52 protein-coding genes, 1 tRNA gene and 1 pseudogene are annotated in these 57068 nt (G+C 73.4%); 20 read left to right on the top strand and 34 right to left on the bottom strand.

Annotation, left to right across the window (positions count from 1 at the left end):
• Nucleotides 1-110: 110 nt before the first annotated feature.
• A pseudogene (locus ABD52_RS08235) lies at nucleotides 111-4628 on the top strand (SCO7613 C-terminal domain-containing membrane protein); the annotation flags it as partial.
• A 293-nt stretch (nucleotides 4629-4921) separates the two neighbouring features.
• On the opposite strand, the gene purE reads toward ABD52_RS08235, so the two are convergent.
• The 7 genes from purE to mca all read right to left on the bottom strand — a co-directional run bounded on the left by purE (nucleotide 4922) and on the right by mca (nucleotide 13688).
• The gene (purE, locus tag ABD52_RS08230) at nucleotides 4922-5413 is read right to left on the bottom strand and encodes a 5-(carboxyamino)imidazole ribonucleotide mutase (protein ID WP_047891400.1); all 492 of its coding nucleotides are present in this window, start codon (nucleotides 5411-5413) and stop codon (nucleotides 4922-4924) included.
• On the bottom strand, nucleotides 5413-6570 hold the full coding sequence (locus ABD52_RS08225) for a 5-(carboxyamino)imidazole ribonucleotide synthase (protein ID WP_013284140.1): 1158 nt from the start codon (nucleotides 6568-6570) through the stop codon (nucleotides 5413-5415). The genes purE and ABD52_RS08225 overlap by 1 nt, the downstream gene beginning before the upstream one ends.
• Before the next feature lie 64 nt (nucleotides 6571-6634).
• A complete protein-coding gene (locus ABD52_RS08220; RefSeq protein WP_047891399.1) occupies nucleotides 6635-8671 on the bottom strand; it encodes a thioredoxin domain-containing protein in 2037 nt (678 codons plus the stop codon).
• Nucleotides 8672-8756: 85 nt separating this feature from the next.
• Nucleotides 8757-9650 carry a hypothetical protein gene (locus ABD52_RS08215; RefSeq protein WP_013474072.1) on the bottom strand — a complete coding sequence of 298 codons (894 nt, stop codon included), beginning with the start codon at nucleotides 9648-9650 and terminating at the stop codon, nucleotides 8757-8759.
• A 111-nt stretch (nucleotides 9651-9761) separates the two neighbouring features.
• Nucleotides 9762-12257 (bottom strand): bifunctional diguanylate cyclase/phosphodiesterase, encoded by a 2496-nt coding sequence (locus tag ABD52_RS08210; protein WP_186461667.1) that lies wholly within the window; start codon nucleotides 12255-12257, stop codon nucleotides 9762-9764.
• A 216-nt stretch (nucleotides 12258-12473) separates the two neighbouring features.
• Nucleotides 12474-12758 (bottom strand): hypothetical protein, encoded by a 285-nt coding sequence (locus tag ABD52_RS08205; RefSeq protein WP_013284136.1) that lies wholly within the window; start codon nucleotides 12756-12758, stop codon nucleotides 12474-12476.
• Nucleotides 12759-12806: 48 nt separating this feature from the next.
• Nucleotides 12807-13688 carry a mycothiol conjugate amidase Mca gene (gene mca / locus ABD52_RS08200; RefSeq protein WP_013284135.1) on the bottom strand — a complete coding sequence of 294 codons (882 nt, stop codon included), beginning with the start codon at nucleotides 13686-13688 and terminating at the stop codon, nucleotides 12807-12809.
• A 243-nt stretch (nucleotides 13689-13931) separates the two neighbouring features.
• Between mca and ABD52_RS08195 the strand changes: the two genes are divergently transcribed.
• On the top strand, nucleotides 13932-14366 hold the full coding sequence (locus ABD52_RS08195; protein WP_013284134.1) for a DUF4307 domain-containing protein: 435 nt from the start codon (nucleotides 13932-13934) through the stop codon (nucleotides 14364-14366).
• Nucleotides 14367-14511: 145 nt separating this feature from the next.
• The gene (gene greA / locus ABD52_RS08190; protein ID WP_013284133.1) at nucleotides 14512-15012 is read left to right on the top strand and encodes a transcription elongation factor GreA; all 501 of its coding nucleotides are present in this window, start codon (nucleotides 14512-14514) and stop codon (nucleotides 15010-15012) included.
• A gap of 134 nt (nucleotides 15013-15146) precedes the next feature.
• Here greA and ilvA read toward each other — a convergent pair whose 3' ends face one another.
• From ilvA to ABD52_RS08170, 4 genes are read right to left on the bottom strand one after another with little or no spacing between them, the layout of a single operon-like run.
• Entirely contained in the window at nucleotides 15147-16367 is a 1221-nt protein-coding gene (gene ilvA / locus ABD52_RS08185; RefSeq protein WP_013284132.1) for a threonine ammonia-lyase, read from the bottom strand.
• Nucleotides 16364-17248 carry a DUF4328 domain-containing protein gene (locus ABD52_RS08180; RefSeq protein WP_047891398.1) on the bottom strand — a complete coding sequence of 295 codons (885 nt, stop codon included), beginning with the start codon at nucleotides 17246-17248 and terminating at the stop codon, nucleotides 16364-16366. Before ABD52_RS08180 ends, ilvA begins: the two co-directional genes overlap by 4 nt.
• 52 nt (nucleotides 17249-17300) lie before the next feature.
• A complete protein-coding gene (locus ABD52_RS08175; RefSeq protein WP_030271225.1) occupies nucleotides 17301-18713 on the bottom strand; it encodes an amidase in 1413 nt (470 codons plus the stop codon).
• Between the two features lie 16 nt (nucleotides 18714-18729).
• The gene (locus ABD52_RS08170; RefSeq protein WP_013284129.1) at nucleotides 18730-19872 is read right to left on the bottom strand and encodes a cystathionine gamma-synthase; all 1143 of its coding nucleotides are present in this window, start codon (nucleotides 19870-19872) and stop codon (nucleotides 18730-18732) included.
• Nucleotides 19873-20193: 321 nt separating this feature from the next.
• Between ABD52_RS08170 and ABD52_RS08165 the strand changes: the two genes are divergently transcribed.
• The 7 genes from ABD52_RS08165 (at nucleotide 20194) to ABD52_RS08135 (ending at nucleotide 28212) form a co-directional block, all read left to right on the top strand.
• A complete protein-coding gene (locus tag ABD52_RS08165) occupies nucleotides 20194-20607 on the top strand; it encodes an HIT family protein (RefSeq protein ID WP_013284128.1) in 414 nt (137 codons plus the stop codon).
• A 76-nt stretch (nucleotides 20608-20683) separates the two neighbouring features.
• Nucleotides 20684-21346, top strand: a complete 663-nt coding sequence (gene msrA / locus ABD52_RS08160; RefSeq protein WP_013284127.1) for a peptide-methionine (S)-S-oxide reductase MsrA — start codon at nucleotides 20684-20686, stop codon at nucleotides 21344-21346.
• Nucleotides 21347-21659: 313 nt separating this feature from the next.
• Nucleotides 21660-23450: an N-acetylglutaminylglutamine amidotransferase gene (locus tag ABD52_RS08155; RefSeq protein ID WP_013284126.1), complete on the top strand. Its 1791-nt coding sequence runs from the start codon at nucleotides 21660-21662 to the stop codon at nucleotides 23448-23450.
• Nucleotides 23451-23452: 2 nt separating this feature from the next.
• Nucleotides 23453-25291, top strand: a complete 1839-nt coding sequence (gene ngg, locus ABD52_RS08150; protein WP_047891397.1) for an N-acetylglutaminylglutamine synthetase — start codon at nucleotides 23453-23455, stop codon at nucleotides 25289-25291.
• Nucleotides 25288-26472, top strand: coding sequence for an osmoprotectant NAGGN system M42 family peptidase (locus tag ABD52_RS08145; RefSeq protein WP_047891396.1), 1185 nt, complete (start codon nucleotides 25288-25290; stop codon nucleotides 26470-26472). Before ngg ends, ABD52_RS08145 begins: the two co-directional genes overlap by 4 nt.
• A 304-nt stretch (nucleotides 26473-26776) precedes the next feature.
• On the top strand, nucleotides 26777-27706 hold the full coding sequence (locus tag ABD52_RS08140; RefSeq protein WP_013284123.1) for a ribonuclease Z: 930 nt from the start codon (nucleotides 26777-26779) through the stop codon (nucleotides 27704-27706).
• Entirely contained in the window at nucleotides 27703-28212 is a 510-nt protein-coding gene (locus tag ABD52_RS08135; RefSeq protein WP_013474060.1) for a GNAT family N-acetyltransferase, read from the top strand. Before ABD52_RS08140 ends, ABD52_RS08135 begins: the two co-directional genes overlap by 4 nt.
• Before the next feature lie 88 nt (nucleotides 28213-28300).
• On the opposite strand, the gene ABD52_RS08130 is transcribed toward ABD52_RS08135, so the two are convergent.
• Nucleotides 28301-29671 (bottom strand): cystathionine beta-synthase, encoded by a 1371-nt coding sequence (locus tag ABD52_RS08130; RefSeq protein WP_013474059.1) that lies wholly within the window; start codon nucleotides 29669-29671, stop codon nucleotides 28301-28303.
• 76 nt (nucleotides 29672-29747) lie between these two features.
• Nucleotides 29748-30104, bottom strand: coding sequence for a YkvA family protein (locus tag ABD52_RS08125; protein WP_013474058.1), 357 nt, complete (start codon nucleotides 30102-30104; stop codon nucleotides 29748-29750).
• Between the two features lie 141 nt (nucleotides 30105-30245).
• Here ABD52_RS08125 and ABD52_RS08120 point away from each other — a divergent pair, with 141 nt between their 5' ends.
• The 4 genes from ABD52_RS08120 to ABD52_RS08105 all read left to right on the top strand — a co-directional run bounded on the left by ABD52_RS08120 (nucleotide 30246) and on the right by ABD52_RS08105 (nucleotide 35107).
• On the top strand, nucleotides 30246-31292 hold the full coding sequence (locus ABD52_RS08120) for an SGNH/GDSL hydrolase family protein (protein WP_041798807.1): 1047 nt from the start codon (nucleotides 30246-30248) through the stop codon (nucleotides 31290-31292).
• A gap of 156 nt (nucleotides 31293-31448) precedes the next feature.
• Entirely contained in the window at nucleotides 31449-32261 is an 813-nt protein-coding gene (locus ABD52_RS08115) for an SGNH/GDSL hydrolase family protein (RefSeq protein ID WP_047891395.1), read from the top strand.
• Nucleotides 32262-32319: 58 nt separating this feature from the next.
• Nucleotides 32320-33582, top strand: a complete 1263-nt coding sequence (locus ABD52_RS08110; protein WP_013284117.1) for an acetyl-CoA C-acetyltransferase — start codon at nucleotides 32320-32322, stop codon at nucleotides 33580-33582.
• 40 nt (nucleotides 33583-33622) lie between these two features.
• Nucleotides 33623-35107, top strand: a complete 1485-nt coding sequence (locus ABD52_RS08105) for a CYTH and CHAD domain-containing protein (protein ID WP_047891394.1) — start codon at nucleotides 33623-33625, stop codon at nucleotides 35105-35107.
• A 108-nt stretch (nucleotides 35108-35215) separates the two neighbouring features.
• On the opposite strand, the gene ABD52_RS08100 is transcribed toward ABD52_RS08105, so the two are convergent.
• From ABD52_RS08100 to ABD52_RS08085, 4 genes are all read right to left on the bottom strand, one after another.
• On the bottom strand, nucleotides 35216-35536 hold the full coding sequence (locus tag ABD52_RS08100) for a hypothetical protein (RefSeq protein WP_047891393.1): 321 nt from the start codon (nucleotides 35534-35536) through the stop codon (nucleotides 35216-35218).
• 48 nt (nucleotides 35537-35584) lie between these two features.
• A complete protein-coding gene (locus ABD52_RS08095; protein ID WP_047891401.1) occupies nucleotides 35585-36343 on the bottom strand; it encodes a Bax inhibitor-1/YccA family protein in 759 nt (252 codons plus the stop codon).
• 125 nt (nucleotides 36344-36468) lie between these two features.
• Nucleotides 36469-37326 carry a Bax inhibitor-1/YccA family protein gene (locus ABD52_RS08090; protein ID WP_013284113.1) on the bottom strand — a complete coding sequence of 286 codons (858 nt, stop codon included), beginning with the start codon at nucleotides 37324-37326 and terminating at the stop codon, nucleotides 36469-36471.
• 110 nt (nucleotides 37327-37436) lie between these two features.
• Nucleotides 37437-37517, bottom strand: a tRNA-Leu gene (locus ABD52_RS08085).
• A 90-nt stretch (nucleotides 37518-37607) separates the two neighbouring features.
• On the opposite strand from ABD52_RS08085, the gene ABD52_RS08080 reads away from it, so the two are divergent.
• Nucleotides 37608-39437 carry a hypothetical protein gene (locus tag ABD52_RS08080; RefSeq protein ID WP_047891392.1) on the top strand — a complete coding sequence of 610 codons (1830 nt, stop codon included), beginning with the start codon at nucleotides 37608-37610 and terminating at the stop codon, nucleotides 39435-39437.
• Nucleotides 39438-39493: 56 nt separating this feature from the next.
• Here ABD52_RS08080 and ABD52_RS08075 read toward each other — a convergent pair whose 3' ends face one another.
• The 8 genes from ABD52_RS08075 to ABD52_RS08040 all read right to left on the bottom strand — a co-directional run bounded on the left by ABD52_RS08075 (nucleotide 39494) and on the right by ABD52_RS08040 (nucleotide 46692).
• Nucleotides 39494-40825 (bottom strand): NAD(P)/FAD-dependent oxidoreductase, encoded by a 1332-nt coding sequence (locus ABD52_RS08075; protein WP_047891391.1) that lies wholly within the window; start codon nucleotides 40823-40825, stop codon nucleotides 39494-39496.
• Nucleotides 40826-40928: 103 nt separating this feature from the next.
• Complete coding sequence (locus ABD52_RS08070) at nucleotides 40929-41489, bottom strand: hypothetical protein (protein ID WP_047891390.1); 561 nt, start codon at nucleotides 41487-41489, stop codon at nucleotides 40929-40931.
• 37 nt (nucleotides 41490-41526) lie between these two features.
• Nucleotides 41527-42888, bottom strand: a complete 1362-nt coding sequence (locus ABD52_RS08065) for a DUF58 domain-containing protein (protein WP_013474051.1) — start codon at nucleotides 42886-42888, stop codon at nucleotides 41527-41529.
• Nucleotides 42888-43886 carry a MoxR family ATPase gene (locus ABD52_RS08060; protein ID WP_013474050.1) on the bottom strand — a complete coding sequence of 333 codons (999 nt, stop codon included), beginning with the start codon at nucleotides 43884-43886 and terminating at the stop codon, nucleotides 42888-42890. The genes ABD52_RS08065 and ABD52_RS08060 overlap by 1 nt, the downstream gene beginning before the upstream one ends.
• Nucleotides 43886-44470, bottom strand: a complete 585-nt coding sequence (locus ABD52_RS08055) for a hypothetical protein (protein ID WP_013284107.1) — start codon at nucleotides 44468-44470, stop codon at nucleotides 43886-43888. The genes ABD52_RS08060 and ABD52_RS08055 overlap by 1 nt, the downstream gene beginning before the upstream one ends.
• Nucleotides 44467-45198, bottom strand: a complete 732-nt coding sequence (locus tag ABD52_RS08050) for a DUF4129 domain-containing protein (protein ID WP_013474049.1) — start codon at nucleotides 45196-45198, stop codon at nucleotides 44467-44469. Before ABD52_RS08050 ends, ABD52_RS08055 begins: the two co-directional genes overlap by 4 nt.
• Before the next feature lie 20 nt (nucleotides 45199-45218).
• Nucleotides 45219-45932, bottom strand: coding sequence for a uracil-DNA glycosylase (locus ABD52_RS08045; RefSeq protein ID WP_013474048.1), 714 nt, complete (start codon nucleotides 45930-45932; stop codon nucleotides 45219-45221).
• Nucleotides 45933-45951: 19 nt separating this feature from the next.
• Nucleotides 45952-46692, bottom strand: coding sequence for a dienelactone hydrolase family protein (locus tag ABD52_RS08040; protein WP_013474047.1), 741 nt, complete (start codon nucleotides 46690-46692; stop codon nucleotides 45952-45954).
• Between the two features lie 177 nt (nucleotides 46693-46869).
• Here ABD52_RS08040 and ABD52_RS08035 point away from each other — a divergent pair, with 177 nt between their 5' ends.
• Together ABD52_RS08035 and ABD52_RS08030 are read left to right on the top strand one after the other, a co-directional pair.
• On the top strand, nucleotides 46870-47232 hold the full coding sequence (locus tag ABD52_RS08035; RefSeq protein ID WP_013474046.1) for a type II toxin-antitoxin system RelE/ParE family toxin: 363 nt from the start codon (nucleotides 46870-46872) through the stop codon (nucleotides 47230-47232).
• Nucleotides 47229-47546, top strand: coding sequence for a helix-turn-helix domain-containing protein (locus ABD52_RS08030; protein ID WP_047891389.1), 318 nt, complete (start codon nucleotides 47229-47231; stop codon nucleotides 47544-47546). The genes ABD52_RS08035 and ABD52_RS08030 overlap by 4 nt, the downstream gene beginning before the upstream one ends.
• Nucleotides 47547-47628: 82 nt before the next feature.
• On the opposite strand, the gene ABD52_RS08025 is transcribed toward ABD52_RS08030, so the two are convergent.
• The 3 genes from ABD52_RS08025 to ABD52_RS08015 form a co-directional block, all read right to left on the bottom strand.
• The gene (locus ABD52_RS08025; protein WP_047891388.1) at nucleotides 47629-48594 is read right to left on the bottom strand and encodes a hypothetical protein; all 966 of its coding nucleotides are present in this window, start codon (nucleotides 48592-48594) and stop codon (nucleotides 47629-47631) included.
• Nucleotides 48591-48923: a PadR family transcriptional regulator gene (locus ABD52_RS08020; RefSeq protein WP_030271259.1), complete on the bottom strand. Its 333-nt coding sequence runs from the start codon at nucleotides 48921-48923 to the stop codon at nucleotides 48591-48593. Before ABD52_RS08020 ends, ABD52_RS08025 begins: the two co-directional genes overlap by 4 nt.
• A gap of 63 nt (nucleotides 48924-48986) precedes the next feature.
• Nucleotides 48987-49184: a hypothetical protein gene (locus tag ABD52_RS08015; protein WP_230651275.1), complete on the bottom strand. Its 198-nt coding sequence runs from the start codon at nucleotides 49182-49184 to the stop codon at nucleotides 48987-48989.
• 190 nt (nucleotides 49185-49374) lie between these two features.
• On the opposite strand from ABD52_RS08015, the gene ABD52_RS08010 reads away from it, so the two are divergent.
• Nucleotides 49375-49554 (top strand): hypothetical protein, encoded by a 180-nt coding sequence (locus tag ABD52_RS08010; RefSeq protein WP_013284098.1) that lies wholly within the window; start codon nucleotides 49375-49377, stop codon nucleotides 49552-49554.
• A 102-nt stretch (nucleotides 49555-49656) separates the two neighbouring features.
• On the opposite strand, the gene ABD52_RS08005 is transcribed toward ABD52_RS08010, so the two are convergent.
• From ABD52_RS08005 to eno, 5 genes are read right to left on the bottom strand one after another with little or no spacing between them, the layout of a single operon-like run.
• The gene (locus tag ABD52_RS08005) at nucleotides 49657-50586 is read right to left on the bottom strand and encodes a Ppx/GppA phosphatase family protein (protein ID WP_047891387.1); all 930 of its coding nucleotides are present in this window, start codon (nucleotides 50584-50586) and stop codon (nucleotides 49657-49659) included.
• Nucleotides 50587-50628: 42 nt separating this feature from the next.
• Nucleotides 50629-51138, bottom strand: a complete 510-nt coding sequence (locus ABD52_RS08000) for an amino-acid N-acetyltransferase (protein ID WP_013284096.1) — start codon at nucleotides 51136-51138, stop codon at nucleotides 50629-50631.
• A 1-nt stretch (nucleotide 51139) separates the two neighbouring features.
• Nucleotides 51140-51697 (bottom strand): DUF501 domain-containing protein, encoded by a 558-nt coding sequence (locus ABD52_RS07995; RefSeq protein ID WP_013284095.1) that lies wholly within the window; start codon nucleotides 51695-51697, stop codon nucleotides 51140-51142.
• 23 nt (nucleotides 51698-51720) lie between these two features.
• Nucleotides 51721-52356: a septum formation initiator family protein gene (locus tag ABD52_RS07990; protein ID WP_030271266.1), complete on the bottom strand. Its 636-nt coding sequence runs from the start codon at nucleotides 52354-52356 to the stop codon at nucleotides 51721-51723.
• Between the two features lie 28 nt (nucleotides 52357-52384).
• Nucleotides 52385-53668 carry a phosphopyruvate hydratase gene (eno, locus tag ABD52_RS07985; RefSeq protein ID WP_013284093.1) on the bottom strand — a complete coding sequence of 428 codons (1284 nt, stop codon included), beginning with the start codon at nucleotides 53666-53668 and terminating at the stop codon, nucleotides 52385-52387.
• A 212-nt stretch (nucleotides 53669-53880) separates the two neighbouring features.
• Here eno and ABD52_RS07980 point away from each other — a divergent pair, with 212 nt between their 5' ends.
• Nucleotides 53881-54573 carry a hypothetical protein gene (locus tag ABD52_RS07980; protein ID WP_013474041.1) on the top strand — a complete coding sequence of 231 codons (693 nt, stop codon included), beginning with the start codon at nucleotides 53881-53883 and terminating at the stop codon, nucleotides 54571-54573.
• Nucleotides 54570-55397 carry an NAD(+) diphosphatase gene (locus ABD52_RS07975; protein WP_013474040.1) on the top strand — a complete coding sequence of 276 codons (828 nt, stop codon included), beginning with the start codon at nucleotides 54570-54572 and terminating at the stop codon, nucleotides 55395-55397. Before ABD52_RS07980 ends, ABD52_RS07975 begins: the two co-directional genes overlap by 4 nt.
• Nucleotides 55398-55430: 33 nt before the next feature.
• On the opposite strand, the gene ABD52_RS07970 is transcribed toward ABD52_RS07975, so the two are convergent.
• Nucleotides 55431-57050: a DUF885 domain-containing protein gene (locus tag ABD52_RS07970; RefSeq protein ID WP_047891386.1), complete on the bottom strand. Its 1620-nt coding sequence runs from the start codon at nucleotides 57048-57050 to the stop codon at nucleotides 55431-55433.
• Nucleotides 57051-57068 lie beyond the last annotated feature (18 nt).

The following is a 57068-nucleotide window of genomic DNA, read 5'->3' as shown; positions in this document are numbered from 1 at the left end:
ACGCCTCACCGCGCCCCCCCAGCCGCCACGCCAACCGGAAGCGGGTGCGGCGTTTCCGCGGCCTACTTCAGGGTCCACCGCCCCCGTCGCCGCCGCGCGGCCGCCCCCGCTGGCTCGACGCGGACGACCCGGAGCACCCGCCCGAGGCGTCCTCGCGCGAGGTGCAGAACATCCCGCTCGGGCTGGGCGCGCTCCTGCTCGGCGTCGCCGCGGTGGTCTTCGCCGCGGTCGCCACCAGCTCGATGGACGCGCTGGCCCGCCTCGGCGTGCTGCTGGTGGCGACGGCGCTGATGCTGCTCGCCCCGCCGGTGCTGGCCCGGCGCGGGCTCACCTCCACCGCCGAGACCATCGCCGCGGTCGGGTTGCTGCTGGTGCCGCTGGCCGGGTACGCGCTCTGGGCCGTGGACCGGATCGGCGGCGGCTCGTCGGGTGCCGCGTTCGCCGGGACGATCTTTTTGGTCACCACGCTCGTCGCTCTCGGGTACGCGTACGGGACGGGTCTGCGCGCGCCACGCTTCGCCACAGTGCTGGCCGCCCAGCCGGTGCTGCCGCTGCTGGCGTACGAGCGGATCACCGGGCCGGTCGGCTGGGCGCTGGTGCTGACCGTGGTGGCAGTGCTCGACCTGGCGCTCGCGCGCTCGGCGGTGGTACGCGAGCGGCCCGTCCGGCGGGACCTGCCCGTCACCGAGCCGGCACCTCCCGTCCCGCCCCGGCAGCGCGCCGACGACGACCGGCCCGAGTCGGCGCCGGAGGAGTCCGCCGAGGTGCTGGGCGGTGAGACACCATCGGGTCCGGGCGCCACCGCCACCGCCCGGCCGGTGCCGTGGCTGCCCGAGCTGACCTGGCTGCTGCACGGCGTGGCGGTCGCTGTCGCGCTGGCGTACGCGGTGACCGGACTGCTGCGCGCCACCACGGTGCCGCCGGCCGCCGCCGCGGGCACGGTGCTGCTGCTCGCCGCCCTGGTCGCGCTGGCCGGGACGCTCGTGCTGCGCCGGCCGCCGCTGCCGGACGTGGGCGCCGGCATCCTCACGCTGGCGGTCATCGGCGCTCTCGGCCGGGTCGCCTCGGTGGCTCTGCCCGGCCGGTCCCTGCTGCTCATCTCCGCCGTCATCGCGCTGACCGGGCTCGCCGTCCGGGCCGTACCGGAGACGGCCCGGCGTGGCCCGCAGATCGCCTCCGCGGTGGCGCTCACGGTCAGCGGCCTGGTGGTCGCCGGTGGCGCGCTGCGCGCCGGGCTGGCCCCGGTCCGGGCCGCCTTGCCGGCGTGGTCGGCGGATCTGACCGGATGGCACGCCGAGCTGGCCCGGGCGGTCGGCCCGACCGGCTGGCAGCTCGCGGCCAGCGCGTCGTTGCTCACGATCGCCGCCGTGATCGCGCTGCCGGCCGAGATCCGGCGCGAGTTCGCAGTGGTCGGCGCGGCGCTCACCGCGCTCGCCGTACCCGCGTCGCTCGGTCTGGGCTGGGCGGCGGCCTGCTGGCCGATGCTGCTCACAGCGGTAGCGGTCGGCGTGCTCGGGCTGACCGCACGCACCGAACGGTCCGCTGTGGCGCACGCGGTGACAGCGGCCGGGCTGGGCCTGGTCGGCGCGGGTGCTTCGCTCGCTCGCCCGGCGCTCACCGCCGCCGCGCTGACTGTTCTGTTCCTGGCCGGGGCGCTGGTGTCCCTCGCCCCGCGGGTCCGGCTCGCCGCCGCCGCGACGGAGACGGTCTGCTCCTGGGCCGCGGGCGGCGCGGCGTTCGCCCTGCCCGGTGCCGTCGCCGCGTTCGTGGCGGCCACGGTGCCGACGCCGCCGGTCGCCACACCGGCGAACCTGCGCGAGATCACCGTGCCGATCCTCGCGGCGAGCTTCCTCGCCGTCTGTGTCACGCTCGGCTACGCCGCCCTGGTGCAGGTGGCGCAGCGGCACCTGAGCATGCCGCACGCGCTCGGTACGGTGCTCGGCGCGGTGGCGGTCGCCGCCGCCGCGTTCGGCGCGCCGGGCGCGACCTCGGCCGACGCCTGGGTGGGGAGTCTGCTCCTGGTCGCCGCCGCGCTGCTGGCGCTCGCCCCACGCATCGACGCCGGCCGCCGCGCGGACATGTCCCTCGACGGGTCCGACCTGGCGCTCGCCGCCACCACAGTGGCGCTCGTCGCCACGCTGGCCCGGATCGCCGCGGTGCTCGCCCCCGGCGGTCAGCTCGTGGTGGCCTCCGCGCTGGTGCTGCTGGTGGCGGTGGCCGCCCGCGCGCTGCCCGAGGAGTGGCGGCGCGGCCCGATTCTCGGCATCGCCGCCGGTGGCACGCTGATCGGCCTGATCGCCGCCTGGAGCGCGTTGCGCGGCGGACTCGGCGTGCTGGCCACCCCCGGCCCGATCTGGGCCGGTGACCTGTCCGGCTGGCCGGCCGCGCCGACCGGCGGGTCGACCTGGCAGGCCCCGGTGGCGCTGGCGCTGCTGGGGGTGACCGCGGCGATCCTCCTGCCGCCGCCGTGGAAGTACGACGTCTCCGGCCTGGCCGCCGTGCTCGCCACGGTGGGCGCACCGGCCGCGTTCGACCTGCCCTGGTGGTCCCCGGTGCTGGTCGGCTGCATGGTGGCCACCGTCTACGGCATGGCCGCCGCGGCCGCTGTCGATCCCCGGGCCGCGCTGTCCCGGGCCACAGTGGCCGGGGTGGTGGCTCTGCACGCGGCCGGGGCCGGGCTGGTACGGCCGTGGACGACAGCGCTGGCGCTGGGCAGCATCGCGCTGATCGGTGCGACGGTGGCCGCAGTGGCCCGCACGCTCGCGCCTTCCCTCGTCGACGACATCCGCAGCGAGGGCATGCCGCCGCACCTGGTGCAGGTGGGCGGCGCGGGCGCCGGAGCCGCACTGCTCGCGCTGCCCGGCGCGGTGGCCGCGCTGGCAGTCGAGTACGGCCGCCCACCGCAGGTGGTGCTCACCGCCGCGCTCGCCGCCGCCAGCATCGGGCTGGCCGCGATCGCGGCGGTACGTCGGCAGGTGCCGCAATACCTCCCGTACGCCAGCGTCGCGGTGGTCGGCGCGGCCACAGTGACCGCCGCCGCGGCGCTCGCTGTCGGCCTGCCGGCGGGCGTGTTCGCCGCCGCCGCCGCGCTGCTCGGTGTGCTCGCCGAACTGGTACGGGCGGCCACCGTCCCGCCCGCCGGTTCGGGCCGGCCGGTACGCCGCTGGACCGTGCTGCTCAACGGGGCGCTACGACGTGCCCCGGACGATCCCGAGCTGCGCTGGCGGGTCAGCCCGGCGGCCGGCGCGCTCGCCGCCGCGGCGCTGCCCACCGCACTGGCGCTGGCCACTCTGGCACCCTCACTCGTGGTGGCGCTGTTCTCGCCGTTCGCGGTGCTGGGCCGGGTGTGGCAGGGGCCACCACCGGAGTTGCTGACCCCGCCGCCGGAGGCGGTCAACCCCACGCACGTGCTCACCGCGCTGCTGCTGACGGTGACCGCGGCGCTGGCCGCCACCGGGTTCAGCGGCGGCCGGCGGTCCCGGGCGGTGCCGGTGATCCTGCCCGGCGCGGCGATCACCCTGCTGATCACGCCGGTGGCGCTGGGGCGGGGCTGGCCGGTGACCGCGCTTGCCGCGCTCGCGGTGTTCACCATCTCGATGCTCGGGCTGGCGCTGACCCCGCCACCGGCGATCGCCGAGCCGGGCCGGTCGATCCGGGTGGCCCGGGTGCTGGTCTTCGCGCTGGGGCTGGCCGCCGGTGGCGCCGGGCTGGCCGGCAGCCTCGCCACGAGCGACCTGACCGTGTTCACACTCGGCGGGGCGGTCGGCGTGGGTGCTGTCGCCGCGCTGTTCGGCACCACCCAGCGGGCGCGCATCCTGGGCTGGTTGTTCGGCTCGGTGATGGCTCAGCTGTTCGTGCTCACCATCGGCCTGAAGTCCGGGCTGGCGGCCGTCTGGTCCGCGTTCGGGGTGCTTGCCGTCGGCGCGGCGTTGCAGGTGTTCGCCGCCATGCTGCCCCGGCTGCGCCGTCCCGAGGCGTACCGGGAGGCGGCCACAGTCGAGTGGAGCGGCTACGGGGCGGCGCTCATCGCGCTGGCGCTGGCGTACGACTCGCCCCGGCACATCGCCGCGCTGCTGGCCGCCTGGGGCGCGGTCCTCGGGGTGGCGGCCAGCCGTCCGGGACGCCGTCCGATGGAACGCAACCTGCTGTTCTGGGCGGTGGTGGCCTGCGAGATCAGCGCCTGGTGGATCCTGATGCGGGTGGCCGACGTGGCGCTGCCGGAGGCGTACACGCTGCCGTTCGCCGCGCTGGCCCTGCTGGTCGGCGTCCTGCAACTGCGGCACCGGCCCGACCTGTCGAGCTGGGTGGCGTACGGGCCGGCGCTGGTCACCGCGTTCCTGCCCACGCTGGCGATCGTGATCGCGACCGAATCCAGCATGCTGCGTCAGGTGCTGCTGCTGCTCGGCGCCGTCGCGGTGCTGATCTTCGGCTCGACCAGCCGGCAGCAGGCCCCGGTGATCGTCGGGGCGACGGTGACCGCTATCGCGGCCGTGCACGCGTTGTTCAGCCTCGGCCCGTGGCTGGTCCTGATCCCGGTCGGCATCGTGCTGCTGGTGCTCGGTGCGAGCAACGAACGCCGCCGCCGTGCCCAGGAGCGCCTCCAGACCGCCCTGCGCGGCATGCGGTGAGCCGGTCCCGGTCGGGCCTGGGGCGCGACTGATCAGGTCACGCTCCGTGTCGACGGGCTGCGACGGCGATGGTGCCCTTCTACCGACTTTGCTCTGCACCCACTGACGCAGCAGTCACCCACTGTGACGACGGCCGCCGCCGAGCCGTTTGGGGGCGCGAGGCCGGGTTGCAGGTCAGAGCCGTGCTGCGCCGATGGCTGCAGAGCAAAGTGGGCGGAGGGCACAGACACGCGTCGGCCCGGCCGGTCACGCTGAGCGACCAGACACCTGGGAAACAGAGAGTGACGAGACGGTCAGATCAGGGAGGCGCGCAGCGCGGCATCCTTCTCCGCGACCAGGTCCTCCAGGCTCGCCTGGTAGGCGGCCATCCTGTCGCGCAGCACCGGGTCGGAGGCGCCCAGGATGCGTACCGCGAGCAGGCCGGCGTTGCGGGCGTTGCCGATCGACACGGTGGCGACCGGCACGCCGGCCGGCATCTGCACGATGGACAGCAGCGAATCCATGCCGTCCAGGTACTTCAGCGGCACCGGGACACCGATCACCGGCAGCGGGGTGACCGAGGCGACCATGCCGGGCAGGTGAGCCGCTCCGCCCGCGCCCGCGATGATCACCTGGACACCACGTCCGGCGGCGGCCCGGCCGTACTCGATCATCTTGACCGGGGTGCGGTGCGCCGAGACCACACCAACATCGTACGGCACGCCGAACTCGTCGAGCGCCTCGGCGGCGGCCTTCATGACCGGCCAGTCCGAGTCGCTGCCCATGATCAGCCCGACGGTGCTCATCAGTGCCCCTCCTGGAGCCAGCGGGCGGCACGCGCGGCCCGGGCCCGTACGTCGTCCAGGTCGTTGCCGAGCACGGTGACGTGCCCGATCTTGCGGCCCGGGCGCACCTGCTTGCCGTACAGGTGGACCTTGGCCCCGGGCTCGGCGGCGAACAGGTGGTGCAGCCGCTCGTCGATGGACTTGCCGCCCGGCGCGCCACCCAGCACGTTCGCCATCACCACGACCGGCGCGGTCAGCGAGGTGTCCCCCATCGGGTAGTCGAGCACCGCCCGCAGGTGCTGCTCGAACTGGGAGGTCCGGGCCCCTTCGATGGTCCAGTGCCCGGAGTTGTGCGGCCGCATCGCCAGCTCGTTGACGACCAGCCCGGACGGCGTGTCGAACAGCTCCACCGCGAGCAGGCCGACCACGCCGAGCGCGGTGGCCAGGTCGATGGCGAGCTGCTGCGCGGCCACGGCCTGCTCCTCGGGCAGGTCGGGCGCGGGCGCCAGCACCTCGACGCAGATGCCGTCGCGCTGCACCGTCTCCACCACCGGGTACGCGGCGACCTGCCCGAACGGCGAGCGCGCCACCTGCACGGCCAGTTCCCGGCGCAGCGCCACCCGCTCCTCGACCAGCAGCGGCGTGCCACCGGCGAGCAGCGTGGCGGCCAGCTCACCGGCCTGACCGGCGTCGTCGACCATCCAGACGCCGCGCCCGTCGTAGCCGCCCCGGGCGGCCTTGAGCACCACCGGCCAGCCGGTCTCCTCGCCGAAGGCGATCAGGTCGGCCGGGGACTCCACCGGACGCCACGCCGGGTTCGGCGCGCCCAGCTCGCCGAGCCGTTCCCGCATCACCCGCTTGTCCTGCGCGTGCACCAGCGCCTCGGCCGGCGGGAACAGCTTCACGCCCTCGTCGGTCAGGGTGCGGATGTGCTCGTTGGGGACGTGCTCGTGGTCGAAGGTGACCACGTCGCAGCCCTTGGCGAACGTCCGCAGCGCGGCCAGGTCGGTGTGGTCGCCGTACTGGACGTCGGCAGCGACCAGCGCGGCACCGTCGTCCGGGGCGAGCGCCAGCACGCGCAGCGACTGGCCGAGAGCGATGGCGGCCTGGTGGGTCATCCGGGCCAGCTGGCCGCCACCCACCATGCCCACGACGGGGAGACCAGTACGGGAGTCCATAGCGCCGCCAGCCTATAAGGGCCGGTGCCGGGCCGGACCGTGAGGGCGGCCCGGCCCACTCCGCTCAGCCGAGCTGCGCGATCAGCTCCTCGACGCCGGTCACCGGGCGCTGGCAGACGAAGCCCCGGCAGACGTACGCGGCGGGCTTCCCGTCGACGAACGGCCGCCCGGCCAGCAGCGGCACGCCGGGCTGGTCCGGGGCGCCGGCCACCACCACCGCGCCGGGCGGGGCGTGGCGCCGGGCGGCGGCCACCAGCGGGTCGCCCTCCGGGTCACCGGTCGCCACAGCGATCTCGTACGGCCCGGACAGCAGCGCCTCGCCGACGGTGGCCGCGTACCCGGTGAACCGGGCGTGCCTGTCGACGATCGGCGCGACCGTCGTCAGCGTCTTCTCGGCCGCCTCCCGGTAGCGGGTCTCGCCGGTCAGCGCCGCGTACGCCACGAGCGCCGCGACGATCGCCGACCGGCCCGACGGGGTCGCGTTGTCGGTCGGGTCGGCGGGCCGGGTGACCAGGCGCTCGGCGTCGTCGGCGGTGTCGTAGAAGGCGCCGTCCGGGCCGGCGAACCGGGCCAGCGCCACGTCGAGCAGCTCACCGGCCAGCGTCAGCCACCGCCCCTCGCCGGTGAGCTGATGCATCGCGCAGAACGCCTCGGCGACGCAGCCGTAGTCCTCCAGCACCCCGGCCGGCTGACCCACGACCTTGTCCCGGGAGACGCGGCGCAGCCGGCCGTCCACGAGATGCACGGTGGCCAGGTGCTCGGCGGCGTCCCGCATCGCACCGTCGGAGACGATGAGCACGCCGTCCATCAGGTTCGCGTCCTCATCGTCGGGCGACACGAGCAGCGCGGCGACCTGCTGGAACTCCGCGATGGCGGTGATCGCGAGCCCGTTCCAGGCGGCCACCACCTTGTCGTCGCGGGCGGGCTGGGGCCGGGTGTCGCGGGCGGCCAGCAGCCGGCCCACCACGTCCTGCCAGCGGGCCCGCACCTCCGGGTCGGCGTCGTCGACGTCCCGGGCCAGCCGCAGCACGCTGGTGCCGTGCTCGAACGTGCCGTCGGCGGTGACCTCGAAGAGGTCCGCGGCGAAGCGGCCGTCGTCCTCCCCCAGCACCTCGACGAGCTGGCCGGGCGTCCAGACGTAGGTGAGCCCCTCGACGCCCTCGGTGTCCGCGTCGAGCGCGGAGGCGAAGCCCTCACCGGCGCGGTGCAGCTCGTCGGCGAGGAAGCGGGCGGTGTCGCGGGCCACCCGGCGGGCCAGCCGGTCGCCGGTGAGCCGCCAGAGCTGGGTGTAGACCCGCAGCAGCAGCGCGTTGTCGTAGAGCATCTTCTCGAAGTGCGGCACGGTCCAGTGGCCGTCCACCGAGTAGCGGGCGAAGCCACCGGCGAGCTGGTCGTTGAGGCCGCCGCGGGCCATCGCCTCGCAGGTGTGCCGGACGATCTCCAGGCTGCGCGCCGAGCCGGTGCGCTGGTGGTGCCGGAGCAGGAAGAGCAGGTTCATGTGCGGCGGGAACTTCGGTGCGCCGCCGAAACCGCCGTTCGTCTCGTCGTACTCCCCGGCGAGCCGGCTCGCGGCGGCGTCGAGCAGTTCGGCGGTGAGCGGGGCGGTGACGCCGCCGACGGCCTGCGCGCCGCCGATCGCCTCGACCACTGCGGTGCCCTGCCGCAGCACCGCCTCGCGCTGGTCGCGCCAGGCGGTGGCGACCGAGCCGAGCAGCCGGATGAAGTTGGCGCGGGGGAAGTACGTGCCGCAGAAGAACGGGGTGCCGTCCGGCGTGGCGAAGACGGTCATCGGCCAGCCGCCCTGCCCGGTCATCGCCTGGGTGGCGGTCATGTAGACCGCGTCGACGTCGGGGCGCTCCTCGCGGTCGACCTTGACGCAGACGAAGTCGTCGTTCATCAGCCGGGCGACTGCCTCGTTCTCGAACGACTCGTGGGCCATGACGTGGCACCAGTGGCAGGCCGCGTAGCCGACCGAGATCAGCACCGGCACGTCGCGCCGTTTCGCCTCGGCGAACGCCTCGTCGCACCAGGGCCACCAGTCGACCGGGTTGTCGGCGTGCTGGAGCAGGTAGGGCGACGTGGCCTCGGCGAGTCGGTTCACCACCCGACCTTAGCGAGCGCGCGGAGCCGGTGCGGCGCGAGTGCGGCGGCCGGGCAGGGGTCGTGGTCCCGGCCCGGCCGCCGTCTCACCGGGTCAGGGTGAGCGTCGAGGTGTCCCGCACGGTGAACTCGTTCCAGTACTCGAAGTCGCGGACCAGGATCTCGCTGACCGCCTGGGCGGTGCCGCGCTGGAACTTGACGTCGGCCGGGTAGGTGGTGGCCGACCACGGCACCACCTGGCCCGGAACGCACGGGATGTGGGGTGAGAAGTAGCCACGCACCATGCCCGCCTTCTTCTGCTCCTGGACGAGTTCGCCCGCGATGGAGAAGGAGTCCGCCCGGGTGCAGGTGATCGAGCCGCGGACGGTGGCGATGCCCTTGTTGTCCACCGTCGCGACCGGATCGACGGTCAGTGTGACGTCGAGCGCCGGCAGCGGCGGCGGGTTGCCGATGTGGACCTGGCCGCGTAGGCCGCCGGTCGCGCCCTCGCACCGGATCTCGAAGGTGGCGTCGAAGCGCTCGACGTAGTCGAAGGGCCCCCACGCGGCGTCGAGGACCGTGAACGAACCGGTGCTCTGCGCGCAGGAGCGCCCCCAACCGCCGTTGTAGAGGCGGATGCCGGCCGTGCCGCTCCCGTCCGGCTGGCCGACGTTCTGGTAGGTGTCGCCCGCCTTCAGCGGCTGGCCGGCCGGGGCGCTGATCTCCAGACGCCAGGTGTTGTCGGCGTCGCTCCAGAACTCCATCCCGAAGTGCTGCTGGTCGTGGCCCCACGCGTTCATCTCGTCGCCCGGTGTCGGTGCGGCGGAGCTGTAGGAGTAGGAGTTGCCGGCGGTGATCGGATCACCCGGCTCGCCGGTGACGGCGAACGACCAGGACTCCGCCGGCCGGGCCTGCGCCGGCGCGGGCATCACCAGGCCGGCGGCGCCGGTGGTCAACGCCATGGTCGAAGCGAGCAGGATCCGTCGCCAGGAACGTCTCATCGTCGTCCTCCCCGTGTGGACGTCAGCGGGGACGCCTGTCGTGCCCGCCGTGCCAGCAGCGTAGGACCGGCCGGGCGTCCTCCGCTGCCCCGTCCACGGCGGACGGACCGATCAGGAGGCGCCGTCGGCGCGCAGCGGGAACACGTTGCCCCGGGCCGCGTCGCGCAGCGACGCGAGCACCGCGGCGATCTTGTCAGCCGGCATCGGCTTGAAGAAGTGGTAGCCCTGGGCGGCGGTGCAGCCCAGCTCGGCCAGCGCGGTGCGCTGCTCGGCGGTCTCGACACCCTCGGCCACCACCCGCAGGCCCAGTTCGTGGGCCAACCCGACGGTGGTCCGGACGATCGCCGCCGCCTCCGGCGAGTCGGCCATCCGGAGCACGAACGAGCGGTCGACCTTCAACTCGTCGACGGCGATGCGGGTGAGGAACGTCAGCGACGAGAACCCGGTGCCGAAGTCGTCCACGGCGAGCTGCACGCCCATGCCACGCAGCGTGGCCAGCACCTCGTCGATGACCTCCAGCTCACTCATCACCACCGTCTCGGTGATCTCCAGGACCAGCCGGTGCGGCGGCACCTGGTGGCGGCGCAGCGCCTCCTCGATCTCGGCGGGCAGCCGCGGGTCGAGCAGGCTGCGCGCGGACAGGTTCACCGAGATCGGGACGTCCAGCCCGTCCCGCGCCCATCCGGAGGCGACCTCCAGCGCCTTGTCCAGCACGTACCGGGTGAAGCTGCCGAGCTGCTCGCTGTTCTCCACCGGGCGGATGAAGTCGGCCGGACCGAGCCAGCCCCGGCGCGGATGCCGCCACCGGATCAGCGCCTCCACCCCGGTCGGCGCGCCGGTCGCCAGGTCCACCGCCGGCTGCAACGCCAGCACCAGCTGGTCGTCGGCGGCGAGAGCCTCCCGCATCTCCGCGAGCAGCGCCAGGTGGTCGGTGCTCGCCGCGTCGCGGGAGCTGTCGTACGCGGCGACGCTGCCGCCGCCCTCCTTCGCCTGGTACATGGCGATGTCGGCGCGCCGCAGCAGCTCCGTCAGGTCGGCCGCGCCTGCGTCGGCGACCACGACGCCCACCGCGACCTCCACGGACATCCGCACCCCGGCCACCTCGGTCGGTGCGGCGAGGCGCTCGGCGACCTCCCGGGCCTGGCGCAGCGCGTACGCCAGCGGGGCCGTCCGGTCCTCGACCAGCGGCACCGAGGTCAGCAGCAGCGCGAACTCGTCGCCGCCGAGGCGCCCGAGCAGGTCACCCGGCCGGGTCAGCGCGGCGAGCCGGTTGGAGGTGAGCCGCAGCAACTGGTCGCCCGCCGAGTGCCCGAGCGTGTCGTTGACCTCCTTGAACTGGTTCACGTCGAGCAGCAGCAGGGCCACCGGGTGGTCGTGCGCGCGCTGCCGCAGCGCCTGGTCCCCCTTGGCCAGCAGCGCCGCCCGGTTGAGCAGTCCGGTGAGCTGGTCGTGCACCGCGTCGTACGACGAGCGGGCGGTGACCAGCCGCAGCTCCCGGTGCGTGGCGGCGTCGTGCAGGGCGGCGGCCAGCGCGTCGCCGAAGGCCGCCACGCCGTCGCGTTCCCGGGCGCTCGGCGGGGCGGACCGGGCGAACCGCACCCGCAGGCGGCCGACGTCGGCGGATCCCACGGCGAGGCGGCGCACCAGTTCGTGCTCCCCCGCGTCGGCGCCGGCGGACGGCTCCACCTCCCGGTCGCGTACCTGCCCGCCGCGGTCGGCCCGGTAGCGGCGCCAGCGTCCCTCGCCCCGGGCCACGTCGACCTCGACCAGTTCCGCGCCGAACAGGGTGAGCGCGCCGGTCACCGCGGCGGTCGCCACGCCGCGCTCGTCGAGCTGGTTGAGTGCGGCGGTGGCCTCGGCGAACGCCCGCCAGGTACGCCGCTCCTGGTCGGCCCGGAGCCGGTGGCGGTAGGTCTGCTGGAGCAGCCAGAGCGGCGGCGGCAGGAGCAGCAGCCAGCGCGCGTCGAGTTCGAGCAGCGCGACGACCACCAGGCCGACCGCCACGTTGCCGACGAACATGAGCAGCTTGCCGCGCAGCGCGGCGAGCAGCGGCGGACCGATCGCGATGCCGTGCCGCAGGGCGAGCGTGACGGCGCCCAGGAAGGCGGTGGTGAGCAGGTACGTGACCGCGGCGGCGGTGAGCGTGAGCGCCAGCTCCGGGGTGGGCGCGGCGAGCAGCGGCGGGCCGAGCGCGGTGGCCACCGCGGCGGCGAGCGCGGTGGCGGCGGTGAGCGAACCGGCGATCGCCACCAGTTCCAGCGCCGGACGGCGGTCGGAGACCATCGACATCACGGTCCAGGCGGCGCCCACGCCCAGCAGGGCCGCGGCCGGGAGCCAGCCCGCCGGCACCAGCCAGAGGCAGACCACGAGCGCGGCCTCGCCCCAGGTGATGCTCACCATGCCCGAGGCGGTACGGAAGCGCAGCCGGGCGAGCTGGGCCACCGCGAACGCGACGATGGCGATGCCGAAGCGTGCCGGACCGGGCAGCGGGTGGTCGGCCGGCAGGTGCGACGGGACGGTGAGGCCGAGCGCGGCGGCGAGCAGACCGGTCAGCGCGACCGCGACGGTGAGCAGGACGACGCCCACCGGTGTCCCGCGCAGGCCGATCCGGTCGGGGGAACGGTCGGCCGGCTCGGTGGTCACGGGGCCGCCCCGTCGACGGGTCGGGCCGGGGCATGGTCGGGGGCCGGTGCTGTCTTCGACATCGGCGTCCCCCTTCCGCGCAGGGTCCGGGGCCTGACGGTCCCCCCGGCGGAAGGCTAAGCCAAAGCCGGTGGTCGCAACAGGGGGCGACAACCGGCTTCGACGTGATTCACGCGGTGTTCAGCTGTTCCGGTGCTGCTGGGAGCCGTTGGGCGCATTCGTCGGTGAATCCTGCTCGACGAGCCCGTCTGTCGGATCGGCGACTGCGGAATCGGCCCGGCCGGGGGTGCCCTGCTGCGGGAAGCGGTCGGGCAGCCGGCGCAGCCGGGCGTTCATGTTGCGGATCAGCAGGACGGTGACGGTGGCCAGCGCGACGATGAGGAAGAGGCCCATCGGACCGGCCAGACCACCCGTACGGGTGTCACCGAAGTTGTTCTGCGCGAGCACCTCGACGGTGGTCAGCATGGTGTTCCTCCGATGTGCGACTGAGCACCAGGGTAGACCCCGGCCGGGTCAGTGGGCACGGCACGCCTCTCGTACGCCGGCGAACAGGTCGGACTCGGGCAGCGGGCTGTCGACCAGCGAGCGGGCGAGCTGGAAGTCCTCCGTCGGCCAGGCGCGCTTCTGCAACTCCATCGGCACCTGGAACCAGAAGCCGTCCGGGTCGATCTGGGTGGCGTGCGCGCGCAGCGCGTCGTCGCGGACCGGGAAGTAGTCGGCGCACTCGACCCGGGTGGTGATCCGGGCGCCCTTGTCGGGGCGCTCGTCCCAGCGCTTCATCCACTCGCCGTACGGCGACTCGAGCCCGGCGGCGAGCACCGCCTCGTGCAAACTCATGATCTTGGCCCGGGAGAAGCCCACGTCGTAGTAGAGCTTCAGCGGCTGCCACGGCTCGCCCAGCTCGGGGTGGCGGTCCGGGTCACCGGCCGCGTCGAACGCCGCCACGGTGATCTTGTGGGTCATGATGTGGTCGGGGTGCGGGTAGCCGCCCTCCTCGTCGTACGTGGTGACGACGTGCGGGCGGAACTGCCGCATCAGGCGCACCAGCGGCGCGGCTGCGACGTCCACGTCCTGGAGGGCGAAGCAGCCCTCCGGCAGCGGCGGCAGCGGGTCGCCCTCGGGCAGCCCGGAGTCGACGAAACCGAGCCACGCCTGCTCGACGCCGAGGATGGCCCGGGCGGCGTCCATCTCGGCCCGCCGGATGTCACCGATGTTCGCCCAGACGTCGGGGCGGTCCATCTTGGGGTTGAGCACACTGCCCCGCTCGCCACCGGTGGCGGTGACGACCAGGACGTCCACCCCCTCGGCGACGTATTTCGCCATGGTGGCGGCGCCCTTGCTCGACTCGTCGTCGGGATGGGCGTGCACCGCCATGAGACGCAGCTGTTCTGCCACCTTCGGCGCTCCTCGTCTGTGCCCGCCGACCGACCCCCGGGCCGGCCGGCTGACCTGCCGGAATCTCCCCCCGCGCCCGCGAAAGCCCCCGTGACGGCCGGTCGGGGGCCGCCACCGGAGTGGCCAGGGCCACGCCCGCCGGTCCAGGCCGACCTGCCATCCTTGACTCAGCGCCGGGCTGGGAAGATGGACCTAGCCATTCTTGCCGATGCCGCCGACAACAACGCCAGGAGATACCCGCCGGTGAGCGAGACGCACGCCACAGTCGCCGCGAAGGCACCGGTCTTCCCGCCGGGCCGCTACGGCCGCCGCCGGGAGCCGGGGCGCCGCCGGCCGGTCCTGCTCGCCCTGACGGTGACGGTCATGCTCGCCGTCCTCGGCCTGGGCGCGGCGAAGCTCTACTACCAGTACGGCGACCCGGAGTACCAGGGCGAGATGATCAGCTACACCGACATCACCGACTCCCGGGTGATCGTCGACTTCCGGGTCACCGTGCCACCGGGCGGCTCCGCCACCTGTCTGCTGCGGGCCCGCTCCCACGACGGGGCCCAGGTGGGCAGCGCCGAGGCCACCGTGACCGCGGAGCCCGGCCAGCGCCACATCCGGACCCGGCAGGAGGTCCCCACGAGCGCCCGGCCGTTCATCGGCGAGGTCCTGCGCTGCCGGCCCGCCGGCTGAGCCGGACCGCCGGCGAGTCGCCGGCCACCGCACCCCGGTCCCGCCGCCGGCACCCGGGGTGATTGATCACACCTCGACGCGACCCGCACTGGTAGCCTTGCAAGTTCACCTGTCAGCCAGTCCGCACCAATCGAGGAGACCGCCTGTGTCCACAAATGGAAACGAGGCGCCCGCCACCTGGCTGTCCCAGGACGCCTACGACCGTCTGCAGGCCGAGCTCGACGAGCTGATCGCCAACCGACCGGTCATCGCCGCCGAGATCAACGCCCGGCGCGAGGAGGGCGACCTGCGGGAGAACGGCGGCTACCACGCCGCCCGCGAGGAGCAGGGCAAGGCCGAGGGCCGCATTCTCTACCTCAAGGAGCTGCTGCGCACCGCCAAGGTCGGCGAGGCGCCGGACACCGACGCGGTGTCGCCGGGCATGGTCGTGAAGATCTACTTCGACGACGACGCCGACGACAGCGAGACCTTCCTGCTCGGCTCCCGGGAGATCGCCTCCACCACCGACCTCACGGTCTACAGCCCCGAGTCCGCGCTCGGCAAGGCCATCCTCGGCGGCAAGGCAGGGCAGACCTGCACCTACACGGCGCCCAGCGGCGCCGATATCAAGGTGACCATCGTCTCCTTCGAGCCGTACAGCGGCTGACCCCTCCGGACCCGCGCCGGACGGCTCGGGTCCCGAACCCGACCGAGGCTGACAGGCCCTCCTCGGACCCGAGCCGCACACCCGAACGCCCCGACCGGATCATCCGGCCGGGGCGTTCGCGTTCCGCCGAGGGCTCAGCCCTCGCCGGTGAAGACCACCTGGTAGCCGCTGGCCCGCAGCGCGCTGATCAGCGTGTCCGAGTGCTCCACCCCGCGGGTCTCCACGGACAGGGCCACCTCCACCTCGCCGAGGCGCAGGTGCGGGTTGGCGCGCTGGTGCACCACGTCCACCACGTTGGCCCGGTGCTCGGCGATCTCGCTCAGCAGGGAGGCGAGCTGGCCGGGCCGGTCCGTGCAGCGCACGGTGATCCGCAGGAACCGGCCCGCCGCCGCCAGGCCGTGCTCGATCACCCGGAGCATGAGCAGCGGATCGATGTTGCCGCCGGAGAGCACCGCGACGACCGGCGCGGTCACCTCCACCGCGCCGGCCAGCAGCGCCGCCACGCCGACCGCGCCGGCCGGCTCGACCACCTGCTTGCCTCGTTCCAGCAGCATCAGCAACGCCCGGGAGATGTCCTCCTCGGAGACCGTGACGACGTCGTCGACGAGCTTGCGGACATGGGTGAAGGTCAGCTCGCCCGGACGGCCGACCGCGATCCCGTCGGCGATCGTCGCGAACGAGGGCAGCCGCAGCGGCTCGCCGGCCCGCAGCGAGGGCGGGAAGGCGGCGGCGCTCGCCGCCTGGACCCCGATCACGCGTACGTCGGGACGCAGCGCCTTGGCCGCCACCGCCATGCCCGAGACCAGGCCGCCGCCGCCCACCCCGGTCACGATGGTGCGCACGTCCGGGCACTGTTCGAGGATCTCCAGCGCCACGGTGCCCTGCCCGGCGATCACGTCCGGGTGGTCGAACGGGTGGATGAACACCGCTCCGGTCCGCTCGGCGAAGGTCTGCGCCGCGACGAGCGACTCGTCCACCGTGTTTCCGACCAGCTCGATCTGCGCACCGTACCCCTTGGTCGCGGCGACCTTCGGCAGCGGCGCGTTCACCGGCATGAAGACGGTGGCGTGCGCGCCGACCAGCCCGGCGGCGAGCGCCACCCCCTGGGCGTGGTTGCCGGCGCTCGCCGCGACCACGCCGCGGGCCCGTTCCTCGGCCGAGAGCCGGGAGATCCGCACGTACGCACCGCGCACCTTGTACGACCCGGCGCGCTGAAGGTTCTCGCACTTGAGCCAGACCGGCCCGCCGAGCGCGGCGCTGAGCGGCCGCGACGGCTCCAGCGGGGTGGTACGGGTGACACCGGCGAGCAGTTCCCGCGCGGCCTGTACGTCGGCGAGACCGACCAGTTCCGTCATGCCCCGATCGTGCCACCCGGGGTGGGCGGAACCTGCGGCGACGTCGGCGCAACCGGCATCGGCGCGGCGGGCGCGGGCCAGCCCGGTCGGCCGGGCCAGACCGGCTGCCCGGGCCACACGGGCACGGCCCGGGAGAGCCGGTCCTGCTGGGCGGCGGAGATCCGGCGGACCAGCACGACGAACGCGATCCCGGCGACCAGGCAGGCCACCGCCGGCACCAGCCGCGGCGCGAGCGCGTCCTCGTAGAAGCGCACGTACGTGGCGAACTCCGCGTCGTTGCGGGGCAGCTCGGTCAGCCGGTCGTAGCGCTGCTGCTCGGCCCGCGCGACGAACCGGTCGCCGATCAGGAACACCAGCCAGCTCGCCCACCACACCCCGACCAGCCACGACTGGCGGCGCTGCCACACGCTGTTGCGGAGCAGGTCGGCGAGAACCCGGGCCGGTACGACGAGGTTGGCCAGCGGCACCAGCCACCCCGCGATCGCCCACGCCGGGCTCAGGTTCGGCACCGCGCCCGGGAACGCGTCCAGGTTCTTGCGGGCCCGCCAGGTCCAGATCACCACGAGCGTCCCCGCAGTCAGGAGCGCGAGCAGGTAGGGCACCGAGAACAGCACCTCGGCCAGCACCGCGCCGAGCAGCACGTCCCGGTCGAGCTGCTCGGCGGCCGAGCGGGCCATCCGCACACCCACGAGCGGGAACAGGGCGGTGAGCAGGTAGCACAGGGTGGCGGCACCGACCGCGGACGCGCCGGCCACGGCCAGGCCGCGTACCCCGTACGTGGGCACGCCGGGGCTCACCGCGGGCTGACCGACTCGGGTGCCGCAGCGCCGGCACTCCTCGGAGGCCGGGGACGTGGCGTCGCCGCAGGTCTGGCAGTGCATCGGGGACCGTCCGAGGTGGTGAGCGCGACAGGGGTGGGCACACGCTAGACGATCACCCGGCGGCCGGCGACCCCGTTCCGACGCGGGGATAGCCGGGGGCGTGCCGAGCCCACGGCGCCTGCAACTCGAACTGGCCGGCCACTCCGAGCAGCAGCAGTTCGGAGCCGGGCGGGCCGACGAACTGCACACCCACCGGCAGGCCGTCCGGGCGGCGGCCGACCGGCACCACGATCGACGGCAGCCCGGCGATGTTCCACGGCGCCGCGTACGGGGCGTACCTGATGTTGGTCGACATGTTCGCCAGCCAGGAGCGGCCGGACCACCCGGCGGCCTCCGGCGGCGGCCCGGCCAGCGCCGGGGTGAGCAGCAGGTCGATCGAGTTGTCCGCGAAGAAGTGCACGGACCGTTCGCGCCAGGCGGCCCGGTCGGCCTCCCGCACGTACCCCCGGCGCTGCGCCCACTCGCCGAGCCTGACGTGCCGGCGGCTGCGCCGCTGGAGTTGACGCGGCGCCACCCCGGCGGCGCGCACGTCGGCGGCGGCCGCCGCGAACCAGGTGGCGATGCCCTGGAGGCCGAGCCGGGTCGGGTAGACCGGGTCGGCGGGCACGGTGTCGTGACCGGCGGCGGCCAGCAGCCGGCCGGCGGCGGCGACCGCGTCCCGGTTCGGCGCGTCCGGCGAGACGCCGCGTACCGGCGAGCGCAGCGAGACGCCCACCCGCAGCCGCTCCGGCGGGACCAGCTTGTCCGGCCGGCGGCCGGCCAGCACCGAGAAACCGACCACCGCGTCGGCGACGGTGCTGGTCAGCATGCCGTGCTCGGTGAGGCCGAACCAGTCGTCCGCGCCGAGCTGGCAGGGCACCACGCCCCGGCCGGGCTTGAGCCCGACCAGGCCGCAGCAGGCCGCCGGGATGCGGATCGACCCGAGACCGTCGTTGCCGTGGGCCATCGGCACCAGCCCGGCGGCCACCGCGGCGGCCGCGCCGCCGGACGAGCCGCCGGGGGTACGCGCCGGATCCCACGGGTTGCGGGTCACAGCGGTGTCGTCGTCGGTGAGAGCCCACAGGCCCAGCTCCGGCATCCGGGTGACCCCGAGGATGACAGCGCCCGCGCCGCGCAGCCGCCGGACCACCTCGTGGTCGGCCTCCGCCACCTCGGTACGCATCGCGGCCGACCCGTTCCAGGTGGGCAGGCCGGCCACCGGCGTGTTCTCCTTGACCGCCACCGGCACCCCGGCGAGCGGCAGGTTCGCCAGTTCCTCCTGCTCGTCGACCTTCTCCGCCTCGGTGATCGCCTCGCCGCCGCGGACCGTGCGGAACGCGCCCAGCTCGGCGTCGACCCGGGCGACGTGGTCCAGGTGGTCGGCGACGACCTGGGTGGCGGAGACGTCGCCACGGCGTACCGCCCGGGCGATCTGTTTCGCGGTCGTCCCGACCCAGGTCGTCGGCAAGATGTCCGGCACTGCCACCCTCCCCAACCAGCGGTCAGCCCAGGGCCTGCTCCAGATCGGCGAGCAGGTCGTCGACCGTCTCGATGCCGACAGACAGTCGCACGAGATCGCCGGGAACTTCAAGCGGCGAGCCCGCAGCGCTTGCGTGTGTCATCCGGCCCGGGTGCTCGATCAGGGACTCGACGCCGCCGAGCGACTCGGCGAGCACGAACAACCGGGCCCGGTTGCAGATCTGGACGGCGTGCTCCTCGCCGCCCGCCGCGCGGAACGAGATCATGCCGCCGAACCGGCGCATCTGCTTGGCAGCCACCTCGTGGCCGGGGTGCGAGGGCAGGCCCGGGTAGACGACCTGGGCGACCTTGGCGTGTCCGTCCAGGTAGGCCGCGATCCGCTCGGCGTTGTCGCAGTGCCGGTCCATCCGTACCCCGAGGGTCTTGATGCCGCGCAGGGTGAGCCAGGCGTCGAACGGCCCGTTGACCGCGCCCATCGCGTTCTGGTGGTAGCGCAGCTCCTCGCCGAGCGTGCGGTCCGCCGCGACGAGCGCGCCGCCGACCACGTCGGAGTGTCCGCCGACGTACTTGGTGGTGGAGTGCACCACCACGTCCGCGCCGAACGCGATCGGCTGCTGGAGGTACGGCGAGGCGAACGTGTTGTCGACCACCAGCAACGCGCCGGCGTCGTGCGCCACCGCGGCGAGCGCGGCGATGTCGGCGATGCCGAGCAGCGGGTTGGTCGGCGTCTCCACCCAGACGATCCTGGTGGTGCCCGGGCGGATCGCGGCACGCACGGCGTCCGGGTCGGAGACCTTCGCCGGGGTGTACGACAGGCCCCAGCGCTCGGCCACCTTGGCGAACAGCCGGTACGTGCCGCCGTACGCGTCGTCCGGGATCACCACGTGGTCGCCCGGCTTGCAGACGGTCCGCAGCAGCGTGTCCTCGGCGGCCAGGCCGCTGGCGAAGGCGAGCGCCACCGGGCCGCCCTCCAGCGCGGCGAGGCACTCCTGGAGCGCGTCGCGGGTGGGGTTACCGGAGCGGCTGTACTCGTAGCCCTCGCGGGGCGCGCCGACGGCGTCCTGGGCGTACGTGCTGGTCTGGTAGATCGGCGGGATCACCGCACCGGTGCGGGCCTCCGGGTCCTGACCGGCGTGGATGGCGAGTGTCTCGAAGCCGTGGCTCATGCCGCAGACGTTAGCCTCCCGCCCGCTCCCGCTCTCGTCAACCCGGCGCGAGTCACAACCGCGAAGGTGTCGGGGTGGTCGGCCATACTGGTCCGGTGAGTACGACCGAGGCGCTGCTCCGCCAGGACTGGCCTCGTATTCGACAGTTGACCGCGCGCCGGGTGATCCAGCTGTGGGAGCGGCGACCGCCCGACCTCGCCCCACTGCCGGCTTCTCGTCGATCATGAGGTTGACGGCGGTCACGGTCCGATTTGTCGCCGCCAACCTCATGATCACACTCGCCCGGAGGTGGGTCGACCGGGTGGGGCCTAGGGTGAGCTCGTGAGCGGGTGTGTGTTCTGCGGGATCGTGGCGGGCGCGGTACCGGCGTTCCGGGTGACCGACGAGCCGGACGGGGTCGCGTTCCTCGACACCCGGCCGGTGTTCAAGGGCCACGTGCTCGTGGTGCCCCGCACCCACCTGGTCACCCTGTCCGACCTGCCGGCCGACGCGCTGCCCGGCTACTTCCGGCTGGTGCAGCGGATCGCCGTGGCGGTGGAGACCGGTCTGGGCTCCGGTGGGACGTTCGTGGCGATGAACAACCGGGTGTCCCAGTCCGTACCGCACCTGCACACCCACGTGGTGCCCCGGACCAAGGGCGACGGGCTGCGCGGCTTCTTCTGGCCGCGCACCCGGTACGCCGACGACGCCGAGGCGACGGAGTTCGCCGGGCGGATCTCGGCGGCGCTGGCCTGACGCCGACGTGGGCGGGTAAGGAACCCGGGGCCGACGATGTTGCACACGCTGGGAAAGCCAAGAGAGGAGTCCCACCGTGTTCCTCCGCCGCATGAAGGCCGAAATGATCTCTCCTGACCAGGCCCTGCCGGGCCGCCCGATCGCGATGCCGATCGCCGACCGGCACGAGGTGCTGCCGTCCTCGCTGAAGGGCCCGTTCCCCGAGGGCGCGCAGGTCGCCGTCTTCGGCATGGGCTGCTTCTGGGGCGCCGAGCGGCTGTTCTGGACCCTCCCCGGCGTGATCACCACGTCGGCCGGTTACGCGGGCGGGTACACCACCAACCCGACGTACGAGGAGGTCTGCTCGGGCATGACCGGGCACGCCGAGGTGGTCCAGGTGGTCTACGACCCGTCGAAGATCGCCTACGAGGACCTGCTCAAGGTCTTCTGGGAGAACCACGACCCGACCCAGGGCATGCGCCAGGGCAACGACGTGGGCACCCAGTACCGCTCGGCCGTCTACACCACCACCGACGAGCAGCTGGCCGCGGCCAAGGCGTCGCGGGACGCGTTCGCGCCGATCGTGGCCCGGGCCGGCAAGGGTGAGATCACCACCGAGATCGCGCCGCTCGGCGACTACTACTTCGCCGAGGACTACCACCAGCAGTATTTGGCGCCGACGAAGAACCCGAACGGCTACTGCAACCACGGTCCGAACGGGCTGAGCTGCCCGGTCGGCGTGGCCCGCACCTCGGGCTAGCCCCACCGCGCGCCGGCGGCACCCACGCTCGCGCGATCTTGCAGTTTGGTGCCCCCCGAGGCTCGCAGAAGGGGCATCCCAGGGGCCCGAACTGCAAGATCGGCGACGAACCGTGGGCCAGCCGCCGGCGCCCGTCTCTGCGGCGTTCCTCACAGCCTCGCCGGAGCCGATTTCCGACATCGGGGGGAGCGAGGCAGGAACCGAAGGCGTGACAGGCAACCACCCTGCGTGACGGCGCATCGTAGCAAGCTGTCACACGTTCGTCATCGTCTCAACAGGCGAACTGCAACAAGCTCTGGCAGCATTGGCTCGTATGTGCGGACTTGCGGGAGAGTTCCGCCGTGACGGTTCACGCGCCGACGTATCGGCCGTGGAGCGGATGGCGGCCACGATGAGTGACCGAGGGCCCGACGACAGCGGCGTCTGGTCGCAGGGCCCGACCGCGCTGGGACACCGGCGCCTGAAGATCATCGACCTGTCCGCGGCGAGCGGCCAACCCATCGTGGACGCCGCCGCCGGGCTCACCGGTGTCTTCAACGGCTGCATCTACAACTATCGAGAGCTGCGCGCCGAGCTGCAGGCCAAGGGCCACCGGTTCTTCTCGTCCGGCGACAGCGAGGTCGTGGTCAAGGCGTACGCCGAGTGGGGTCTCGACTTCGTCGACCACCTGATCGGCATGTTCGCGGTGGCGATCAGCGAGCGCGACACCGGCCGCCTGGTGCTGGCCCGGGACCGCCTCGGCATCAAGCCGCTCTACCTGGCCGAGAGCCCCGGCGTGGTGCGGTTCGCCTCGACCCTGCCGGCGCTGCTCGCCGGTGGCGGCATCGACACCACCATCGACCGGGTGGCGCTCGCCCACTACCTGAGCTTCCACAGCATCGTGCCGCCGCCGCGCACGATCCTGGCCGGCGTCACCAAGCTGCCGCCTGCCACGGTCCGGGTGTACGAGGCGGACGGCTCCACCCACGAGCGGGTGTACTGGGATCCGGCGTTCAGCCGCGCCGCCGAGCGGGCCGGCTGGTCCGAGCGGGACTGGCAGGACGCGCTGCTCGACTCGCTGACCACAGCCGTACGCCGCCGCATGGTGGCCGACGTGCCGGTGGGCGTGCTGCTCTCCGGCGGCCTCGACTCCAGCCTGGTCGTCGCGCTGCTCGCCGGCGAGGGGCAGGCCCGGTCCGGCCTGGCCACGTTCTCCATCGGCTTCGACGCGGTCGGCGGCCGGGAGGGCGACGAGTTCGTCTACTCCGACCTGGTCGCGAAGACGTTCGGCACCGACCACCACCAGATCCGGGTGCCCACCGGTGACCTGCTGCCGCCGCTGGAATCCGCCGTCGCGGCCATGAGCGAACCCATGGTCAGCCACGACTGCGTGGCGTTCTGGCTGCTCAGCCAGGAGGTCGCGCGGCACGTCAAGGTGGTGCAGTCGGGCCAGGGCGCGGACGAGATCCTCGGTGGCTACCACTGGTACCCGCCGCTCGCCGGGGTGGACCGGGAGCAGGCGCTCGAGACGTACGCGAAGGCGTTCTTCGACCGCGACGCGGCCGGACTGGCCCGGGTGCTCAACCCGGCGTGGCTGGCCGACGGCGACCCGGCGCGGGAGTTCGTGGCCGCGCACCTGGGCCGCGCGGGGGCGCAGACCGCCGTCGACGCGGGCCTGCGGATCGACACCCAGGTCATGCTGACCGACGACCCGGTGAAGCGGGTCGACAACATGACCATGGCGCACGGGCTGGAGGCCCGGGTGCCGTTCCTCGACCACGAGTTCGTCGAGCTGGCCGCGAGCTGCCCGCCGGAGCTGAAGCTGGCCCAGGGCGGCAAGGGCGTACTCAAGGAGATCGGGCGCCGGGTCCTGCCGCACGAGGTCATCGACCGGCCCAAGGGCTACTTCCCGGTGCCCGGACTCACCCACCTGGAGGGCAAGCTCCTCGACCGGGTACGCGACGCGCTGACCGCGCCCGAGGCGCGCCGTCGCGACCTGTTCCGCGCCGACTACGTCGACGCGCTGCTCGCCGACCCGAATGCCGAACTGACCCCGTTGAACGGAAACAAGCTGTGGCAACTGGGACTCCTGGAAATGTGGCTCCAGAGCCACGGAATCGACTGACCGTGACGGACACCCTCGCCACCGGAACGGCGCGTACCGACCGGGAACGGGTGCTGGGCCGTCGCCGGGAACTCACCGGCCCCGGCGGTGACCCGGTCGCACCGGGTACGCCGGAGCCGCGGCAGCCGGAGACCGCGTCCGCCGACGCCTCGGGCGTGGTGCTGGACTGCGGCTGGGGCCGGCTGGTGTTCGGGCAGACGTTCGACGACCAGGTGCACGTGGCCGACGTGCTGCGCTCCGAGGCGGTCGGCGCCCGTGACATCTGCATCTACCTGCGCGACCCGCACGTGCTGGTGTCCCGGCTGCCGGACGAGCTGTTCATCGACCCGTCGCTGACGTACCGGCTGCCGCTGGGCGAGAAGCGACCCGCCGCCACCGAGGGTGGCGAGGTCCCCGGGCTGACCGTCCGGCCGCTGCGCGACGCCGCCGACGCCGAGGCGGTGAACCGGATCTACGCGCGCAACGGCATGGTCACCGCACCGGTCGAGGTGCTGGTGGACAACGCCGGCACGGACCGGTTCCTGCACCTGGTGGCCGAGGACACCACGGGTGAGGTGGTCGGCACCATCACCGGCGTGGACCACGTCGCGGTCTTCGGCGACCCGGAGAAGGGTGCCAGCCTGTGGTGCCTCACAGTCGACTTCAACACCGCCCCGCCCGGCACCGGGCAGGCGCTGCTCACCGCGCTCGCCGACCGGCTCGACGAGCGCGGCCGGGCGTTCGTGGACCTGTCCGTGCTGGCCGAGAACTCGGGCGCGATCCGGCTGTACGAGCGCCTCGGCTTCCACCGCACCGGCACGCTCTGCGTGAAGCGGAAGAACCCGATCAACGAGCGCCTGTTCCTGCCCGCCATGCCCGAGGGTTACGACGAGCTGAACCCGTACGCGAAGATCGTCGCGGACGAGGCGATGCGCCGCGGCATCCGGGTCGAGGTGACCGACCCGCACTGGGGTGAGCTGAAGCTGACCACCGGCGGCCGGACCATCCACACCCGCGAGTCGCTGTCGGAGCTGACCTCGGCGGTGGCGATGAGCCGCTGCGACGACAAGCGGGTGACCCGGCGCATCCTCACCGAGGCGGGGCTGTCGGTGCCGCGCGGGCGTACCGCCACCGGTGAGCCCGACGACGTCACGTTCCTCGACGACGTGGGTCCGGTGGTGGTCAAGCCGGCGCGCGGCGAGCAGGGCAACGGCATCACCGTCGGCGTGCGTACGCCGGAGGCCCTCACCGCGGCCGTCGAGCTGGCCCGCCGGTTCTGCCCGGACGTGCTGATCGAGGAGCTGCGCGCGGGCGAGGACCTGCGGGTCGTGGTGATCGACCACGAGGTGGTCGCCGCCGCGGTGCGTCGGCCCGCGCAGATCACGGGCGACGGCGTGCACGACATCACCGAGCTGATCGAGCGGCAGAGCCGGCGCCGGGCGGCGGCCACCGGCGGTGAGTCCCGCATCCCGGTCGACGACATGACCCGCGAGGTGGTGGCGGAGGCCGGGTACCGGATGCACGACGTGCTCCCGGAGGGCGAGGTGCTGGCGGTCCGGCGGACGGCCAACCTGCACACCGGCGGCACGATCCACGACGTGACAGCCGAGCTGCACCCGGCGATCGCCGAGGCGTGCGTCACTGCCAGCCGGGCGCTGGACATCCCGGTCACCGGGCTGGACCTGCTGGTCCCCGCCCCCGACCGGCCGGAACACGTGTTCATCGAGGCGAACGAGCGGCCCGGACTGGCCAACCACGAGCCGCAGCCGACCGCCGAGCGCTTCGTCGACCTGCTCTTCCCGGGTACCCGGGCACCGCAGCGACTCTGGTCGCCGGCCGGTGCGGCAGGCTCTGGGGCATGACCGCACGCAAACCCCAACCGCTCAAGCTCGACCTCGACTACCTCCGCCAGGTGCTGGTGGAGCTGCTGGAGATCCCCAGCCCGTCGGGGCGCACCGACCACATCCAGCAGTACGTGGGCGAGCGGCTCTCCGCGATCGGGATCAGCTCCACGCTGACCCGTCGCGGGGCGCTGAGCGCCTGTCTGCCCGGCCCCCGGTCGACCGGCGCCGACCGGGCCGTGGTGGTGCACACCGACACCATCGGCGGCATGGTGAAGCGGCTCAAGGAGAACGGCCGGCTGGAGGTCAACCCGATCGGTACGCACAGCGCCCGCTTCGCCGAGGGCGCCCACGTGCGGATCTTCACCGACGACCTGGACCGGGTGGTCACCGGCCAGGTGCTGCCACTGAAGGCGAGCGGCCACCGCTACAACGAGGCGGTCGACCTCCAGGGCGTCGGCTGGGAACTGGTCGAGGTGCGGGTGGACGAGCCCGTACACGACGAGGCCGGGCTGCGGGCGCTGGGCATCGACGCCGGGGACTTCGTCGCGTTCCTGCCCAACCCGGCCATCACCCCGAACGGGTACGTCAAGTCGCGGCACCTGGACGACAAGGCGGGCGTGGCGGCGGTGCTGACCGCGTTCAAGGCGATGGTCGACGCCGGTGTCACCCCGGCGGTCACCGCGCACCTGCTGGTCACCGTCACCGAGGAGATCGGTCATGGCGCCAGCCACGGGCTGGACCCGGACGTCGCGGAGATCGTCTCGGTGGACGCGGCTGTGGTCGCGCCGGGCCAGCAGTCCCGGGAGACCGCCGCGACGCTGGCGATGGGCGACGGGGTCGGCCCGTTCGACTACCACCTGACCCGCAACCTCGCCTCGATCGCCAAGGAGCACGGCGTCGACCTGGTCCGCGACGTGTTCGACTACTACCGCTCGGACGTGGCCGCCGCGGTCGAGGCCGGGGCGCACGCCCGGGTGGCGCTGCTCGGCTTCGGCGTGGACGCCACCCACGGCCACGAGCGCACCCACCTCGACGGTCTGCACCAGCTCACCCAGCTGCTCTGCCTCTACCTCCAGAGCCCGCTGGTCTTCCCCGAGTGGGACGCCGAGCCGGAGGGCGACCTGGCCGACTTCCCGTCGCTCGCAGTGCAGCCGGCGAATGAAGAGGGCCCGCGCGAGGGCCCGATCGGCCTGGACTGACGCCTGTGATCGAAATCCGTTGCCGCGGCCGCCGGGAAGTGGATAGCGTGGCGGTACACGGGAAAGGAGGTGGTCCAGACTTGTATAGCAATCGGACTCGTGAGGTGGCTGTCCGCTAGCCGCTGTCCTCGACAGTGAAAACTCGTCCGCCGCGAGGCGGGCATGCACGATCGTCGAGACCGTGTGGCAGCGGTGCGGCGAAACCACGACAGCCACCCGACCCCCGGGGTGCCGGCCCAGTCCAGCCGGCCCGCGCGTGAGCGCGGAAGCCCCGGGGGTCGCTTTTTGCCTTCCGGAGGATGCCGTGTCCATGCGTGAGCTGGTGGTGCTCGGTACGGCCAGCCAGGCCCCGACCCGGCAACGCAACCACAACGGCTACCTGCTGCGCTGGGACGACGAGGTGATCCTCTTCGATCCGGGCGAGGGCAGCCAGCGGCAGATGCTGCACACCGGGGTCACCGCCACCGACCTGACCCGCATCTGCGTCACCCACTTCCACGGCGACCACTGCCTCGGCCTGCCCGGCATGATCCAGCGCCTCTCGCTCGACCGCGTACCGCGCCCGGTGGCTGTGCACTTCCCGGCCGGCGGCGCCGAGTACTTCGCCCGGCTGCGCCACGCCTCCAGCTTCTACGAGACCGCCGAACTCGCCGTCGAGCCGATCGACGCCGACGGGCAGCGGATCACGCTGGGCATCGGCACGCTGGAGGCCCGCCGGCTGCGGCACCCGATCGAGACGTACGGGTACCGCCTGGTCGAGCCGGACGGCTGCCGGATGCTTCCGGAGCGGCTGGCCGCGTACGGCATCGCCGGTCCGGACGTGGGGCGGCTGCTGCGCGACGGGCACCTGGACCGCGACGGACGCCGCGTCACCCGGGACGAGGTGAGCGTGACCCGGCCGGGGCAACGGTTCGCGTTCGTAATGGACACCGGGCTCTGCGACGGCGTGTACGCGCTGGCCGAGCACGCCGACCTGCTGGTGATCGAGTCGACGTTCCTGGAGTCGGAGGCGGCGCTCGCCGCCGAGGTCGGGCACCTCACCGCCGGTCAGGCCGCGCGGGTGGCGGCCGAGTCGGGGGTACGCACGCTCGTGCTCACCCACTTCTCCCAGCGGTACGCCGACCCGCGCCGGTTCCACGACGAGGCCCGGGAGCACTTCTCCGGTGATCTGGTGATCGCCGAGGATCTCCAGACGGTGCAGGTGCCGCCCCGGCGGGTACCGTCGCCCGGGTGACGATCTCCCTACGTTCCGCGACCGGGGCCGACCTGATGGCGGTCGGCGCCCTGCACCAGCGCTCCCGGACGGCGGCGTACTCGTCGTTCCTGCCGTCCGAGGCGCTGGCCGACCCGACGCCCGAGGCGATGGGCCGTTACTGGGTGGAGCGGCTGACCTGGGAGGGCGCCGACCACCGGATGACGGTGGCCGAGCGGGACGGGCGGCTGGTGGGCTTCAGCTACCTCGGGCCGGACGACGAGGGCGACCCGGCGACCGGGCTGCTCAACGCGATCCACCTGGAGCCGTCCGAGCGGGGCAGGGGCACCGGGCGGGCGCTGATGGTGGACGCGCTCGACGCGATGCGGGCCCGGGGATGGACGCGCGCGGTGCTGTGGGTGCTGCGGGACAACGCCGTCGCGCGGGGGTTCTACGAGCGCGGCGGCTGGACCGCCACCGGTGAGCAGCGGGACGAGCACATCGGCCGGGTGCTCGTCCCCCAGCTCCGCTACGCCCGCCGCTTGTAAGGAAGGGCCCCTTCTTAACGCCTCCAGTAGAGGAAGGGCCCCCTTTTAACACCGAGTGTTAAAAGGGGGCCCTTCCTTACACGCAGGGTCAGCGGGCGCCGAGGTGGGCCAGCAGGTCCTGGCGGGTCAGCACGCCCTTGGGCTTGCCGTCGACCAGCACCAGCGCCGCGTCCGCCTTCTCCAGCAGTCCGACCGCTTCGCTCACCGGCTGGCCGCCGCCGATCATCGGCAGCGGCTCGCCCATGTGCCGCTCGATCGTGTCGTGCAGGTGGGCCTGGCCGGTGAACAGCGCGTCGAGCAGGTCCTTCTCGGCGATCGAGCCGGCCACCTCACCGGTCACCACCGGCGGCTCGGCCTTGAGCACCGGAAGCTGGGAGACCCCGTACTCGCGCATGTAGTCGATCGCGTCGCGGACCGTCTCGGTCGGGTGCACGTGCACCAGCTCGGGCAGGCCACCGGGCTTGCCGGTGAGCGCGTCGGCGACGGTCGGCTCGGTGCCCGAGTCGTCAAGGAAGCCGTACCGGGCCATCCACTTGTCGTTGAAGATCTTCGACAGGTAGCCCCGGCCGCCGTCCGGCAGCAGCACCACGATCACGTCGTCCGGGCCGGCCTTGCGGGCCACCTCCAGCGCGCCCACCACTGCCATGCCGCAGGAGCCGCCGACCAGCAGACCCTCCTCGCGGGCCAGCCGGCGGGTCATCTCGAAGGACTCCTTGTCCGACACCTCGACGATCTCGTCGGCGATCCCCCGGTCGTACGTCTCCGGCCAGAAGTCCTCACCGACGCCCTCGACCAGGTACGGCCGGCCGGTGCCGCCCGAGTAGACCGAGCCCTCCGGGTCCGCGCCGATCACCTTGACCCGGCCCTCGGACGCCTCCTTGAGGTAGCGGCCGATGCCGGAGATGGTGCCGCCGGTGCCGACGCCCGCGACGAAGTGGGTGATCTTCCCCTCGGTCTGCCGCCACAGCTCCGGACCGGTGGTCTCGTAGTGCGAGCGCGGGTTGGCCGGGTTGCTGTACTGGTTGGGCTTCCACGCGCCGGGGATCTCCCGGGCCAGCCGGTCGGAGACGTTGTAGTAGGAGCGCGGGTCCTCCGGCGCGACGGCGGTCGGGCAGACCACCACCTCGGCGCCGTACGCGCGCAGCACGTCCTGCTTGTCCTGGCTGACCTTGTCCGGGCAGACGAAGACGCAGCGGTAGCCCTTGAGCTGGGCCACCAGGGCCAGCCCGACGCCCGTGTTGCCGCTGGTCGGCTCCACGATCGTGCCGCCCGGCCGCAGGATGCCCGCCTTCTCGGCGTCCTCCACCATGCGCATCGCGATCCGGTCCTTGACCGAGCCGCCCGGGTTCACGTACTCCACCTTCGCCAGCACGGTGGCCTGGATGCCCTCGGTGACGTTGCGCAGGCGTACCAGCGGGGTGTTGCCGATCAGCTCGACGACGTTGTCGTAGTACTGCACCTCGTTGTGCCCTTCGTCGCGCCGCCGTCGTGGGGCGGTCGGTCAGCCGTCAGTTCGCCGACCAGCGTACGTGCCGTCAGGGCACCACATGCCCGGGGATGACGGAGCTGCGACGTGCCTCCCACTCCAGGAACCGCTCGGTCTCGGCGAGCACGCTGCCCGCCAGCCAGGTGACCATGACCGCGTCGTCGGCCAGCCCGAAGATCGCCAGCGGGATCTCCGGGAGCAGGTCGATCGGGGAGACGATGTACGCCGTCGCCCCCGCCATCAGCGCCAGGCGCAGGCCACCGTCGTACTCGCCCCTGGTGGTCGCGCGGATCATCCGCGGCAGCGCCGCCAGCCGTGCCCCGAGCGACGGCCCGCCCCGCGTGCCCGCCGCCAGCGCCCGGGCCAGCGCCGCGAACGCGGCGCTGCGCTTCAACGTCTTCCCCATGATTTCGCCCCTCTCCGCCCGACCATGGTGCGGCCCGGTGGCAAGCCCGCGTCCGCTGCACCCATCGGTACCCGATCCGGGCACCGCCCAGCCATCCGATCAAGGACAGCAGTGGTCGTACCGGCGCGATACTGTCGGTTCATGGGGGACGCTGGTTCCGTCGCGCCGGTCCGCCGGCAGCGCGCCCGGCAGATCGCCCGCCTCGCGGCGATCGGCACGGGCGCCACGGTGGCGGCCACCGCCGCCACCGGCGGGGTGCTGCTCGGCCAGGCCCGGCAGGCCCGCCGCACCATCCCGATGGCGCAGGCCCCGCCGCCGCGCTGCGACGGTGTGTACGGCGCGAGACTGCCCGGCCCGCCGATCACCATGGTCATCCTGGGCGACTCCTCAGCGGCCGGGTACGGCGTGCACAGGCGCCGGGAGACACCGGGCTCGCTGCTGGCCACCGGGCTGTCCCGCCGCCTGCACCGGCCGGTCCGGCTGCACCGGTTCGCCGTGGTCGGTGCGCTGTCCTCAGGGCTGAAGCCGCAGGTCGAATCCGCCCTGGAGGTCGAGCCGGACGTGGCCGTGATCCTGGTCGGCGGCAACGACGTCACCAACCGCTCACCGTTCTCGGTAGCGGTGCGCTACCTGGTCGACGCGGTCCGTACGCTCCGGGCGGCCGGCTGCGAGGTGGTCGTCGGCACCTGCCCCGACCTGGGCACCATCCGGCCGATCCAGCCGCCGCTGCGCTGGCTGGCCCGGCGCTGGAGCCGCCAGCTCGCCGCCGCGCAGACGGTGGGCGTGGTCGAGGCCGGCGGCCGCGCCGTCTCGCTCGGCGACATGCTCGGGCCGCGGTTCGCCGCCGAGCCCGGGCGGATGTTCGCCTGGGACCGGTTCCACCCCTCCGCCGAGGGGTACGCGATAGCCGCGGCGGCGTTGCTGCCCACCGTGCTGTCCGCGTTGGGCGCGGTCCCGGAACGCAGGCCTGTCCTGCCCGGCGTGGAAGGCGTACGGTCGCTCCCGGAGGCCGCCCACCAGGCGGCCCGGCACGCCGGCACGGAGGTCAGCGGCGCCCAGCTCCGGGGTCGCGACCGCGGACCGGGCGGGCGGTGGGCGCAGCTTCGCCGGCGGGCCTTCTTCGGCGTCGGCGCGGTGCCACCGACCGGCAGCGCCGCCGACTCGGCAACGCTGGAGGGAACGTCATGAGCGAGCGCAGCGAGCGAATCGGCCGGCTCAGCGCGAAGGTGCCTCATGGCGGCACGGAGCGAAGCGGAGTGACGTCATGAGCGAGCGCAGCGAGCGAATCGGCCGGCTCAGCGCGAAGGTGCCTCATGGCGGCACGGAGCGAAGCGGAGTGGCGTCATGAGCGAGCGGAACGAGGTGGCCCGGTGGGGCCGGGCGGCGGCCCTGTCGCTGCTGGCCGGGACGGTGGGCGGCGCGGCGGTCCTCGCCGGCCAGGCCATCGCCGCCCGCACCCGCGAGTACGCCCAGCCCGAGCTGGGTCTGGTGCTGCGCGCGACGGTCGGCCGTGCGGACGCCCCGCCGCTGCGGCTGGTGCTGCTGGGTGACTCGTCGGCGCTCGGCGTGGGCGTCGACCGGTTCGAGGACACCATCGGCGGTCAGCTCGCCAACCTGCTCTCCGAGGGGCCGACCGGCCGCCGGGTGCAGCTGTCCAGCGTGGGGGTCTCCGGCTCGCGCGCCACCGACCTGGCCACTCAGGTGGCCCGGGCGCTGCTCGGTGAGCGGCCGGACGTGGCTGTGGTGCTGATCGGGGCGAACGACGCCACCGCGATGTCCCGGCCCGGCGACGCGGCGGCCTATCTCGGCTCGGCGGTACGCCGTCTCAGGGAGGCGCACGTCGAGGTGGTGGTGGGCACGTGCCCCGATCTCGGGGCGGTACGCGCGGTCGCCGCACCGTTGCGTCAGGTGCTCGGCTGGTCCGGGCGGCGGATGGCGCGGGCCCAGACCGCGGCCGTGCTGAACGCCGGCGGAACCGTCGTCGACCTGGGCACCGAGACCGGTCCGGTGTTCCGCGCGGACGCGGGCACGCTCTGCCACGACGGCTTCCACCCGTCGGCCGACGGGTACCGGGTCTGGGCGCACGCCCTGCTCCCGGCGGTCGAGGCCGCGGCGGCCGTCGCGTTCCGGCACCACCGGCGACCGCCCACGGGGTGACATTTCCCGCCCGCCTCGCGGCTTCCCGGGCATGTTACTCGCGCGTTAACGTTGGTTCATGCCGATTGAGTCGCCCCGCGACGCCGTCATCGTCGCCACCGCCCGGTCCCCCATCGGCCGCGCGTTCAAGGGTTCCCTCCGCGAGGTCCGCCCGGACGACCTCGCCGCCACCATCGTCCAGGCCGCCCTCGACAAGGTCCCGGCGCTCGATCCCACCACCATCGACGACCTCTACCTCGGGTGCGGTCTGCCCGGCGGCGAGCAGGGCTTCAACATGGCCCGGGTGGTCGCCACCCTGATGGGCCTGGACGGCCTGCCCGGCGCCACGCTGACCCGCTACTGCGCGTCCTCGCTCCAGACCACCCGGATGGCGATGCACGCGATCCGGGCCGGTGAGGGTGACGTGTTCATCTCCGCCGGTGTGGAGATGGTCTCCCGGTACGCGCGGGGCAACTCGGACACGCTGCCGCCGGAGGCGCAGGCCCTCGTCGGCGGCGGCTGGGAGAACCCGCGCTTCGCCGAGGCCCGGGAGCGTTCCGCGGCCCGCGCCCAGGGCGGCTCCGAGGTGTGGACCGACCCGCGCGAGGCCGGGCAGCTCCCCGACATCTACCTCGCCATGGGGCAGACCGCGGAGAACCTGGCCCAGGCGTACGACGTGACCCGCGAGGACATGGACGCGTTCGGCGTCCGCAGCCAGAACCTCGCCGAGAAGGCGATCGCTGACGGCTTCTGGGCCCGTGAGATCACCCCGGTCACCACGCCGGACGGCACGGTGGTCAGCACCGACGACGGCCCGCGTGCCGGTGTGACACTGGAGGCGGTGGCCGGTCTGAAGCCGGTGTTCCGCCCGGACGGCCGGATCACCGCTGGCAACTGCTGCCCGCTCAACGACGGCGCCGCCGCCGTGGTGATCATGAGCGCGCAGCGCGCGTCCGAGCTGGGGCTCACCCCGCTGGCCCGGATCGTCTCCACCGGTGTCACCGCGCTCTCCCCCGAGATCATGGGTCTGGGCCCGGTCGAGGCGTCGAAGCAGGCGCTCAAGCGGGCCGGCATGACCATCGACGACGTCGACCTGGTCGAGATCAACGAGGCGTTCGCCGCCCAGGTGATCCCCTCGTACCGGCAGCTCGGCATCCCGGAGGAGAAGCTGAACGTCGCCGGTGGCGCGATCGCCGTCGGTCACCCGTTCGGCATGACCGGTGCCCGGATCACCGGCACGCTGCTCAACGCGCTGGAGTGGCACGACAAGACCATCGGTCTGGAGACCATGTGCGTCGGCGGTGGCCAGGGCATGGCGATGGTGCTCGAACGACTGAGCTGAGACCGGTTCGCCGGTGCGCGGGCCGGGTACGGGAGGCCGCATGGCGACCGTCGTGGAACGTGAGCGCAAGTACTCCGGCGACGAGGGTTTCCGGCTGCCCGACCTGACCGGGTGCGGTGGCGTCGTGACCATGTCCGACGCCACCGTCTCGGATCTGGACGCCGTCTACTGGGACACCGACGACCTGCTCCTGCTGCGCAGCGGGCACGCGCTGCGCCGGCGTACCGGTGGGCACGACGCGGGCTGGCACCTCAAGGTGGGCGCGGTCGGTGGCGCCCGGGTCGAGCACCAGTTCCCCGCCGGGGCGTCCGACGACGGTCCGCCGCCCGAGCTGGTCGCGCTGATCCGGGGCGCGTCGCGCGGCCGGCCTGTGGCACCGGCGGCCCGGGTCGTCAACCGCCGCCGGGAACATCGGCTGCTCGACGCGGACGGCCGGGTGCTTGCCGAGGTGGCCGAGGACGACGTCCGGTCCGAGGACCTGGTGGACGGCGCCGCGCGGACCTGGCACGAGATCGAGATCGAGCTGGTCGAGGGCGACGAGGCGCTGCTCGACGCACTCGGCGAGCAGCTTCGCGCGGCAGGCGCCCGCGAGGTAACGGTCAGCAAGTCGCACCGGGCCGTCGCCGGCCGGATCGAGCGCTTCGACGACCGGGAACCGGACGGCACGGCGGCGCCGGTCCTCGCGTACGTCCGGGTGCAGCGGGACGCGATCGTCGGCAACCACGCGGCCGCGTACCAGGGGGACGAGGACGCGGTCCACGACATGCGCGTCGCGACCCGCCGGTTGCGGGCGACGCTGCGTACCTTCCGGGGGTTGTGGGACCGCCGCGAGAGCGAGGCGGTCCGGGCCGAGCTGCGCCGCCTCGGCGGCGAGCTGGGCCGGGTCCGCGACACCCAGGTGATGGCCGCCCGGCTCACCGAGGCGGTGCACGAGCTGCCGGACGAGCTGGTGCTCGGCCCGGTCGCGGCGCGGATCGGCGAACGGTTCGCCGCCGACCTGGCCGAGGCGACCACCGCGCTGCGGTCCGCGCTGGACTCCGACCGCTATCCCGCCCTGCTGACCCGCCTCGACCGGCTGGCCGACGCCCCGCCCGCCGACGTCGGCCGGCGCTGGACGGACCGCCGGATCCGCAAGGCGGTGCGCCGCGCCGACACCCGGCTGGACCGGGCGCTCGCCACCACCGGGCCGGACGGGGACGCCGCGCTGCACGAGGCACGCAAGAAGCTCAAGGCCGCCCGCTACGCGGTGGAGGTGCGCGAGCCGGCCGCCGGCAAGCGGGCCGCCCGGCTGGTGAAGCGGTTCAAGGCGCTCCAGGATCTGCTCGGCACCCACCAGGACTCGGTGGTCACCCGGGAGGTGCTGCGACGGCAGGCGCTCCAGGCGTACGCCGACGGCGAGAACACGTTCACCTACGGCCTGCTGCACGCGAGGCAGGCCGAGGCCGCCGGCCACGACCGCCCCGCGGTCCTGCGGGCCCGCGACCGGTCAAGACACCGCAAGGTACGCCGCTGGCTGAAGCCCTGACCGACCCTCCTTCTGACCGTCCCCTACTCCGTCGATCATGAAGTTGACGGGGATCCGCGTCCGTTTTGTCGCCGCCAACCTCATGATCAACGCGACTAAGGGCGGGGGTCAGAGGGCGGTGCGGGTTCGGGTTACCTGGGCGGTGGCCTCGGTGAGCACCGGCTCGGGCGGGTCGGCGAGCGTCAGGTCGGCGGCTACCACGCGGAGCTGGTCGGGCAGCGCCAGGTCGCTGGGGAGGCGGGGCACCTCGCGGCGCGGCTCACCGGCCGCGTCGGCGGCCAGGTTGGCGATCTCCTGGACCAGCTTGTGCACCAGGTCGGCGCGGGACACGTTGCCGCCGTCCGCCTTGGCCGACCAGCGCGGCTGCTGCCAGTGCCCGACCTGTCGGACCAGCAGGGTCACCGCCCGGTCCAGTTCCGCTGCGCTCATCGCCGCCGAGTCTACGGCGACACCAGGCCGGAGCGTGCTCAGCCGGCGTCAGCGGCGTACGTAGCTGAGCAGGCGGAGGATCTGCCAGTACAGGAAGATCAGCCCGACCAGCAGACCGAAGGCGCAGTACCAGGCGTAGCGGCGGGGCAGCCGGTTCGCGGCCGACCGCTCGACCAGGTCGAAGTCGAGGATGAAACTGAGCGCGCCCGCGATGATCGCCACCACCGAGAACAGGTACGGCAGCCAGCCCACCCGGTCGCTGAGGCTGTAGACGACCACCCCCTGCCGCCCGGTGAACAGGTACGCGAACAGGTTGACCAGGCCGATCGCCACGATCCCGACGAGCGTGCCGATGACCAGCCGGGCCAGGCGCGGGGTGGCGCGTACCAGCCGGGCCCGGTAGAGCACGGCCATGCCGAGGAAGACGCCGAACGTGCCGATCACCGCCTGCGCCACGATGCCCGGATAGACCATCTCGAAGGCGCGGCTGGCCACCCCGAGCAGCACGCCCTGGAGCACCGCGTACCCGACGATGACCGGCGGGCTGGTGATCTGCTTCAGCGAGATGACGAGCACCAGGGCGAGGCTGGCCAGCGCGCTTCCGGCGAGTGCGGCGGAGATCCACGCGGCCTGCGGCACCACCACCCAGGACACCGCCGCCGTGACGCCGGTGATCAGCAGCAGACCCACGGTCCGGCTGATCACGTCGGCCACCGTCATCGTGTCGGCGGTACCGACGCCGAGCACCTGCCGCTCGGCGCGGCCGACGTCGTCCAGCCGGTCCAGCACCGGGTTGGCACTGCGCACCGTGACCACCTCCCGCCCACGTACCCGGATCCCACTCTGCCCCGGGCGGTCCGGCGGGGACGGGGAAACGGCGACGCCCGCCGCCGCGGATGCGGCAGGCGGGCGTCGTCGGGGAGGGCGTGATGTCAGTCGTCGCCCTGGAAGTAGCTGAGCAGCCGCAGGATCTCGATGTAGAGCCAGACCAGGCCGACCACGATGCCGAAGGCGGCGGTCCAGGAGTAGCGCTGCGGGAGGCCCATCCGGACCCCCTCCTCGATGTCGGCGAAGTTGAGCACGAAGCTCAGCGACGCCACCACGATGCAGACCAGGCTGAAGCCGATCGCGAGCGGGCTGCCGTCACGCAGGTGCGTGTTCACGCCGAACAGCGCCAGCACCAGGTTGACCAGCATCACGCCGAACAGGCCGGCCATGATCGCCACCATGATCCGGGCGAACTTCGGCGTGGCCCGGATGATCCGCGCCTTGTAGATCATCGCCATCAGGAAGAACACGCCGAACGTGGCCACGACCGCCTGGAGCACGATGCCGTCGTAGAGCGACTCGAACGCCTTGCTGACCATGCCGACGAAGACGCCCTCGATGACCGAGTACGCCACGACGAGCGCCGGGTTGGCCATCCGCGAGAACGAGATGATCAGGCCGAGCACCAGGCCGACGACCGCGGCGCCGATCCACGCGACGCCGACGAGCGAGTCCGGCACGAGCACCCAGGCCGCCGCGGCCGAGGCGCCGAGGATGGCGAGCATGAGGACCGTCTTGACGACCACGTCGTCGAGGGTCATCGGGGTCACGGTGGGCGGGGCCACCGGCTGGCCGTAGCCGCCCGGGTAGGGCTGGGCGTAGGGCTGCTGGGGGTACTGCTGCTGCGGGTACTGCTGGGGGTATCCGGGCTGACCGTACGGCCCGGGCTGGGCGTACCCGGCCGCCCGCTCACGCTCTGCCGCCTGGCCGAGCCGGGCGAGCACCGGGTTCGAGGTCTTCACTTCTCAGGCCTCCCTCAGGGGGTCGATCGCACGTAGACGTGCTACTCCAGGGTAGACGTGGCCGCAATCGCGCGTGCTACGGCTAGCTGTGGGAAAGCTGAGAGTTCACGTGCCCGGGGCGGGGGTCGAACCCGCACGCCTTGCGGCAGCCGCTTTTAAGGCGGCCGTGTCTGCCGTTCCACCACCCGGGCGGGTGACACCGGCGCGTCGACACGCGGCGGTGCAGATCTCACCGTAGCGGCTCGGCCGCGACGCGGCGTACCCCGACGGGTGCGGCCGTTATGGTCGAGGCCGTGACCAGCGCCGCCCGCACGGCACCCGGGCCCGATCACGCCCGGGCGGCCCGCCCGGCGGCGGTCACACGGCGGGTGACGGCCGCCGTCCGGCGGCACCGCGCGGACCTGCTCGCCGGGTTGGCGTTCGTCGCGCTCGCCGCCTGGCTCACCCACGGTCTCTGGCCGGCGCCGGGCACTCGCGCACTCGCCCTCAACCCGGCCGACCAGACGCTGTACGAGTGGTTCCTGGCGCTGGACGCGCGTGCCCTGCGGGGCGAGCTGAGCCTGGTCACCGGCCGGCTGAACGCGCCGGACGGGGTCAACCTGATGGCCAACACGTCGATCGTGGTGCTCGGTGTGCTGCTCGCCCCGGTCACGCTGGCGTTCGGGGCGCCCGTGACGTTCGCCCTGCTCGTCGCCGCGAACATGGCCGGTACGGCGCTCGCCTGGTACCTGCTGTTCACCCGCGTCCTGCGGGCCCGCCGGCTCGCTGCCGTACTCGGCGCGGCGCTCTGCGGCTTCGGGCCGGGCATGGTCTCGCAGAGCAACGGCCACCTGCACATGACCGCGCAGTGGCTGGTCCCGGTGCTGGTCTGGCTCGTGGTCCGGCTGCTGCGCGCCGCCGACCCGGCCGGTCGCCCGGACGGCCCGGACCGCCGCCGGACGGCCTCCTCCGCGGCCGGGCTCGCCGCGGTCGTCACCGTGCAGGTATTCGTCGGCGAGGAGGTGTTGTTCCTCGCCGCGCTCACCCTGGCGGTGACCGCCGTCGCGTACGGGCTGGCCGACCGGGGCCTGCTGCGCCGGGCCGGTTCCGGGTTCGCCGGTGGTCTGCTCGTCGCCGCCGGGCTGGCGCTGCCGGTGCTGGCGTACCCGCTGTGGGTGCAGTTCGCCGGCCCGCAGGGCGTCGCGGACGGCATCTTCCCACCCGCCTACTTCTCCGCCGACCTGATCGCCTGGACCCGCCTGTCCGCGCTGACGGTGTTCGGCAGCCCGGAGGCGGTACGGCTCACCACCGGTCCGTCCGAGTTCACCACGTTCCTGGGCTGGCCGCTGCTGCTGGTAGCCGCCGCCTGCGCGGTCCGGCTGGGCCGGCGCGCCCCGGTGGTGGCGGTCGTGGCCGCCGCGCTGACGATGGCCGCACTCGCGCTCGGCCCGGAGGCGGTGGCCGGCGGTGAGCGGACCGGGATCCCCGGTCCGTACGCGCTGCTGGCCGGGATCCCGGTGGTGGACGGCGCGCTGCCGACGCGTTTCGCGCTGGCGGTGCTGCCGCTCGTCGGCACAGTGCTCACGCTCGCCGTGCACCGGGCGCTCGCCGAACCCGGCCGGGCCCGCCGGGTCGTCCCGCTCGCGGTCGGCGCGGCGCTGCTCAGCGTCTTCCCCACACCGCTGCCCACGATGGACCGGCCGCCGCTGCCCGAGTTCGTCACCGGCGGCCACTGGCAGCGGTGCGTACGCCCCGGCGGGGTGCTGGTACCGGTGCCCACCGCCACGCCGCAGGATCCCTGGCCGATGCGCTGGGCCACCGCCACCGGCGTCGCGTTCGCCATGCCGGAGGGCTTCTTCATCGGCCCGTACGGCCCGCACGGCTCGGCCACCATGGGCACCTGGCAGCGTCCCACCTCGGCGCTGCTCGCCGACGTGGCCCGCCGCGGCGTGGCACCCGCGATCGGTGACCGGCAACGCCGCCAGGCCGCCCGGGACGTCGAGTTCTGGCACGCCTCGTGCATGGCGGTGACCGACGACACGCCGCACGCGGAGATGCTGCGCCGCACCCTGGAGCAGCTCTACGGGCGGCCGGGTACGCGGCTAGCCGACGCCTGGACCTGGCGGTTCTGACCCCGGACACGGCGAAGGGCCCCTCCCGTGCGGAAGGGGCCCTTACGCGAAACGCGTCAGACGCGCGCGGCGACCGGCGGGGCCGACGCCTCGGCGAACTCCTCGCGCGGGTCGTGCAGCTGGCCCAGCGCGACCACCTCACGCTTGAGGAAGAACGCCAGCGTCCAGTCGACCACCACGCGCACCTTGCGGTTGAACGAGGGGATCCGCGACATGTGGTACGTCCGGTGCATGAACCACGCCGGCCAGCCGGTCATCTTGATGCCGTAGACCTGCGCCACGCCCTTGTGCAGCCCGAGGCTCGCCACGCTGCCGGCGTGCTTGTGCTTGTAGTCGACCGGCTCGCGCCCGCGGATCACGTTGGCGATGTTGTCGGCCATCCGCGCCGCCTGCCGCACCGCGTGCTGGGCGCTCGGCGAGCAGAAGTTGCCCGGCTCCTTGGTCAGGTCCGGTACGGCGGCGCAGTCACCGGCGCTCCACGCGCCCTCGACCACCCGGTCGCCGTCCACGATCTGCAGCGTCGGCCGGCAGGTGACCCGGCGACGCTCGTCACGCGGGAAGTCCGTCGCGTCGAGCATCGGCGAGGGCTTCACGCCGGCGGTCCAGACGATGGTGTCGGACGGGAAGCTGTCGCCGTCGGAGAGCTTCACCACACCGTCGACGCAGGACTCCAGCCGGGTGTCCAGGCGGATGTCCATGTCCCGCTTCATCAGCTGCTGGACCGTGTAGGCACCCATGTCCCGGTCGACCTCGGGCAGCACCCGCTGGGTCGCCTCGACGAGCACCCAGCGCATGTCCTCCGGCTTCAGCTCCGGGTAGTAGCGCAGCGCGTCACGGGCCATGTCCTCCATCTCGGCGAGCGCCTCGATGCCGGCGTAGCCGCCGCCCACGAAGACGAACGTCAGCGCACGGCTGCGGACCGCCGGGTCGGTGGTGGAGGCCGCCACGTCGAGCCGGTCCAGCACGTGGTTGCGCAGGAAGATGGCCTCGCCGATGGTCTTGAACCCGATGCCGTTCTCGTGCAGGCCGGGAATCGGCAGGGTGCGGGAGACCGAGCCGGGGGCGACGACCACGTGGTCGTACCGGATCTCCCGGGCCGGGCCACTGATCGGCTGCACCACGGCGGTCATGCGGTCGTGGTCGATCCGGGTGACGGTGCCCGCCACCACGGTGCACTTACGCAACTCCCGCCGCAGCGGCACCACAGCGTGCCGAGGGGAGATGTTGCCCGCCGATGCCTCCGGGAGGAACGGCTGGTACGTCATGTGCGGCTGCGGGTCGACGACGATGACCTCGGCCTCACGCCTGCTCAGCTTCTTGGACAGGCGCAGAGCGGCGTACAGGCCCACGTGACCGGCACCCACGACAAGGATCCGCTTCGGGTTCACGTCATCTATCTTTCCCCGGGTGCTTCGGGTAATCCCGCGCGAGACCCCCTTCTGTGACGGAGCACAACCCGTGTGACCTGCGCAACGTCCCCCGAGCGTCGCGTCACCTGCGCCGGAGCAGCCAGCCCAGCAGCGCGCTCAGCCCCACCGCCACCAGCAGTCCCACGACTGTCGCGACCTGTGAGCCGTCCGTACCGCCCACTCCCCCGAGCCACGCCAGCACCACGCCGAGCACGGCGCTGGCGAGCACCACGGCACCCGCGCGGCCCAGCCACCGCAGCACCACGTCCGGGTCGATCAGCCCGTCGTAGGGCAGCAGCGCGGCGAGCGCGCAGAGCGAGTGCGCCAGGTAGAGCAGCGTCGCCACGGCGAGCAGCCGCCACAGCGCCGGCGGCCGGTCGAAGCCGAGCGTGGCCAGCAGCCAGCCGCCGACTGTCACCAGCGCGGTGAACGTCGGCCAGATCCGGCGCGGCCCGGCCGCCGGGAGCACCGCGGCCACCGTCATGGCCAGCAGCGAGCGCGGGGTGAGGGCCTGCACCGGGTACGCGAGCAGGAAGCCGGCCAGCACGGTGAGGAAGATGCCGCCGCGTACGAGCAGCGGCAGCGGGCTGACCCGGGCGGCGGCGAACCGCAGCGCCCGCACCCGCTCCACAACCGCGTTCACCGGGCCGCCCTTCCGTTCGCGACTGCGCTCCCCGTGCTCATCGCAGCCCCGCCTTCGGGGCGGTCGCCAGCCGGGCCACGTCGCGCAGCACCTCGTCCAGGCTGCCCGCGCCCGCCCAGCGCACCACCGGCACGCCGTGCTCGCGGAGCTGGCCGATCATCGTGTCCCGGTCCAGCCGCCACAGCCGGTACGCGACCTCGGCCCAGCCGCGTTCCTTCGGCACCGGCAGCTCGGCCGGCAACGTGTCCACCGCCACCACGAACCGCCCGCCCCGGGCCAGCCGGGCCAGCATCTGCGCGGACCGCTCGTCGAGCAGCGGGGTGAGCACCACCACGAGCGCGTCCGAGGAGAGCACCTGCGGGCCGAAGACCTGGTCGTACGGCTCGTGCGGGGACGACTCGGCCTGCACGTCGAGCAGCCACTCCAGCACTGTCAGGTACTGCCGCCGCCCGGTGGCCGGACGCAGCCGGCGAGCGGCCGGCCCGTACTCCAGCATCGACACCCGGTCACCGCGGTGCAGGTAGTGCTCGGCGAGCGCGGCGGCGGCCCGCACGGTGGTGTCCAGCACCGACGCGGTCCCGTTCACGCCACCGGAGCGGCCCGCCTCGGCCAGCACGTCCAGCAGCACCACCACCTCGGCGTCCCGGTCCGAGAGCGTCGACGCGACGTGCAGCTGGCGGGCCCGCAGCGACACCCGCCAGTCGATCCGGCGCAACCGGTCACCGGGCGCGAAGACGCGTACCCCGGCCAGTTCACCGCCCTCGCCCGGCCGCCGCGAGCGGTGCGCGCCGACCAGTCCGGCGGCCCGCGGCATCGCCTCGACCGCGTCGAACGGCTCGGTACGCGGATAGACCCGGGCCCGGATCGGGTCGGTGATCACCGCGCGGGAGACCAGCAGCCCGTCGGCGGCGGCGACCCGCACCCCGGCCGGCCCGATCGGGTGCCGCCCCCACCGCAGGGCGGTGCCGGTCAGCTTCAGGTCGACAGCGCTGCCCCGGGGTACGGACGTGACGAACGGGCGGTCCGCCCCGCCGGAGCGGCTCACGTCCAGCCCGGTGCCGCCGAAGCCGACCTGCTCCACCCGCAGCCAGCGCGACATCCGGGTCCGGACCACCGCCAGGTCGTACCCGACCAGGTCGGGGTTGGCCACCGCGACGGTGGCGGCCAGCGGCGCGCCCTCGACCAGGTGGGTGTCCCCGACGCCGAGTTCCAGCTCGGGCAGCGCGGCGGGGCGGCGGCGCAGCGCGTACGCGGTCCCGAGCGCGAACGGCGTGGCGAGCACCACCAGGTCGATGCGGCCGAGCAGGACGGCGGCGACGAGCAGCACACCGGTGAGCAGCACGGCCCGGCCGAGCGCCCACGTGGGCGCCCAGCCGCCTGCCGCGTCGGCCCGGTCCATCAGCGTCCGGCGGCGTAGCTGGGCAGCGCGCCGCTCGCCGGGGCGGGCGTGGACTCCAGCACCTCGCCGACCACGAACGACGGGTCGACGCGGCGCAGCCACATCTCCGGCCGCAGCGTGATCCGGTGCGCCAGCGCGGGCGCCGCCACCGCCTTGACGTCCTCCGGCACCACGTAGTCCCGGTTGGCGAGCACCGCCCGCACCCGGGACAGCAGCAGCAGCGCCAGCGAGCCGCGCGGGGACGCGCCGACCAGCACCGACGGGTGCTCCCGGGTGGCAGCGGTGAGCACCACGATGTACCGGCCGATCGAGTCCTCGACCACCACGTCCTCCAGCGCGGCCTGCATGGCGCGCAGCGTGGCGGCGTCCACCACCGGCTTGATCTCCGCCTCCTCGCGGCGGCGGGCGATCCGGCGCCGCAGCACGTCCCACTCCTCGTCGTGGCTGGGGTAGCCGAACGACACCCGCAGCAGGAACCGGTCGAGCTGCGCCTCCGGCAGCGGGTACGTGCCCTCGTACTCGATGGGGTTGGCGGTGGCGAGCACGTGGAACGGCTCGTCCAGGCGGTAGGTCACGCCCTCGACCGAGACCTGCTTCTCCTGCATGGCCTCCAGCAGCGCCGACTGCGTCTTCGGCGGCGTCCGGTTGATCTCGTCGGCGAGCAGCAGGTTGGTGAACACCGGGCCGGCCCGGAAGGCGAAGTCGCCGCTGCTCTGGTCGTAGAGGAACGAGCCGGTCACATCGGCGGGCAGCAGGTCCGGGGTGAACTGGAGCCGCCGGAAGTCCAGTCCGAGCGCCTGCGCGAAACAGCGCGCGGTGAGCGTCTTGCCCAGGCCGGGCAGATCCTCCAGCAGCACGTGACCACCGGCGAGGATGCCGGCCAGCACCAGCTCCAGCGCGTCCCGCTTGCCGACCACGACGGTGCCGACCGCCTCCAGGACGGCCCGGGCGAGCCGGCCCACCTCGGCGGGGGCCATGCTCCGGTCCACGTCGTTCATCAGATCTTCTCCAGTTCGGCGACGATCGCCGCGAGGTCGCGCGGCGACGGAGGGCGGCGGGCGGGGGTGGCGAGGAACGTCCACAGTGGCTCGCCGAGCACCGCCCGGGCGCGGGCCGGGTCGGACTCACGGGTGACGCCGTGGCGCTGGCGCAGCCGTTCGTCGGCCAGCTCGCCGAGGCGGGGCAGGATGCGCTCGGTGAACCGCTCCTGGTTGCCGGCGCACCAGTCCAGCGGGCGCTCCCAGCCGTTGATCGCGGTGCGCAGTGCGTCCCGCGCGGACCAGTTCCAGGTGCCGGGCTCCTCACCGGCGGGCGTTCGGGCACCCGCGCGAGGCGGCGGCGGGGGTGACAGCGCGGTGGTGACCCGGCGTACGGCGAGCACGGCGAGCACCCCCGCCACGATGATCCAGATCGGCACCTTCAGGCCGACCGCGCGCAGCCCGACCACGACCACCACGACGACGGCGGCGGTGACCGCCGCGGTCCGCAGCAGCAGGCGCGCCCGGCCGCCGCCCGAGGGCCGGACGTCCTCCCCGGCGGGCTCCTCGCCGAACGACAGCAGGTCGTCGATGCTGGTGCTCACGACGCCTCCCCCGCCAGGCTGGTCAGCTCGCCGCGCAACCGGCGCAACGCGGCGCGGGCCTGGTCCCGGGTGTGCTCGTCGACCGGGTGCGTGGCGTACCGGGCCTCCCGGTAGACGTGCGCGAAACCGTCGAGCACGTCGGCGCTGGCGATCGCCGGGATGCCGGCCGCCGGGTCGCCGCGCAGCAGCCGGCCCACCAGGTCGGTCGGGGTGTCACCGGTGTGCCGGGGCACACCCGCGTCCTCGGCGGCCTCCTCCAGGCGTACCCAGCAGGCGATCACAGCGGTCCGCGGGTCGGTGGAGCGGTCGTCCAGTTCGACGAGTCCGGCGTCGAGCGCGGCCACCACCTCGCGGGCGGTCCCCTCGGCGGTACGCCTGGTGCGCCGCACCGGCACCGCGCGAGTGGTGCGCCGCAGCGCGCCCCGCAGCACGTTCCACAGGACGTACCCGACGGCGGCCAGCACCGCCGCGGACAGCAACACCACGGCGGCGGTGGCCAGCCAGCCGGGCACACCGCCCGAGGTGGACTCGCCCACGTCCCGGGGCTCGACGGGGATCGACGGCACCGCCTCGGGCGACGGGTAGTCCGGCACGTACGGGATGGTGTCGGCGGCGGGCGGGATCCGGCTGGCCCCGATGGCGGAGTGACCGGCGGCGAACGCGGCGAGCGCGAGCAGCACCGTCACCGCGGCGACCGGCCACCACCTGCGCAGTACGCCGAAATCCATCCCACCGCCTCAGGTGTTCCTCAGTCCACCCCGGCCAGGTCCTTCGCCCGGGTGAACACGTCGTCCAGCATCGCCGGTGTGAGCCGGCCGGTGAACGTGTTCTGCTGGCTGACGTGATAGCAGCCCAGCAACGCCGGCACCGACTCGCCGGACCAGTGTGCCCCATGACCGAACGCAGGTCGCGGTGTGGGCGGTCGCTGCCCGTACACCTGGCGTAGCACCGGCCACCACGCGGCCCACGCGAACGCGCCCAGCGCGACCACGACGCGCAGCGTGGGCCGGATCAACTCGACCTCGCGGTGCAGCCACGGCGCGCAGGTGTCGCGCTCGTCCGGGGTGGGTTTGTTGTCCGGCGGCGCGCACCGCACAGCCGCGAAGATGCGGGTGTCGCGCAGCGTCAGGCCGTCGTCCGCGGACACGCTCGTCGGCTGGTTGGCCAGCCCGGCGCGGTGCAGCGCGGCGAACAGCACGTCACCGGACCGGTCCCCGGTGAAGATCCGGCCCGTGCGGTTGCCGCCGTGCGCGGCCGGCGCCAGACCGAGGATCGCGATGCGGGCGTCCGCCGGCCCGAGGCCGGGCACCGGCCGTCCCCAGTAGTCCTGGTCGCGGAACGCGGCCCGCTTGACCCGGGCGACCTCCTCCCGCCAGGCCACCAGGCGCGGGCAGGCGAAGCAGTCGCTGACCGCGCCGTCGAGGTCGGCCAGGTCGGCCGCCCGCGCGGCGCGGGCGACCACGTCCTGCGGGGTACGCGACTCAGCCAAGCTTCGCCCGGAACAGTTCCAGCGTGCGGGCCCAGGCGGTGGCGGCCGCCCGCTGGTCGAAGTGCTCGGGCCGGTCCTCGTTGAAGAACGCGTGCGCGGTGCCCGGGTAGTCGAACGTCTGGCAGGTGCCACCGGCGGACTCGATGGACCGGCGTACGCTCTGCACCCCGTCGGCGGCGGACAGGCCGTCCGCCTCGGAGCAGTGGATGAGCGCGGCCTTCCCGGCGTAGCCGGCCCAGTCGGTGCGGCCGGCGTTGTCCGCCGCGCCCGTGCGACCGGCGTTGTCCGCCGCGCCAGTGGCCATGCCCTCCCAGGGCAGGCGCGGGTAGAACCCGGCGGTCGCCACGATGCGCTCGGAGAACGTGCCGGACCACAGCGCCAGGCTTGCACCCGCGCAGAACCCGGCGCAGCCCACCTTGCCGGCGACCTCGGACCGGCTCGCCAGGTATTCGGCGGCGGCGGCGATGTCACTCGCCGCCTCGTCCATCTGGGAGCTGTTCAGCATCAGCCGCGGCTCGGTCGGCTTCACGGCCGGCCCGCCGTGCCGGAAGTCGGGCGCGAGGGCGACGAAGCCGGCCTCGGCGAAGCGGTCGACCACGGCCCGGACGTGGGGCACCAGTCCCCACCAGTCCTGGATGACGATGACCGCCGGGCTGGCCGCACCGCCGGAGGGTATCGCGAGATACCCCTCGCTCGTCCCCCCGTTGCCGGTGAAGCTCACCATCTCGCCCATGGGCCCGTCCTCCTAGCGGTCAGTCATCATTGGCTGGTCGCCCAGTTGGCTGATACGTGCCGGTAGCGTGCCACGCGGTCACCGGCGCGGGGAAGACGGAACAACAGTGGCATTCACCTCCTGTTGAACCGCCGGACAGGCACACACGCTGGGTATAGCGATTGCTAAACTAGCCCCGTGGTGGCTGGAGACTGGGACGTCTACCTGGTCGACGAGGTGCGGCAGTGGCTCGACACTCTCGACGCGTCCACCCATGCGCGGGTGGTGCAGGCGATCGACCTCCTGGCCGAGCACGGACCAGGACTCGGACGGCCCCTTGTCGACACCATCCACGGTTCGTCGATGGCGAACTTGAAGGAGCTCCGGCCGGGCACCGTGCGTATCCTTTTCGCGTTCGACCCGTGGCGCTCGAGCATCCTCCTGGTCGCCGGCGACAAGTCCGGCCGGTGGAAGACGTGGTATCAGGAGGCCATTCCCGTCGCCGAGCACCGCTACGAGCTCTACCTCAAGGACCGGGCACGAGAGGAGGGGAAGGCATGAGCGACTACTCCCGGTGGCAGGACATCCGCGCCGACCACGTCGCCCGGGCCGGCGGGGAAGAGGCGGTCGATGCGGGTAAGCAGGAACTCCTCGCCGAGGTCATCGGTCACCGCCTCGCGGAGGTACGGCGAGCGCGCGGCCTGACCCAGCAGCAGGTCGCCGACCGGATGGGCGTCACCAAGGGACGGGTCTCCCAGATCGAGCAGGGAAAGATCTCCGGACAGGAGGTGGTGGCCCGGTTCGCCGCGGCGCTGGGTGGCCGGCTCCACCAGGCGATCTACTTCGACGACGGTGACATCGCCGCCATCGCCTGACAGCGGATCCCGCGAGATCTTGGAGGATTCCGACCCCTATGAGGGCCGCTTCGTACCAAGATCTCGCGGGATCGCGCGCGCTCTAGCGCGTTGACGTGGGTTCCGGGGAAGCGCTGGTGCTGGGCGCGGTCGGGGTGGGCGCGGTCGGGGTGGCGCTGCCTGTGGGTGCGGGTGCGGGCGGGGCGATCGACGGGGAGGCCGGTGCGCCGAACGGTGCCAGCTCCGGGCAGTACGGGTAGGCGTTGCGGGGTGCGGGCACGGCGCCGGACGAGTCGAGGCAGTTCGGCCAGCCGAGCCGGATCGGCACGCCGTTCTGGTCGAACAGCTGCGCGTCGCGGATCAGCCGCCCCTGCTGGTCGTAGACGAAGACGTCCTCGATCCGGTCGTACCGCCGGTCCACCGACGTCTGCTCGTAGCCACTGTAGACGTCGGAGCTGGCGTTCCGGTCCACATCGACGAGCACCGCGAAGCCGAAGAGCAGCAGCGCGGCCGTACCCAGCCGGTGCAGGCGGCGCGGCCAGCCGGTGAAGCCCGCGGAACGGCGGCCGAGCCACAGTGACGCGACCACCGCGCCGATGAGCAGCAGCAGGCCGGCCGACGCGTTGTCGTTCGGCCGGGGCAGCAGACCGGGCCGGCCACCGTCCACCATGACGCTGATCAGCAGCGCGGCCAGCCAGCCACGCACCAGCCACCAGGCCGGGCGCAGCGGGCGCAGGAAGTCGCTCACCGTCTCGTGCCCGAGCACCGGGCCGAGCTGACGATCCAGCAGACGTATCTGAGTGGCCGCCTGATCCCGCGCCTCGGCCAGGCGGTGGAAGCGCGCCGGTCGCCGCCCCTCCCCGGCGCCGGCGGCGGCACGCAGTTCGGCCGCGTACGCCTCGGGGGTGCCCAGCCGGTCCACGAGCGCGCCCTCGCCCTCGGCGGCCACCTCGGCGAGGTGTTCCGGCAGGTCCTCGGTCAGCTCGTCGCGGACTGCCGGCGGCAGGTCGGCGAGCGCCGCGCGCACCCGGTCGACGTAGTCCGTGATCTCCTGCCCAGTGACGGTCATGCCGCCATCCCCCGATCGTCGAGCAGTGCGTCCATGGTGGTGGCGAACGAGCGCCACGTCTTGCCGGAGCGGGTGAGCTGGTCGCGCCCGGCGGCGTTCAGCGAGTAGTACTTGCGGTGCGGTCCGGACTCGCTGGGCACCACGTACGTGGTGAGCAGACCGGCGGCGAACAGCCGGCGCAGCGTGCCGTAGACCGAGGCGTCGCCGACCTCGGTGAGGCCGGCCTCGCGCAGCCGCCGCAGGATGTCGTAGCCGTATCCGTCCTCGTCCTTGAGCACGGCGAGCACCGCCAGGTCGAGCACGCCCTTGAGGAGCTGCGTGGTATCCACGCTCCGCACACTAGTGCGCAATCCACACTACCGTCAATCACGCAGCACTTTGCCCGGCCTTGTTCACCGGGAGGAAGGACGGGCGGTCCACCCGATGAAACGGTCGAACAGGTCGGCCGGGTTCGGGTTGGCGGCCATCAGGTCGGCGGTGGCGTCGAACAGGCAGCCCGCCATGTGGATCGACAGGGCGACGCGGTCGCGCCGGTAGTCCAGCAGCAGCAACAGGCGGGCCGGCTGGCACGGCCAGGGGGCCGCGCACACCCGGCACAACCAGAGGGGCCGCATCGGTACGTGCGGCCGCACGACACGGCGACTGCGATCGGGTACGGGAGAACAGTTCCTCACGGTCATCCCCCGATCGTGCTCGCGCTGTTACCGATCGTCAACCCCGATCGCTGTTACCGATCGCGAGTCAATCGCTGCTACCTACCGTCAAGAGGTGGTCGAGTTCGTGGGAATCGCTGAGATCCGAGACATGCTCGGTGGCGTCTCGCGTGCCCGCGCGTCAGTGGTCGCTTCGCGACGCGACTTCCCCGCGCCCTATCAGGTGCTCCGGATGGGCCAGATCTGGCGGAAGTCCGACGTCGAGAAGTGGATCAGGGAACACCGCCCCGACCTGGCGACGGACTAACCCCGCCCGTCCCGTCGACCAAGGACTTTGCGTACCCGGAGGCGTCCGGATCTGACACAAACTCCTTGATCACCGCCGAAGGGGCGGGCGAGAAGATGAGGGCTAGGCGAGGCTCCAAGCTATGCCGTCGAGGATGTCGTGCTCGGAGGCGACCACGGACGGCATCCCGGCCCGCTCCATGATCACTCGCAGCACCAGCGCGCCGGCGCCGATCACGTCGGCCCTCCCGGGGTGCATCACCGGGTACGCCAGCCGCTGCTCACTGCTCTTGCCGAGCAGGTCGGCTGTCACCTCGGCCACCTGCTCGTACGAGATGCGGGCGTGGTGGATGCGGCTGGGGTCGTACTCCCGGAGCCCTTGCGCCAGGGCGACCACTGTGGTGACCGAACCGGCGAGCCCGACCAGCGTGGCGGCCTCGCGGCCGGGCACGGCGGCGAGCGCGCGGTCGACGGCGGCGGCGATGTCGGACTCGGCGGCGGCGATCTGCGCCGCTGTCGGCGGATCGTCGTGCAGGTGCCGTTCGGTCATCCGGACGCAGCCGATGTCCACCGAGATCGCGCCCCGCACCCCGTCGGCGCGGGTGCCGACGACGAACTCGGTCGAACCGCCGCCGATGTCGACCACCAGGTACGGCGGCTCTGCATCGGCGGGCAGGCCGCGCACCGCGCCGGTGAACGACAGGCGTGCCTCCTCGTCGCCTGTCACCACCTCGGGCGGTACGCCGAGCGTGCGCTCGACCATGGCGCGGAAGTCGGCGGCGTTGGAGGCGTCGCGGGAGGCCGAGGTGGCGCACATGCGTACCCGCTCGGCGCCGGACTTCTCGATCTCCGCCGCGTAGTCGGCGAGCGCCACGCGGGTCCGCTCGATGGCCTCCGGCGCGAGCATGCCGGTCTGGTCGACGCCCTGCCCCAGCCGGACGATCTCCATCCGCCGGCTGACGTCGCGCAGCGGCGACGAGTCCCCGGCCGACGCCTCGGGCAGGTCGGCGATCAGCAGTCGGATCGAGTTGGTCCCGCAGTCGATGGCGGCCACACGCGCACTCACGGCGCCCACCCTACGGCAGCCCGCGCACGGTCAGAGGCGCAGCAGCATGCGGGTGTTGCCCAGGGTGTTGGGCTTGACCCGTTCCAGGTCCAGGAACTCCGCGACACCCTCGTCGTACGAGCGCAGGAGTTGCTCGTACACCGGCTGCGGCACGGGCGCGCCGTCGATCTCGCGGAAGCCGAACGAGCCGAAGAAGCCGGTCTCGAACGTCAGCACGAAGATCCGGGCGATGCCCAGCTCCCGCGCCGCGTCGATCAGCCCGCCGACGATCCGGTGCCCGATCTTGTGGCCCCGGCAGGACGGGTCGACCGCCACCGTCCGGATCTCGGCCAGGTCCTCCCACATGACGTGCAGCGCGCCGCAGCCGACCACCGTGCCGTCAGACGTCACCGCGACCCGGAACTCCTGCACGTCCTCGTACAGCGTCACAGTCGCCTTGCTGAGCAGCCGCCGGTCGTCGGTGTAGGTGTCCACCAGCCGCCGGATGCCGCGTACGTCGGTGGTGCGGGCCCGGCGCACAGTGATCTCGTCGGCGCTCATCTCACTGGACCGCGGGCACGTCCACGCAGGGGCCGGCCGCCCACCACTTCTCCACGAGCGCCAGCGTCTCGTCGCCGAACGGGTTGACCCCCGGCCCGGCCGCGAGCGCGTGCCCGAGGTGCACGTGCAGGCACTTCACCCGCCCCGGCATGCCGCCGGCCGAGATGCCCGCGATCTCCGGCACCTCCCCGATCGCCTCCCGGCGGGTCAGGTAGTCCTCGTGCGCCGCCCGGTACCGCGCCGCCAGCTCCGGATCCTCGGCGAGCCGCTCGGCCATCTCCTTCATCAGCCCGGCCGACTCCAGCCGGCTGCACGCCGCTGTGGCACGCGGGCAGGTCAGGTAGAACAGCGTCGGGAACGGCGTGCCGTCCGCCAGCCGGGGCGTCGTCTCCACCACGTCGGGCAGGCCGCAGGGACACCTGTGGGCCACCGCGCGGGTGCCGCGAGGCGGGCGTCCGAGCTGCGCGGCCACCGCGGCCAGGTCGGCCTCGGTGGCCGGCTGGCGTTCCGGCGGGGGTACGGAGTCCGCCGCCGGCTCCTGCGGTGGTACGACGCTCAAGGAAGTGCCTCTCGGATCAAAGCTCACTTGTCGGGGCGCTCGGCGTTGGCCGCCCGCACGCTCCCCCACAGGGTGTCGTACCAGGGCTCGGGCGGCTTCGGCGCCCCCGGCTTCGCGCCCTTGCCGGCGTCCTTCGCGGCGCCCTCCGGGTCGGAGAGCACCACGAGCAGCGTCTCGCCCGGCTTGCCCATGAAGAACCGCTCCCGGGCCTGCGTCTTGACGTACTCCGGGTCCTTCCACTTGGCCGCCTCGGCGGTGAGCCGGTCGATCTCGGCCCGCTGGGCGGCCTGCGCCGCCTCCATCCGCTCGATGTCGGCCTGCTGGTCCAGGTAGACCCGGACCGGATAGGTGTACGCCAGGGCGAGCGCGATGAGCACCGCGAACAGCACTGTGGCGCGCCCGGTGAAGCGCCGGGGTTGGGGTGCGGTGAGCCGCTTGACCGGGCCACCGGCGGCGGTACGCCGGGCCGCGGCGGGGCGGCTCGCGGAGCGTACGCCGTCGGTGGCACGGGACGCGCCGGGTGACCGGCCGGCGGCGCGCGCCTCCGCGCGGACGCCGTTGTCGCGTGCCGTGGACCGGACCCGGGCACCGCCCGTCCGGCCGGGCTGACCCGGCCGGCGGGCGGGCCGCTGGCCACCCGGTGTGCGGCGCTGCTGCATCGTCACACCCCTCCCCCGGAGCGCTCGCTCAGGCCGAACGGTAGCGCGGGAACGCGCCGGCACCGGCGTACCGCGCCGCGTCGGCCAGCTCCTCCTCGATCCGCAGGAGCTGGTTGTACTTGGCCACCCGGTCCGAGCGGGCCGGCGCGCCGGTCTTGATCTGCCCGCAGCCGGTGGCGACGGCCAGGTCGGCGATGGTGGTGTCCTCGGTCTCGCCGGAACGGTGGCTCATCATGCACTTGAAGCCGGCCCGGTGGGCCAGGTCGACGGCGTCGAGCGTCTCGGTGAGCGAGCCGATCTGGTTGACCTTGACGAGCACCGCGTTGGCGGCCTGCTCGGCGATGCCCCGGGCGATGCGCTGCGGGTTGGTCACGAACAGGTCGTCGCCGACGATCTGGATGCGGTCGCCGAGCGCGGCGGTGAGCGTGGCCCAGCCGCTCCAGTCGTCCTCGGCCAGCGGGTCCTCGATCGACACGATCGGGTAGTCGCCGGCGAGCTTGGTGTAGTAGTTGCTCATCTCCTCGGCGCTCTTGGCGCTGCCCTCGAACGTGTAGGTGCCGTTGTCGAAGAACTCGGTCGCGGCCACGTCGAGCGCGAAGACGATGTCGGTGCCGAGCCGGTAGCCGGCCTTCTCCACGGCCTCGGCGATCAGGTCCAGCGCGGCGGCGTTGGTGGGCAGGTTCGGGGCGAAGCCGCCCTCGTCGCCCAGGCCGGTCGACAGGTCCTTCTTCTTCAGCACCGACTTCAGCGCGTGGTAGACCTCGGCGCCCGAGCGCAGCGCGTCCCGGAACGTCGGCGCGCCGATCGGCGCGATCATGAACTCCTGGATGTCGACGTTCGAGTCGGCGTGCGCGCCACCGTTGAGGATGTTCATCATCGGCACCGGGAGCAGGTGCGCGTTCGGGCCGCCCAGGTAGCGGAACAGGCTCAGCTCGGCGCTGCCGGCGGCGGCCTTCGCCACGGCCAGGGAGACGCCGAGGATGGCGTTCGCGCCCAGCTCGCCCTTGTTGTCCGAGCCGTCGATGTCGATCATCTTCTGGTCGATCAGCCGCTGCTCGCTGGCCTCGTAGCCGATGAGCTGGTCGACGATCCGGTCCTCGATGTTGGCGACCGCCTTCTCGACGCCCTTGCCCAGGTAGCGATCCTTGTCACCGTCGCGCAGCTCGACCGCCTCGAACGCGCCGGTGGAGGCGCCGGACGGCACCGCGGCGCGGGCGATCGTGCCGTCGTCGAGCCCGACCTCGACCTCGACCGTCGGGTTGCCCCGCGAGTCCAGGATCTCCCGGGCGACGATTCCCTCGATGGTTGCCACTGAGTCGCTCCTCGTTTGTGTGGTTCCGGTCCGTATGGGCCGCGACGGTGCGGCTGAGGCAGGTGTTGAACGCAGCGTATCGGTCCCCGCCCTGCCGCACCCCGCTCGGGGCGGCCCCCGAGGCGCTTGCTGAGACGGACATTCCCGGATTACCGGTCGTCAACCGGCAACCGGTTTGCGAGACGTTGCGTCGATCGACAAGGCTGGGCATCATGCCTGCCGCCTCGACGACTCTCCGCGTGCTCGCCGCCTCGGTCATCGCGTCGCTCTCGGTCACCGGCTGTCAGGCCCTGGACGACGCGAACGTCGCGCTCGGTCGCGCCGACCTGGTCAACGACCTCGCCGCGCGGATGGACCGGGCGCTGGAGCAGACCTGGGCCGCCGACTACCAGATCGACGGCGGCCGGACCGCCTCGATCGCGCAGACCAAGAAGCCGCTGCGGTCCACGTACACCTGGCCCGGCGGCAAGATCACGGTGACGCAGGAGTCGGTGACCCGGTGCGCGAGCACCGCCGCCCGTACCTCCTGCACCGTCTCGCCGCCCGTGCTCACCGCGGGGAAGCCGTCGGTGATCGTCTACGACGAGGCACGCAAGCAGGGCCTGGTCACGCCGCCCGCGGTGATCCGGCTGCTCACCGAGGCGGCGCTGGCGCCGGAGGCGGTCATCGAGCAGAGCGACACCACTCTCGCCGGACACCACGCCACCTGCGTCGACGTCACCCACGACGGGGAGCGCTTCAACGCCTGCGTGACGAACGAGGGTGTGCTGGGAAGCTTCTCCGGCACGCTCGACGGCAAGCCCGCCGAGGTGACGCTGAGCCGCTACACCGAGAGCGTCGAGGCGGCCGCGTTCGCGGTCCCGGACGGCGCCGGCGTGGTGGACCGCCGCCCGTCCACGTCGTGACCCCGCCCGGGTTCCTGCCTGCTGCCGATCACGGGCGGCCGCCGGAGCCGGACGACCTGGCGCTGCCGGTGGCCGGACGGAAGCTGCTGACCGGCCCGGACGAGCAGCCGCTGCGGATCGGCGCGCTGCCCGGCGACCTCGCCTGGATCCCGGTCGGCACGCTCGACGGCGTCCCGGCGTGGGCGGCCGAGGTGGCCGATCCGGAGTCGCTTCCCGGCCCGTGGCGCGGCTGGCGCGGCCTCGCCGCCGAGCTGCCCGCACCCCGCGCCGACCTGGCCGGACGGGCGCTCGCCGTGGTCACCTGGCGGCGTACCCACAGGTGGTGCGGCGCGTGCCGGGCCGAGCTGGCCGACGTGCCGGGCGAGACCGCGCGGCGCTGCCCGGACTGCGGGCTGACCGTGTTCGTGCCCCTGTCCGTCGCGGTGCTGACCGCGATCACCCGCCCCGGCCCGGCCGGCGGCGTCGACGAACTGCTGCTGGTCCGGCACGCGCAGGGGCCGACGCAGCTGTGGGCACTCGTCGCCGGGTTCGTCGAGGCGGGCGAGTCGCTGGAGGCGGCGGTGCACCGCGAGGTCGCCGAGGAGGTCGGCCTGACGCTGCGGCGACCGGTCTACGTGGACAGCCAGCCGTGGGCGCTGTCCGGGCCGGGCACGCTGCTCGCCGGTTTCACCGCCGAGGTGACCGACCCGGCCGCCGAACCGGTCGTCGACGGCATCGAGCTGACCGAGGCGCGCTGGTTCCCGGTGGATGCGCTGCCCGCCGAGCTGCCGCCCGCGTACTCCCTGTCGCGCTGGCTGATCGACGCGGTCGCCGCCCGGCGGTGACCGCAGGCCGGGTCGCCGCCCGGGCGGTGGCCGTCACACCCCCAGCAGTGTCCGCAGGTGGCGCGGCGGCGGGCAGTCGTGCGCCAGCATGGCGTCGTGCCAGTCGCGCACCGTCACGCCGTCCGGCCGGGCGGCGGCGATGTCGGCCATCTCGCTGTAGCCGACGAAGTACGTGGAGAGCTGCGTCGAGGTGAGCAGCGCCCGCCGCCACTTGCCGGCCGCCTCGCCCTCCTCCTGGAAGCCGCGCCCGGTCATCAGCGCCATCGCCTCGGACTCGGGCATGTCGTCGCAGTGCACGAGCTGGTCCAGCAGCGCGTTGATGGTCATCCGGAGCTGCATCTTGAGCTGCTGCAACCGCACCGGCAGTCCGCCGAAGCCGAGCCCCGCCATCAGCTCCTCGGCGTAGACCGCCCAGCCCTCGACGAACACGCCCGACTCGGTGAGCGCGCGTACCCGGGTCGGGCCGTCGTACCGGCGGGCGTGGGCGAGCTGGAGGAAGTGACCCGGCATCGCCTCGTGCACGGTCAGGTTGCGGATCATGTGGTCGTTGTACTCGCGGTAGAACGACTCGACCCGCTGCGCCGGCCAGTCCGCCGGGGTGGGCGAGATGCAGTAGAACGTCGGCACGTCGGCCGTCTCCAGCGGGCCCGGCGAGTCGCAGTAGGCCACCGCCACGCCGCGCGCGAACTCCGGCATCTCCTGGATCACGCACGGGTCGCCGACCATGCTGACCAGGTCGTGGTGGCGGACGAAGTCACTCGCCTCGTCGAGCGTGACCGAGGCGAGGTCGACGATCGTGGCGTCGTCCGGGTGTTCGGCGGCCAGCAGGTCCAGCGCCCGGCGTACCGTCTCGTCGTCGGCCGGACCACCGACCAGCTCGACCGACGCCGCGCGGATCTCCTCGGTGACCCGGTCGAGGTTGGCCCAGGCGCGGCGCTGCACCTCGGCTGCGCTCAGCTCGGTGTCGAGCGTGTGCCACAGCCGCGCCTCCCACCGCCGCCGGCCCAGCCGCGGGTCACGCCCCGGACCGGCGTCCGCGGCCAGGCCCTGCCGCAGCCAGGCCACGAACTCCTCCAGCGCGGCGATCGCATCGCTGGCCGCCGGGCCGACCCGATCGCGCATCGCCGGCGCCTCGGCGAGCAACCCGGGAACCTCGTCGCGGATCAGCGCCGCCGTACCGGCGAACTGCCCGACCGCCGTCTCCGCGTGGACCCGCGGCATGTCCCGCAGCGTCGCGCGCGCCGTCGACAGCGCATCGGGTACGGCCGACAGACGCCCGACGAGACTGGTCAGGCGCTCCTCGGCCGGGGCGAAGGGACGGGCCAGCAGGGCGTGCAGCAGCGGCCCCGGATTGTGGCGCAGCGGATCCCACTCGTGGCCGCGGATCTCGGTGGCCTCGAACAGTCCCCTGTCGACGAGGCTGGTGAGCAGCGCGTGGTCGACGCTCTCCGCCACGTCGAGCGCGTCCGGGTCGATTTCCGCGAGCGCGTCGGCGGCATCCTTCAGCATCGCCTGGTCGGCGGCGAGGGCCTCGGCGGAGAGATCGGGCAGCCGGTCGTCGTAGCGGTGATCCCCGGCGGAGGTGGCCAGCCCGGGCCGGCTCTCCAGCAACGCCTCCACGATCCGCTCCGCAAGCGGCCCGAACGACTCCATCCCCCGACCCTACCGATC

It is taken from the genome of Micromonospora sp. RV43, assembly GCF_001029515.1.
Classification (GTDB): Bacteria; Actinomycetota; Actinomycetes; order Mycobacteriales; family Micromonosporaceae; genus Micromonospora; species Micromonospora aurantiaca.
This window is presented reverse-complemented; position numbering and strand designations above follow the sequence as displayed.

Bases quoted from the DNA above. Each gene is read 5' to 3' on its own strand.
- ABD52_RS08080 (WP_047891392.1), top strand. From the start codon at position 37,608: ATGGTCGAGGCCGTGACCAGCGCCGCCCGCACGGCACCCGGGCCCGAT.
- ABD52_RS08030 (WP_047891389.1), top strand. From the start codon at position 47,229: ATGAGCGACTACTCCCGGTGGCAGGACATCCGCGCCGACCACGTCGCC.
- ABD52_RS08065 (WP_013474051.1), bottom strand. From the start codon at position 42,888: ATGGACCGGGCCGACGCGGCAGGCGGCTGGGCGCCCACGTGGGCGCTC.
- ABD52_RS08215 (WP_013474072.1), bottom strand. From the start codon at position 9,650: ATGAGACGTTCCTGGCGACGGATCCTGCTCGCTTCGACCATGGCGTTG.
- ABD52_RS08125 (WP_013474058.1), bottom strand. From the start codon at position 30,104: ATGGGGAAGACGTTGAAGCGCAGCGCCGCGTTCGCGGCGCTGGCCCGG.
- ABD52_RS08105 (WP_047891394.1), top strand. From the start codon at position 33,623: ATGGCGACCGTCGTGGAACGTGAGCGCAAGTACTCCGGCGACGAGGGT.
- ABD52_RS08145 (WP_047891396.1), top strand. From the start codon at position 25,288: ATGACCGCACGCAAACCCCAACCGCTCAAGCTCGACCTCGACTACCTC.
- ABD52_RS08050 (WP_013474049.1), bottom strand. From the start codon at position 45,198: ATGGATTTCGGCGTACTGCGCAGGTGGTGGCCGGTCGCCGCGGTGACG.
- ABD52_RS08025 (WP_047891388.1), bottom strand. From the start codon at position 48,594: ATGACCGTCACTGGGCAGGAGATCACGGACTACGTCGACCGGGTGCGC.
- ABD52_RS08155 (WP_013284126.1), top strand. From the start codon at position 21,660: ATGTGCGGACTTGCGGGAGAGTTCCGCCGTGACGGTTCACGCGCCGAC.
- ABD52_RS08040 (WP_013474047.1), bottom strand. From the start codon at position 46,692: ATGGGCGAGATGGTGAGCTTCACCGGCAACGGGGGGACGAGCGAGGGG.
- ABD52_RS08110 (WP_013284117.1), top strand. From the start codon at position 32,320: ATGCCGATTGAGTCGCCCCGCGACGCCGTCATCGTCGCCACCGCCCGG.
- ABD52_RS07970 (WP_047891386.1), bottom strand. From the start codon at position 57,050: ATGGAGTCGTTCGGGCCGCTTGCGGAGCGGATCGTGGAGGCGTTGCTG.
- ABD52_RS07980 (WP_013474041.1), top strand. From the start codon at position 53,881: ATGCCTGCCGCCTCGACGACTCTCCGCGTGCTCGCCGCCTCGGTCATC.
- ABD52_RS08205 (WP_013284136.1), bottom strand. From the start codon at position 12,758: ATGCTGACCACCGTCGAGGTGCTCGCGCAGAACAACTTCGGTGACACC.
- ABD52_RS08180 (WP_047891398.1), bottom strand. From the start codon at position 17,248: ATGCACTGCCAGACCTGCGGCGACGCCACGTCCCCGGCCTCCGAGGAG.
- purE (WP_047891400.1), bottom strand. From the start codon at position 5,413: ATGAGCACCGTCGGGCTGATCATGGGCAGCGACTCGGACTGGCCGGTC.
- ABD52_RS07990 (WP_030271266.1), bottom strand. From the start codon at position 52,356: ATGCAGCAGCGCCGCACACCGGGTGGCCAGCGGCCCGCCCGCCGGCCG.
- ABD52_RS08170 (WP_013284129.1), bottom strand. From the start codon at position 19,872: ATGAGCCACGGCTTCGAGACACTCGCCATCCACGCCGGTCAGGACCCG.
- ilvA (WP_013284132.1), bottom strand. From the start codon at position 16,367: ATGACGGAACTGGTCGGTCTCGCCGACGTACAGGCCGCGCGGGAACTG.
- ABD52_RS08060 (WP_013474050.1), bottom strand. From the start codon at position 43,886: ATGAACGACGTGGACCGGAGCATGGCCCCCGCCGAGGTGGGCCGGCTC.
- ABD52_RS08000 (WP_013284096.1), bottom strand. From the start codon at position 51,138: ATGAGCGCCGACGAGATCACTGTGCGCCGGGCCCGCACCACCGACGTA.
- ABD52_RS08115 (WP_047891395.1), top strand. From the start codon at position 31,449: ATGAGCGAGCGGAACGAGGTGGCCCGGTGGGGCCGGGCGGCGGCCCTG.
- ABD52_RS08225 (WP_013284140.1), bottom strand. From the start codon at position 6,570: ATGGACTCCCGTACTGGTCTCCCCGTCGTGGGCATGGTGGGTGGCGGC.
- ABD52_RS08120 (WP_041798807.1), top strand. From the start codon at position 30,246: ATGGGGGACGCTGGTTCCGTCGCGCCGGTCCGCCGGCAGCGCGCCCGG.
- ABD52_RS08100 (WP_047891393.1), bottom strand. From the start codon at position 35,536: ATGAGCGCAGCGGAACTGGACCGGGCGGTGACCCTGCTGGTCCGACAG.